53 protein-coding genes and 2 riboswitches (2 of these 55 only partly in view) are annotated in these 56,470 nt (G+C 71.7%); of the genes, 17 read left to right on the top strand and 36 right to left on the bottom strand.

From position 1 onward, the window contains the following. Positions 1-284, bottom strand: partial view of a class II 3-deoxy-7-phosphoheptulonate synthase gene (locus tag ABH925_RS24460; protein ID WP_370151011.1) — the start only. It extends 1,063 nt beyond the left edge of the window; the window shows 284 of its 1,347 coding nt (coding positions 1-284); it begins with the start codon at positions 282-284; its stop codon lies beyond the left edge, outside the window. A gap of 408 nt (positions 285-692) precedes the next feature. Here ABH925_RS24460 and ABH925_RS24455 point away from each other — a divergent pair, with 408 nt between their 5' ends. Then, positions 693-2,723, top strand: coding sequence for an anthranilate synthase family protein (locus ABH925_RS24455; protein WP_370151042.1), 2,031 nt, complete (start codon positions 693-695; stop codon positions 2,721-2,723). Positions 2,724-2,803: 80 nt separating this feature from the next. On the opposite strand, the gene ABH925_RS24450 is transcribed toward ABH925_RS24455, so the two are convergent. From ABH925_RS24450 to ABH925_RS24425, 6 genes are all read right to left on the bottom strand, one after another. After that, positions 2,804-3,250, bottom strand: coding sequence for an FMN-binding protein (locus tag ABH925_RS24450; protein WP_370151010.1), 447 nt, complete (start codon positions 3,248-3,250; stop codon positions 2,804-2,806). A 27-nt stretch (positions 3,251-3,277) separates the two neighbouring features. Next, positions 3,278-4,657: a ferric reductase-like transmembrane domain-containing protein gene (locus ABH925_RS24445; protein ID WP_370151009.1), complete on the bottom strand. Its 1,380-nt coding sequence runs from the start codon at positions 4,655-4,657 to the stop codon at positions 3,278-3,280. Positions 4,658-4,870: 213 nt separating this feature from the next. After that, complete coding sequence (locus tag ABH925_RS24440) at positions 4,871-5,896, bottom strand: 6-phosphofructokinase (protein WP_370151008.1); 1,026 nt, start codon at positions 5,894-5,896, stop codon at positions 4,871-4,873. 134 nt (positions 5,897-6,030) lie between these two features. After that, positions 6,031-6,708: a response regulator gene (locus ABH925_RS24435; RefSeq protein WP_370151007.1), complete on the bottom strand. Its 678-nt coding sequence runs from the start codon at positions 6,706-6,708 to the stop codon at positions 6,031-6,033. A 75-nt stretch (positions 6,709-6,783) separates the two neighbouring features. Then, positions 6,784-7,974, bottom strand: coding sequence for a MacS family sensor histidine kinase (macS, locus tag ABH925_RS24430; protein ID WP_370151005.1), 1,191 nt, complete (start codon positions 7,972-7,974; stop codon positions 6,784-6,786). A 46-nt stretch (positions 7,975-8,020) separates the two neighbouring features. After that, positions 8,021-8,731, bottom strand: coding sequence for a lysophospholipid acyltransferase family protein (locus ABH925_RS24425; protein WP_370151004.1), 711 nt, complete (start codon positions 8,729-8,731; stop codon positions 8,021-8,023). 168 nt (positions 8,732-8,899) lie between these two features. Here ABH925_RS24425 and ABH925_RS24420 point away from each other — a divergent pair, with 168 nt between their 5' ends. Both ABH925_RS24420 and ABH925_RS24415 read left to right on the top strand, forming a co-directional pair. Then, positions 8,900-9,658 carry an alpha/beta hydrolase gene (locus ABH925_RS24420; RefSeq protein ID WP_370151003.1) on the top strand — a complete coding sequence of 253 codons (759 nt, stop codon included), beginning with the start codon at positions 8,900-8,902 and terminating at the stop codon, positions 9,656-9,658. Positions 9,659-9,663: 5 nt separating this feature from the next. Next, the gene (locus tag ABH925_RS24415) at positions 9,664-10,185 is read left to right on the top strand and encodes a hypothetical protein (RefSeq protein ID WP_370151002.1); all 522 of its coding nucleotides are present in this window, start codon (positions 9,664-9,666) and stop codon (positions 10,183-10,185) included. A 69-nt stretch (positions 10,186-10,254) separates the two neighbouring features. Here ABH925_RS24415 and ABH925_RS24410 read toward each other — a convergent pair whose 3' ends face one another. The 8 genes from ABH925_RS24410 to ABH925_RS24375 form a co-directional block, all read right to left on the bottom strand. Continuing rightward, complete coding sequence (locus ABH925_RS24410; protein ID WP_370151001.1) at positions 10,255-10,836, bottom strand: TetR/AcrR family transcriptional regulator; 582 nt, start codon at positions 10,834-10,836, stop codon at positions 10,255-10,257. 11 nt (positions 10,837-10,847) lie between these two features. Continuing rightward, positions 10,848-11,714: an alpha/beta fold hydrolase gene (locus ABH925_RS24405; protein ID WP_370151000.1), complete on the bottom strand. Its 867-nt coding sequence runs from the start codon at positions 11,712-11,714 to the stop codon at positions 10,848-10,850. Positions 11,715-11,772: 58 nt separating this feature from the next. Next, a complete protein-coding gene (locus tag ABH925_RS24400) occupies positions 11,773-12,555 on the bottom strand; it encodes an endonuclease/exonuclease/phosphatase family protein (protein ID WP_370150998.1) in 783 nt (260 codons plus the stop codon). A 119-nt stretch (positions 12,556-12,674) separates the two neighbouring features. Beyond that, a complete protein-coding gene (locus ABH925_RS24395) occupies positions 12,675-13,616 on the bottom strand; it encodes an ROK family glucokinase (RefSeq protein WP_370150997.1) in 942 nt (313 codons plus the stop codon). A 147-nt stretch (positions 13,617-13,763) separates the two neighbouring features. Further along, a complete protein-coding gene (locus ABH925_RS24390; protein ID WP_370150996.1) occupies positions 13,764-14,276 on the bottom strand; it encodes a DUF5304 family protein in 513 nt (170 codons plus the stop codon). A gap of 116 nt (positions 14,277-14,392) precedes the next feature. Beyond that, the gene (locus ABH925_RS24385) at positions 14,393-15,652 is read right to left on the bottom strand and encodes an ArsA family ATPase (protein WP_370150995.1); all 1,260 of its coding nucleotides are present in this window, start codon (positions 15,650-15,652) and stop codon (positions 14,393-14,395) included. Continuing rightward, complete coding sequence (locus ABH925_RS24380) at positions 15,652-16,110, bottom strand: SRPBCC family protein (RefSeq protein WP_370150994.1); 459 nt, start codon at positions 16,108-16,110, stop codon at positions 15,652-15,654. The genes ABH925_RS24385 and ABH925_RS24380 overlap by 1 nt, the downstream gene beginning before the upstream one ends. A 51-nt stretch (positions 16,111-16,161) precedes the next feature. Further along, positions 16,162-16,929, bottom strand: coding sequence for a metallophosphoesterase (locus tag ABH925_RS24375; RefSeq protein ID WP_370150993.1), 768 nt, complete (start codon positions 16,927-16,929; stop codon positions 16,162-16,164). Between the two features lie 197 nt (positions 16,930-17,126). Between ABH925_RS24375 and ABH925_RS24370 the strand changes: the two genes are divergently transcribed. After that, the gene (locus tag ABH925_RS24370; protein WP_370150992.1) at positions 17,127-18,923 is read left to right on the top strand and encodes a long-chain fatty acid--CoA ligase; all 1,797 of its coding nucleotides are present in this window, start codon (positions 17,127-17,129) and stop codon (positions 18,921-18,923) included. A gap of 121 nt (positions 18,924-19,044) precedes the next feature. On the opposite strand, the gene ABH925_RS24365 is transcribed toward ABH925_RS24370, so the two are convergent. Next, positions 19,045-20,175: a glycosyltransferase family 4 protein gene (locus ABH925_RS24365; protein WP_370150991.1), complete on the bottom strand. Its 1,131-nt coding sequence runs from the start codon at positions 20,173-20,175 to the stop codon at positions 19,045-19,047. A 178-nt stretch (positions 20,176-20,353) separates the two neighbouring features. Here ABH925_RS24365 and ABH925_RS24360 point away from each other — a divergent pair, with 178 nt between their 5' ends. Further along, complete coding sequence (locus ABH925_RS24360) at positions 20,354-21,601, top strand: glycosyltransferase 87 family protein (protein WP_370150989.1); 1,248 nt, start codon at positions 20,354-20,356, stop codon at positions 21,599-21,601. Between the two features lie 28 nt (positions 21,602-21,629). On the opposite strand, the gene ABH925_RS24355 is transcribed toward ABH925_RS24360, so the two are convergent. The 7 genes from ABH925_RS24355 to ABH925_RS24325 all read right to left on the bottom strand — a co-directional run bounded on the left by ABH925_RS24355 (position 21,630) and on the right by ABH925_RS24325 (position 29,997). Then, a complete protein-coding gene (locus ABH925_RS24355; RefSeq protein WP_370150988.1) occupies positions 21,630-22,940 on the bottom strand; it encodes a hypothetical protein in 1,311 nt (436 codons plus the stop codon). A gap of 60 nt (positions 22,941-23,000) precedes the next feature. Beyond that, positions 23,001-23,930: an NlpC/P60 family protein gene (locus tag ABH925_RS24350; RefSeq protein WP_370150986.1), complete on the bottom strand. Its 930-nt coding sequence runs from the start codon at positions 23,928-23,930 to the stop codon at positions 23,001-23,003. Positions 23,931-24,374: 444 nt separating this feature from the next. Next, a complete protein-coding gene (locus tag ABH925_RS24345; RefSeq protein ID WP_370150985.1) occupies positions 24,375-25,319 on the bottom strand; it encodes a ribose-phosphate diphosphokinase in 945 nt (314 codons plus the stop codon). A 120-nt stretch (positions 25,320-25,439) separates the two neighbouring features. Next, positions 25,440-26,510, bottom strand: a complete 1,071-nt coding sequence (locus ABH925_RS24340; RefSeq protein WP_370150984.1) for an NlpC/P60 family protein — start codon at positions 26,508-26,510, stop codon at positions 25,440-25,442. A gap of 10 nt (positions 26,511-26,520) precedes the next feature. Further along, positions 26,521-26,671, bottom strand: a riboswitch (cyclic di-AMP (ydaO/yuaA leader). A 298-nt stretch (positions 26,672-26,969) separates the two neighbouring features. Beyond that, the gene (locus tag ABH925_RS24335; protein WP_370150982.1) at positions 26,970-28,025 is read right to left on the bottom strand and encodes an NlpC/P60 family protein; all 1,056 of its coding nucleotides are present in this window, start codon (positions 28,023-28,025) and stop codon (positions 26,970-26,972) included. Between the two features lie 166 nt (positions 28,026-28,191). Then, on the bottom strand, positions 28,192-29,553 hold the full coding sequence (locus ABH925_RS24330; RefSeq protein ID WP_370151041.1) for an NYN domain-containing protein: 1,362 nt from the start codon (positions 29,551-29,553) through the stop codon (positions 28,192-28,194). A gap of 171 nt (positions 29,554-29,724) precedes the next feature. Then, complete coding sequence (locus ABH925_RS24325; RefSeq protein WP_370150981.1) at positions 29,725-29,997, bottom strand: hypothetical protein; 273 nt, start codon at positions 29,995-29,997, stop codon at positions 29,725-29,727. Positions 29,998-30,158: 161 nt separating this feature from the next. On the opposite strand from ABH925_RS24325, the gene ABH925_RS24320 reads away from it, so the two are divergent. Both ABH925_RS24320 and ABH925_RS24315 read left to right on the top strand, forming a co-directional pair. After that, positions 30,159-30,947 (top strand): rhomboid family intramembrane serine protease, encoded by a 789-nt coding sequence (locus ABH925_RS24320; protein ID WP_370150980.1) that lies wholly within the window; start codon positions 30,159-30,161, stop codon positions 30,945-30,947. Then, on the top strand, positions 30,944-31,225 hold the full coding sequence (locus ABH925_RS24315) for an Lrp/AsnC family transcriptional regulator (RefSeq protein ID WP_370150979.1): 282 nt from the start codon (positions 30,944-30,946) through the stop codon (positions 31,223-31,225). The genes ABH925_RS24320 and ABH925_RS24315 overlap by 4 nt, the downstream gene beginning before the upstream one ends. A gap of 37 nt (positions 31,226-31,262) precedes the next feature. Here ABH925_RS24315 and ABH925_RS24310 read toward each other — a convergent pair whose 3' ends face one another. The 3 genes from ABH925_RS24310 to ABH925_RS24300 form a co-directional block, all read right to left on the bottom strand. Further along, a complete protein-coding gene (locus tag ABH925_RS24310; protein WP_370150978.1) occupies positions 31,263-32,630 on the bottom strand; it encodes an aminotransferase class V-fold PLP-dependent enzyme in 1,368 nt (455 codons plus the stop codon). Between the two features lie 77 nt (positions 32,631-32,707). Further along, positions 32,708-32,827, bottom strand: a riboswitch (SAM riboswitch). A gap of 148 nt (positions 32,828-32,975) precedes the next feature. Beyond that, entirely contained in the window at positions 32,976-34,061 is a 1,086-nt protein-coding gene (trpD, locus tag ABH925_RS24305) for an anthranilate phosphoribosyltransferase (RefSeq protein WP_370150977.1), read from the bottom strand. A 78-nt stretch (positions 34,062-34,139) separates the two neighbouring features. Then, the gene (locus ABH925_RS24300; protein ID WP_370150976.1) at positions 34,140-34,553 is read right to left on the bottom strand and encodes a hypothetical protein; all 414 of its coding nucleotides are present in this window, start codon (positions 34,551-34,553) and stop codon (positions 34,140-34,142) included. A gap of 333 nt (positions 34,554-34,886) precedes the next feature. Here ABH925_RS24300 and ABH925_RS24295 point away from each other — a divergent pair, with 333 nt between their 5' ends. From ABH925_RS24295 to ABH925_RS24275, 5 genes are all read left to right on the top strand, one after another. After that, on the top strand, positions 34,887-35,507 hold the full coding sequence (locus tag ABH925_RS24295; protein ID WP_370150975.1) for a heme-copper oxidase subunit III: 621 nt from the start codon (positions 34,887-34,889) through the stop codon (positions 35,505-35,507). 105 nt (positions 35,508-35,612) lie between these two features. Beyond that, positions 35,613-36,419: a c-type cytochrome gene (locus ABH925_RS24290; RefSeq protein WP_370150974.1), complete on the top strand. Its 807-nt coding sequence runs from the start codon at positions 35,613-35,615 to the stop codon at positions 36,417-36,419. Continuing rightward, the gene (locus tag ABH925_RS24285) at positions 36,416-37,474 is read left to right on the top strand and encodes a Rieske 2Fe-2S domain-containing protein (protein WP_370150973.1); all 1,059 of its coding nucleotides are present in this window, start codon (positions 36,416-36,418) and stop codon (positions 37,472-37,474) included. The genes ABH925_RS24290 and ABH925_RS24285 overlap by 4 nt, the downstream gene beginning before the upstream one ends. Then, positions 37,474-39,153 carry a cytochrome bc complex cytochrome b subunit gene (locus tag ABH925_RS24280; RefSeq protein WP_370150972.1) on the top strand — a complete coding sequence of 560 codons (1,680 nt, stop codon included), beginning with the start codon at positions 37,474-37,476 and terminating at the stop codon, positions 39,151-39,153. Before ABH925_RS24285 ends, ABH925_RS24280 begins: the two co-directional genes overlap by 1 nt. A 118-nt stretch (positions 39,154-39,271) precedes the next feature. Next, positions 39,272-40,417: a chitinase gene (locus ABH925_RS24275; protein WP_370150971.1), complete on the top strand. Its 1,146-nt coding sequence runs from the start codon at positions 39,272-39,274 to the stop codon at positions 40,415-40,417. On the opposite strand, the gene ABH925_RS24270 is transcribed toward ABH925_RS24275, so the two are convergent. The 5 genes from ABH925_RS24270 to coxB all read right to left on the bottom strand — a co-directional run bounded on the left by ABH925_RS24270 (position 40,405) and on the right by coxB (position 46,990). Further along, a complete protein-coding gene (locus tag ABH925_RS24270) occupies positions 40,405-42,402 on the bottom strand; it encodes an MFS transporter (protein WP_370150970.1) in 1,998 nt (665 codons plus the stop codon). The two genes, ABH925_RS24275 and ABH925_RS24270, sit on opposite strands and share 13 nt — an antisense overlap. 126 nt (positions 42,403-42,528) lie before the next feature. Beyond that, the gene (locus ABH925_RS24265; protein ID WP_370150969.1) at positions 42,529-43,764 is read right to left on the bottom strand and encodes an Ig-like domain-containing protein; all 1,236 of its coding nucleotides are present in this window, start codon (positions 43,762-43,764) and stop codon (positions 42,529-42,531) included. A gap of 201 nt (positions 43,765-43,965) precedes the next feature. Then, a complete protein-coding gene (locus ABH925_RS24260) occupies positions 43,966-44,364 on the bottom strand; it encodes a cytochrome c oxidase subunit 4 (protein ID WP_370150968.1) in 399 nt (132 codons plus the stop codon). Continuing rightward, positions 44,361-46,121 carry a cytochrome c oxidase subunit I gene (ctaD, locus tag ABH925_RS24255; RefSeq protein WP_370150967.1) on the bottom strand — a complete coding sequence of 587 codons (1,761 nt, stop codon included), beginning with the start codon at positions 46,119-46,121 and terminating at the stop codon, positions 44,361-44,363. The genes ABH925_RS24260 and ctaD overlap by 4 nt, the downstream gene beginning before the upstream one ends. Further along, positions 46,118-46,990 carry a cytochrome c oxidase subunit II gene (gene coxB, locus ABH925_RS24250; RefSeq protein ID WP_370150966.1) on the bottom strand — a complete coding sequence of 291 codons (873 nt, stop codon included), beginning with the start codon at positions 46,988-46,990 and terminating at the stop codon, positions 46,118-46,120. Before coxB ends, ctaD begins: the two co-directional genes overlap by 4 nt. A gap of 340 nt (positions 46,991-47,330) precedes the next feature. Between coxB and ABH925_RS24245 the strand changes: the two genes are divergently transcribed. Further along, positions 47,331-48,704 (top strand): cysteine desulfurase/sulfurtransferase TusA family protein, encoded by a 1,374-nt coding sequence (locus ABH925_RS24245; protein WP_370150965.1) that lies wholly within the window; start codon positions 47,331-47,333, stop codon positions 48,702-48,704. A gap of 90 nt (positions 48,705-48,794) precedes the next feature. Here the strand turns inward: ABH925_RS24245 and ABH925_RS24240 are convergent, their stop codons facing one another. Next, positions 48,795-49,769 carry a carbohydrate kinase family protein gene (locus tag ABH925_RS24240; protein ID WP_370150964.1) on the bottom strand — a complete coding sequence of 325 codons (975 nt, stop codon included), beginning with the start codon at positions 49,767-49,769 and terminating at the stop codon, positions 48,795-48,797. A 181-nt stretch (positions 49,770-49,950) separates the two neighbouring features. Between ABH925_RS24240 and ABH925_RS24235 the strand changes: the two genes are divergently transcribed. Both ABH925_RS24235 and ABH925_RS24230 read left to right on the top strand, forming a co-directional pair. Continuing rightward, positions 49,951-50,178 carry a hypothetical protein gene (locus ABH925_RS24235; RefSeq protein ID WP_370150963.1) on the top strand — a complete coding sequence of 76 codons (228 nt, stop codon included), beginning with the start codon at positions 49,951-49,953 and terminating at the stop codon, positions 50,176-50,178. 135 nt (positions 50,179-50,313) lie between these two features. Continuing rightward, positions 50,314-50,877 carry a hypothetical protein gene (locus tag ABH925_RS24230; RefSeq protein WP_370150962.1) on the top strand — a complete coding sequence of 188 codons (564 nt, stop codon included), beginning with the start codon at positions 50,314-50,316 and terminating at the stop codon, positions 50,875-50,877. A gap of 188 nt (positions 50,878-51,065) precedes the next feature. Here the strand turns inward: ABH925_RS24230 and ABH925_RS24225 are convergent, their stop codons facing one another. Then, on the bottom strand, positions 51,066-51,419 hold the full coding sequence (locus ABH925_RS24225) for a HesB/IscA family protein (RefSeq protein WP_370150961.1): 354 nt from the start codon (positions 51,417-51,419) through the stop codon (positions 51,066-51,068). A 142-nt stretch (positions 51,420-51,561) separates the two neighbouring features. Here ABH925_RS24225 and ABH925_RS24220 point away from each other — a divergent pair, with 142 nt between their 5' ends. Beyond that, positions 51,562-52,440, top strand: coding sequence for a GNAT family N-acetyltransferase (locus ABH925_RS24220; RefSeq protein WP_370150959.1), 879 nt, complete (start codon positions 51,562-51,564; stop codon positions 52,438-52,440). Between the two features lie 19 nt (positions 52,441-52,459). Here the strand turns inward: ABH925_RS24220 and ABH925_RS24215 are convergent, their stop codons facing one another. The 3 genes from ABH925_RS24215 to ABH925_RS24205 form a co-directional block, all read right to left on the bottom strand. Beyond that, positions 52,460-53,827 carry an aspartate aminotransferase family protein gene (locus ABH925_RS24215; RefSeq protein ID WP_370150958.1) on the bottom strand — a complete coding sequence of 456 codons (1,368 nt, stop codon included), beginning with the start codon at positions 53,825-53,827 and terminating at the stop codon, positions 52,460-52,462. Between the two features lie 166 nt (positions 53,828-53,993). Further along, the gene (locus tag ABH925_RS24210) at positions 53,994-54,449 is read right to left on the bottom strand and encodes an Lrp/AsnC family transcriptional regulator (RefSeq protein WP_370150957.1); all 456 of its coding nucleotides are present in this window, start codon (positions 54,447-54,449) and stop codon (positions 53,994-53,996) included. 54 nt (positions 54,450-54,503) lie between these two features. Further along, a complete protein-coding gene (locus ABH925_RS24205; RefSeq protein WP_370150956.1) occupies positions 54,504-55,688 on the bottom strand; it encodes a low temperature requirement protein A in 1,185 nt (394 codons plus the stop codon). Between the two features lie 251 nt (positions 55,689-55,939). Here ABH925_RS24205 and nadA point away from each other — a divergent pair, with 251 nt between their 5' ends. Further along, positions 55,940-56,470, top strand: partial view of a quinolinate synthase NadA gene (gene nadA / locus ABH925_RS24200; RefSeq protein WP_370150955.1) — the beginning only. The gene runs 663 nt beyond the window's last position; only the first 531 of its 1,194 coding nucleotides appear in the window; its start codon is at positions 55,940-55,942; its stop codon lies beyond the right edge, outside the window.

Below are 56,470 nucleotides of genomic sequence, written 5' to 3'. Positions count from 1 at the left end.
ATCTGCAGCAGGGTCTTGAGCTTGTTGCGGATCTGGTCGGCCGACACCGCGTCGAACGCCTCGGCGCAGTCGCCGCCCTGAAGCAGGAACGCCTCACCGCGGGCGACGGACGCCAGCCGGTTGCGCAGCAGGTCGCACTCGCCGGCGAAGACGAGCGGAGGATAGGACGCGAGGTCCGCGACAGCATTGCGCAGAGCCTCGGGGTCGGGCCATTCAGGCTGCTGCGCCGCGGGAAGGGACTGCCAGGAGTAAGCCTGGGCCAAGGAGTCAGCGTTCACGGTCACGAGCTAAGGCTACGGGGTAACGCATCCGAAATGTTCCGGCAGCCCGATGGGTGAGACATCCACCAGACTTCCCGCGCCGTGGGGCCGTGATCGGCTAGGGTCGAGCACATGAACACGCAGCACACCAACTTCTGGTGGTGGACCGTCCCCGAGGCGGCCCACTGATCGCGTGTTCCCACGCAGACTCCACGGCCGCCCCTCGGGGCGGCCGTTCTGCGTATCCGCGCGGCGACCACCCCGAGCCGGCCGGCACCACTCCCGCCGCCCGCCCGCTCCCGGAAGGTCCCAGCTGTGACCGACACCACCGCGTCCGACAGCACCGAGTCCGACAGCACCGCGTCCCGCACCTCCGCCGCCTCGGCCTCCGGCGGCAGCGCGTCCCGCCCTGCCACGGCCGGCACCAGGGCGATCGTCGCCCGGCTCGCCGAAGGCCGTGAGCCGTTCGCCCTGCTGCACCGGCGCGCACCCCGGCTCGCCCCGGACACCGTCGAGGTGCTGTTCGGACCGGTCGGCAGCCATGCGACGCTGGCGGACCTGCCGCTCCCCGACGGCGCCCCGGCCTCCGGCCGCCCCGAGCACGACCTGCTCGCCCTCGTCCCCTACCGCCAGTTGCGCGAGCGCGGCTTCGACGCCCACGACGACGGCACGCCGCTGCAGGCGCTACGGGTGCTCGAGTCGTACACGCTGCCGCTCGCGGAGCTGCGGGCGGCACTCCCGCAGCTGCCGGTGGCTCTGGACGGCGGCGGCTTCGACGTGGACGACGAGCAGTACGCGCAGATCGTGCGCCGGGTGATCGAGGACGAGATCGGGCGCGGCGAGGGGGCCAACTTCGTCATCCGCCGCGACTTCACCGGCACCCTCCGGGACTTCTCCCCCGCGCTGGCGCTGACGCTCTTCCGGCGGTTGCTGGAGCAGGAGCGCGGCGCCTACTGGACCTTCCTGGTGCACACCGGCGAGCACCGTGCCGGAGCCGGGGCGTCGGGACGCTACCTGGTCGGGGCCAGCCCGGAGGTCCATGTCCGGCAGACCGGCGGAACGGTGGTGATGAACCCGATCTCCGGGACCTACCGCTATCCGGAGTCCGGGCCGACCCTGGACTCGCTGCTGGCGTTCCTCAACGACCCCAAGGAGCTGGAGGAGCTCACCATGGTCGTGGACGAGGAACTGAAGATGATGTGCGCGGTGGGCGATCTGGGCGGCCAGGTGCTCGGGCCGAGACTCAAGGAGATGTCGCATCTCGCCCACACCGAGTACGAGCTGCGCGGACGCACCACGCTGGACGTCCGGTCGGTGCTGCGGGAGACCATGTTCGCCGCGACCGTCACCGGCAGTCCGCTGCAGAACGCCACCCGGGTGATCTCCCGTTACGAGCCGACCGGTCGCGGCTACTACGCGGGCGCGCTGGCGCTGATCGGCCGCACGGCCGGCGGCGCGCAGGTCATGGACTCCCCCATCCTGATCCGCACCGCCGACATCGACCCGGCGACCGGACGGCTGGCGGTACGGGTCGGCGCGACGCTGGTGCGCCACTCCGACCCGCACGGCGAGGTCGCCGAGACGCACGCGAAGGCGGCCGGGGTGCTGAGCGCCATCGGCGCGCTCCCGCGCCGGAGCGACCGGTCCGGCGGCACCGGCCCGCACAGCATGCCGGGGACGCAGGGACACGGAGGGTTCGAGGAGCGGCCACGGCTGGCCGAGAACCACCGGGTGCAGGCCGCACTGGACGCCCGGCGTGGCAACCTCGCCCCGTTCTGGCTGCGGCTGCAGACGGAGCTGCCCGTCCCGACGGCGGCATCCGTGGCGGAGCAGTCGGAAGTGCTGGTGGTGGACTGCGAGGACACCTTCACCTCGATGCTGGCGCATCTGCTGCGCTCCCTGGGCCACCGGGTCACCGTGCGCCGCCATGACCTCCCCGGCCTGGCCGAGGCGGTCGCCGCGCACCGGGGCCCGCTGGTCCTGGGCCCCGGCCCGGGCGACCCGGCCGATCCGGTGGACCCGAAGATGCGGCGGATGCGGGAGCTCGTCGCCGGCCTGATGGCGAACGGGCGGCCCGGCGGCCTGCTCGCGGTCTGCCTGAGCCACCAGGTGCTGTGCGCGACGCTGGGGCTGCCGCTGCGACGCAAGGCCGTGCCGTACCAGGGTGCCCAGGAGCGGATCGACCTGTTCGGCACCCCGAGCACGGTCGGCTTCTACAACACCTTCACCGCCGTGTGCGACGACGCCGACGCGGCGAGGCTGGCCGCGAGCCGGGTGGAGGTGAGCCGCGACCCCGCCACCGGCGACGTCCACGCCGTGCGCGGACCCGGCTTCGCCGGCGTCCAGTTCCACCCCGAGTCGGTACTCACCCTGGACGGGCTGCAGATCGTCGCCGACCTGCTTGCCGGCCTGCTCAGCCCCGGGCAGACCTCGCCCGGGGCGCCCGTCGCCCTGCCCCGGTAGCGCCGGCGTGCCTCCCCGAGGCGAGCGGCCCGCCCCGGGGAGGCACCGGCGTTCCCGCGCGGCTCGCGCCGCGGGCGGCTCTACTTGGCGGCGTCGAGGGCGCTCTGGAGTGAGGCGATGTAGCCCTCGCTGGTGTAGCTGGCGCCGGAGACGGCGTCGATGGTGGCGCTCTGCGCGGCCAGGGCCTCCTGGGTGAGGATCGGGATGGCCTGCGCGTTGATCTCCGCGTCGCGGTCGTTGCCGTCCGGCTGCTGCAGCACGTCGACCGCGGTGATCTTCGAGCCGTTGAAGGTGACCTTCACCTGCACCGGACCCCAGCGGGTGTCCACCGCCCCGCCGGTGACCGACCGCACACCCGAGGACGTACCGGACGAGCCGGAGGACGTGCCCGACGAGGACGAGCCGGAGGGCGCCGGCGCGACGGCGGCCGGGGCGGCGAGGGCCGTCGTGTGGTGGGGCTTGGCGGAGAGCAGCAGCAGGACGCCGAGGGCGGTGCCGGCGGCGGTGAGGGCGGTGCGTCGCAGCACGGGTATGCCTCTCAACAGGGGTGCCTCTCAGAACTCGAAGGACTCGTGGTGGATCCGGCGGGCCGGGACCCCGGCCGTGTCCAGCGCCTCGCGGGCGGTGCGGACCATCCCGTCCGGGCCGCAGAGGTAGACGTCGTGCTCGCGCAGGTCCGGCAGCAGCGCCAGCAGTCGCCTGGCCTGCAGTGGCTCGCCCGACTCGGCGCGGGTGCCGACCAGGTGGTGCAGCCGCGCGCCGCGCGCCGCCGCGATCGACTCCAGCTCCTGCCGGAAGATCAGGTCCTCGGCCCGGCTGGCCCGGTAGACCAGGGTCAGGTTGCCGGGTGCGGCCGGGATGGTCTCGAACAGCGCCCGGATCGGGGTGATGCCGACGCCCGCGGCCAGCAGCAGCACCTTGGGCCGGGTGCGCCGCGCGGCGGTGAAGGCGCCGTACGGGCCCTCGGCCAGGATCCGGGTTCCGGGGCGCAGCCGGGCGAGGCTGCGGCTGTGGGTCCCGAGGTCCTTCACCGTGATCCGCAGGTAGCCGGGGCCCGGCGGGGCGGACAGCGAGTAGGGGTTCGCGGCCAGGAACAGGCCGGGGGTGAGGAAGCGCCAGCGGAAGAACTGGCCGGCCCGGGTACGGGCGGCGAGCTCGTCCAGGTAGTCGCCGGTGACGAAGACCGAGACCACCCCGGGGCCCTCCGGCCGCACCTCGGCGACCCGGAGCCGGTGCCGGTAGGCGTCGCGGACCGGGAGGACGAAGCGGAACCAGAGGATCAGCGCCGCGCTGCCCAGGTAGAGGCCGTACCAGAGCAGCCGGGCCTTGGTGTCCAGAACGAACTCGGCACCATTGCTGAGCTGGTGGAAGAAGGTCAGGAAGATCGCCAGATAGGTGGCCAGATGCAGGTAGTACCAGGCCTCGTAACTCAGCCGCCGCCGCGCCGCCCGTGCCGACACCGCACCCACCCCGAACAGCAGCAACGTCCCGAACGTCGCCTTCAGCATGTCCGGATAGTGGAACACCAGCGTCGTGGTCTGCGCCACCAGCCCCTTCCGGTCCGTCAGCGCATACCCCCAGACGATCAGCACCACATGCGCCGACACCAGCCCCACCATGTACCGGCCACCCATCGCATGCCACCGCGCCAGCCGGTCACTGCCCAACGTCCGGTCCAGCACCGGAACCCGCGCCATCAACACCACCAGCACCGGCGCCGCATACCCCGCCAACAACCCGAACAACCGACCCGCATTCGTCACCCACGCACCAGAACTCACCACCGAACCCGTGTCACTCCACCACAGGAACACCACCACCACCGCACCCGCGCCGATCGCCGCGAGCAGCGCGCCGGCGACGGTGTCGGCGTGCGGCGAGGGTGCGCCGCTGACCCCGGCGGTGCGGGGTCGGGTGCTGACAGTGCTGGTCATCTGGCCTCCCGATGGTGCTGGAAAGCGACTCTGCCAGCGGTTTCTGTGTGCCAGGTGAGGACGATTCCGCAACGAACCGGGCAATCCATCATCAACCGGCTGAGATCGCCCGTCCCCGGACCCGACGGGGACGGGCGATCTCAGCCAACTCTTACGGCCGGGCTCCCACGGCCGAGCCGGTCGGCCTCCGCCGCCCTCAGCCGAAGAACGCACTCAGCCGAAGAAGACGTCGAACTCCGCGTACAGAGCGGGGTCGACGGTCTTGATCCGTGCCGTCGCCTGCTCCAGCGGCACCCGGACGATGTCGGTGCCGCGCAGCGCGACCATGGTCCCGTAGTCGCCATCGTGGACCGCGTCCACCGCGTGCAGGCCGAAGCGGGTGGCGAGCCAGCGGTCGAAGGCGCTGGGGGTGCCGCCGCGCTGGATGTGGCCGAGCACGGTCGTGCGTGCCTCCTTCCCGGTCCGCGCCTCGATCTCGTGGGCGAGCCACTCGCCGATCCCGGACAGTCGGACGTGGCCGAAGGCGTCCCGGGTGTCGTCCTTGACCACCATCTGGCCCTCGATCGGCATGGCCCCCTCGGCGACCACCACGATCGGCGCGTAGTTGATCCGGAACCGCTGCTCGACCCAGGCGCAGACCCGCTCCATGTCGAAGCGCTGCTCCGGGATCAGGATCACGTTGGCACCGCCGGCGATCCCCGAGTGCAGCGCTATCCACCCGGCGTGGCGTCCCATGACCTCGATGACCAGGACCCGGCGGTGCGATTCAGCGGTGGTGTGCAGCCGGTCGATGGCCTCGGTGGCGATGTTGACGGCGGTGTCGAAGCCGAAGGTGTAGTCGGTGGCGTTGAGGTCGTTGTCGATGGTCTTGGGCACGCCGACGATCGGGACGCCGTGCCGGTGCAGCGCGGCGGCCACGCCGAGGGTGTCCTCGCCGCCGATCGCGATCAGGGCGTCGACCTGGTACTTCGCCAGGTTGTCGGTGACCCGGCGGAGCCCGTCCCCGACGGTGAGCGGATTGGTCCGCGAGGAGCCGAGGACCGTACCGCCGCGCGGCAGGATGCCGCGGACCTCAGGGATGCCGAGGGCGGTGGTCGCGCCCTCCAGCGGCCCGCGCCAGCCGTCCCTGAAGCCGGTGAAGGAGTAGTCGTAGACCTGGACGCCCTTGCGGACGATCCCCCTGATGACCGCGTTGAGCCCGGGGCAGTCTCCCCCGCCGGTGAGCACGCCGATCCGCATATCCGTCCCCTCCCCTGAGTGTGACGAACTGTCACTTCACGGTAGCGGCGCGGCCGGGGACTGCACCCCGGCGTGCACGGGCACCCCAGGGAGCACAGCGGGAACGCCCGCCGGGGTGCGGGCGCGGCGCGGCGTCAGCGGTCGTCGTCGAGGCCCCGCTCCATCGCGTAGCGGACCAGCTCGACGCGGTTGTGCAGCTGGAGTTTGCCCAGGGTGTTCTGGACGTGGTTCTGCACGGTGCGGTGCGACAGCACCAGGCGGTCGGCTATCTGCTTGTAGGACAGGCCCTTGGCGACCAGCCGCAGCACCTCGGTCTCCCGGTCGGTGAGCCTCGGCGCGGCGGGGCCGCGGGAGTCGTCCGGGGAGGGCGCGACGGCCAGCCGGCGGAACTCGCCGAGGACCAGGCCGGCCAGGCCCGGGGTGAACACCGCGTCGCCGGCGGCGGTGCGGCGCACCGCGTCCAGCAGCTCCTCGCGGCTGGCGGACTTCACCAGGTAGCCCGTGGCGCCGGACTTGACCGCCTCCAGCACGTCCGCCTGCTCGCCGCTGGCGGACAGCACCAGCACCTTGGGTGCGGGCTGCTGGCCCATCAGCTGCCGGCAGACCTCCACGCCCGGCAGGTCCGGCAGGTTGAGGTCGAGCACCACCACCTGCGCGGCGGCGGCCGGGGCGCGGCGCACCGCCTCGCGGCCGTCACCGGCCGTGGCCACCACCTCGCAGCCCGCGTCGGCGAGATCGCGGGCCACCGCCTCCCGCCACATCGGATGGTCGTCCACCACCATCACCCGGATCGCCGGCTGATCGGTCGTCATCTGCTGCTCCTCTCGACGTTCAGGCCCCGACGTTCAGGCCTCGACGTTCAGCCCCGACGTTCGGGCCCCGCCCCTTCACGACCGGCGCTGCCGGGGCACGCGCAGCTCGATCTCGGTGCCCTGCCCCGGCGCGGAGCTGATCTCGGCGCTGCCGCCGAGATCGCGCAGCCGCCCCCGGATCGACTGCGACACCCCCAGCCGGCCCTCCCGTTCGGCCTCGCCCAGGCGCGTCGCGGCAAAGCCGGGGCCGTCGTCGCGAACGCTCACGACCACCTCCCCCGGCTCGTCCTCCACCAGGATCCAGGCCTGCGCCCGTGGCCCCGCGTGCCTGCGCACATTGTCCACCGCGGCACTGACAGCGGCGCTCAGCTCGGTCGCGGTACGGTCCGGCAGCAGCACCGGGGTGCCCGGCGCGGACACGGTCACCCGGGATCCGGCGAGCGGTCCGATCAGCGCCCGCAGGTCCTGCTCCGCACCCGGGTCCGGCTCCGCGCCCGGCTTGCGCAGCGGACGGCGAGGGGCCTGGTACGAGGGGTTGGGCGCCAGGCCCTCACCGATCAGGGTCCGCAGCGCGATCTCCTGCTCCCCGGCCAGCGCGCCCAGTTCGCCGGCCTCGCCGCCCACTTCGGCGCCGCGCCGCTGGACCATCGCCAGCACCTGCAGCACTCCGTCGTGGATGTCCCTGGCCAGCCGTTCGCGTTCGCGGGTCGCCGCCTGGATCTCCAGCGCGGTGGCCAGCGCCCGCTCACCGGCACGGGCCAGTTCCACCACGTAGCCGATGGCCACGCCGGCGACCAGCAGCAGCACGATGTTGTGCGCGTTGGTCCAGTCCAGCCGTCCGCGCTCGGCGACGTTCGCCAGCCCCACCACCACGGCGGCCAGGGTGGCGGGGCGCCAGCCGCCGCGCAGCGCGAAGCCCAGGACGGAGGCGGCGGCCCGGATGGTCGGCAGCGTGACGGCCACCGCGAGGTTGGCCGGCGAGTCGAACGCCCTGGTCAGCAGATTGCCGACGACGATCAGCCCAAGGTCGGCGCTGAGCCAGTTCCAGCCGCAGCGCTCCGGGCTGGCAAAGACCCGCATGGTCGCCACGGTCCACAGCGTCAGCACGCCCATGAACACCCAGGCGGCCAGCCGGTGGTCGTAGTACTTGGAGTCCCCGGCGTAGCGACCCACCGCGTAGAGGGCCGTCAGCAGCCGGAACGCCGAGAAGGCACGCCACAGCGGCTGCTCCACCGAGAACCCGTCGCCGGGTCTGCCGCTCCCCACCCCGGATCCCCCCTCGGTACCCCCGGTGCCGCCCGGCGCAACGTGGTCAGGCCTCGTCGGACGGGGCCTGCTTGGCCGCCTTCCTGGCGTCCTGGATCTGGCGCTTGGCCGCGGTGGCGTAGATGTCCACGTACTCCTGGCCGGAGAGCCGCATGATCTCGTACATCACCTCGTCGGTGACCGAGCGCAGGATGAAGCGGTCGTTCTCCATGCCGTGGTAGCGGGAGAAGTCCATCGGGGCGCCGATGCGGATGCCGGGGCGGACCCCGAAGTTGGGCTTCACCTGGCCGGGCGGCTGCAGCTTCTCGGTGTCGATCATCGCGACCGGGATCACCGGAGCGCCGGTGGCCAGCGCGATCCGGGCCACGCCGCCGACCTTGCCGCGGTAGAGCTTGCCGTCGGGCGAGCGGGTGCCCTCCGGGTAGACGCCGAACAGCTCGCCGCGCTCGATCACCTCGATGCCGCTGCGGATGGCCGCCTCGCCTGCGCCGCGCGCCCCGGAGCGGTCCACCGGGAGCTGGCCGACGCCCTTGAAGAACGCGGCCGTCAACTTGCCCTTGACGCCCGTTCCGGTGAAGTACTCGGACTTCGCGATGAAGGTGACCCGGCGCTTCAGCAGCGCGGGCAGGAAGAACGAGTCCGAGAAGGACAGATGGTTACTGGCGAGGATCGCCGGGCCCTCGGCGGGAATGTTGTCCATTCCCTCGACCCACGGACGGAAGAAGATCTTCAACAGCGGAGCGACGATCAACTTCATCAGTCGGTAGAACAACCCTGGCCTCCAGATTCACGAACCACCCAGAACCTTAGCCGCTCGGCTCCGGGTGAGCTGTACGGGTACCGCGCCCGCGTGGGACTATGCCGGTCAACCCCGTTGTTGACGTAGCTGTTGTCGACGTAACTGCCAGTGCGATGGGAGCCGCAGATGCCGCTCATGCCCGGTGCCGAACCGTACCGCCACCACGGCGGACCGGTCGGAGTCCTGGTGTGCCACGGGTTCACCGGCTCGCCGTTCTCGATGCGGCCCTGGGCCGAGGCCGCCGCCGCGCAGGGCCTCAGCGTCTCGCTGCCGCTGCTGCCCGGCCACGGGACGCACTGGCGTGACCTCAACATGACCCGCTGGCCGGACTGGTACGCAACGCTGGAGCGCGAGTTCGAGCTGCTGTCCAAGGAGTGCGAGCAGGTCTTCCTGTTCGGCCTCTCCATGGGCGGCGCCCTCTCGCTGCACCTGGCCGCGCGGCACGGCGCGGCGGTGTCCGGCCTGGTGCTGGTCAACCCGCTGGTCAAGATGCCCGGACAGGCGCACCGGGCACTGCCGGTGGTCCGGCACCTGGTGCCCAGCCTGCCCGGGATCGCCAACGACGTCGCCAAGCCCGGGGTCGACGAGGGCGGTTACACCCGCAACCCGCTGCACGCGGCACACTCCATGGCGCAGTTCACCAAGGTGGTGCAGGCCGAGCTGCCGCAGATCACCCAGCCGCTGCTGCTGTTCCGCAGCCCGCAGGACCATGTCGTCACACCGGGCAGCGGCGCGCTGCTGCTGTCGCGGATCTCCTCGACCGACGTCGAGGAGCGGCTGCTGGAACGCAGCTTCCATGTCGCGACCCTGGACCACGACGCCGAGACGATCTTCGAGGGCAGCCTGGACTTCGTGCGCCGGCTCGCGCCCGGGGCGAAGGGATGAGCGCGGTGCCCGATCTGCCCGAGGTCCCGGAGGACGGCCAGCCGGCCGAGCCGGCCGAGCGGGCCACCGACGACGAGCTGTTCGCCCAGCTGGTCGCGGACTACGACATCCCGGTGGACGCGGAGGCGAAGTCCTGGCCGGACGCCGAGGACGTCTCCGACCTCGCCCCGCAGCCGCGGCCCCGGCCGGCGGCCGGTGCCGGGTCCGGCATCATCCGGCTTCCGGTGGTCCGGGCCATCCCGCCGGTCGACCCCCGGGCCTGGACCCCGGCCGAGGATCCCGACGAGGAGCGGTACGTCCCCCCGCCGCCGCCTCCGCTGCCGCAGACCGAGACCACGACCCGGCTCGCGGTGGTCGCCGTCGTCGGCGGCATCGCGCTGGCGCTGGCCACGCTGTTCGGACAGCTCCCGGGGATGGCCGCGGTGCTGGGCGTCGGCCTGTTCGTCGGCGGCGTCGCCACCCTGGTCATGCGGATGCGCGAGGACGACGAGGACGACATCGACCCCCACAACGGCGCGGTCGTCTAGTCCGAATACCCGTCCGGCACCGGTCCGGCATCCGTCCGGTCCGGCATCCGTGCCGCCGCCCGCCCGTGGTCAGGGGGTGGCGGCGGCGCGCTGGGCGAGGCCGGCGGTGAGCAGGTCGGTGAGGAAGGCGAAGCTGGCGTCGAGGTCGGTCGGGAGCAGGTACCCGGCGCCGAGTTCCAGGCCGACGAAGCCGGCCACCATCGCGCGGATGGCGCGGACCGCGTGCACCAGGTCGTCGCCGCGCAGGCCGTAGCCCCGGACCGTGGCGAAGGCGATCTCGACCAGCTGTCCGGCCGCGGCGTCCAACTCGGCCTGCCGGTCCCCGCCCTGGGGCGGGGACTCCAGCAGCGAGTGCCGGTGCGGGTACTGCGCGGCGTAGCCGCGGAACGCGGCGAGGAAGGCGCGCAGCGCGTCGTCGCCGGCCAGTCCCATCACCGACGTGCCCAGCCGGTCGGCGGCCTCGGTCAGGATCCGGATGGCCATCAGCACCCGCAGGTCGTCGAGGCTGCGGACGTGCTTGTAGAGGGAGGGGGCGGCGACACCCGCCCGTTCCGCGACCGCCTTGAGGGTGAGGCCGGCCGGGCCGGCCTCGTCGAGCACCTCCAGGGCGTGGCCGGTGACCAGTTGCGGTGTCAGCCCGGCCCTTGGCATCGGGGGTGTCCTCACTTCTCGGTGGTCGGCGACTGCGGGTCGAGGCCCAGGATAAGCGCTGTGACCTGCTGCGGAGCATCCACCTGCGGGTGGTGGCCGGAGCCGTCCAGCAGTTCCACCGGGGCGCCGAGCTGCTCGCCGACCCACCTCGCCTCGACCGTGGCGTCGGGGAAGTCGGCGTCGGCCGTCCCCATCACGACCAGGATCGGCACGCCGGACGCCTTCGCCCGGGGCAGCTTCGCCTCGGCCGGGGAGTGGCTGCCCGCGCACATCTTGGCGTAGGCCTGCATCCGTCCCGGTTCCTTGAGGTTGGCCTTCACCGACGCCAGGTACTCGTCGTAGTCGGCGGGGCGCTTCGGGAACATCTTCGGCCACCAGGCGAACCAGATCGCGCCGGTCAGGAACGGACGGACGATCAGTGCGGTGCCGATCCGCCCGACCAGGGTGGCCGGCGCGTCGCGGACGAACGGGCCCGCCAGGACCACGCCGCGGACCAGCTCCGGGTTGTCGGCGATCACGTGGACCGCGGAGGCCGCCGTGTAGGAGTTGCCGTAGAGCAGCACCGGGCCGGCGTCCAGGTGGCGGATCAGCGCCGCCAGGTCGCTGCCGGTGACCTCGGAGCTGTAGCCGTCGAAGCCGGTGTCGGACTCGCCGAGGCCCCGGTAGTCGGTGGTGACCACCCGGTAGCCGGCCGCGACCAGCATCGGGGCGAGGAACCGGAAGGTGCCGCGGATGTCGCCCATGCCCGGGGCGAGCAGCACGACCGGGCCGGTGCCCTGGTCGTCGTACGCGATCCGGTGCGTACTCCCGTCCGCGGACCGGACGGGCAGGTACCGGGTGGTGGGGCGCTCAGTGCTGTGCGGTGTGGCTGTACTCATGACGACCTCCGTTGGCGCATTCCGATAGCCATAAAGCTATGGCGATTAGCCACATGCGTCAAGCCTTGTGTTCGGCGGCGGCGGGCAGCCGGAGCAGGGCGAGCACGGGGAGATGGTCGGTGGCGGCCAGCAGGTCACGTCCGGGCAGGTCAGGGATGCCGCAGCCGAGGACCTGGAGGCCCGGAGTGGCGTACACCGCGTCGATCCGCTGGAACCGCGGACCCCGCACCGGGATGCCGGAGATGCCCCACGGCGCGACCGCGTGGCCGTCCTGCAGCCGCTCGGCCAGCAGCCGTCGGCCGGGGGCCTCCGGGGCTTCGTTGAAGTCCCCGCCGACGACCGCGTGCGGGGTGCCCGCGGCGGCGCGCACCAGTTCCAGATGCTCCAGCAGCAGTTCGCACTGGAGGTGGCGCTCGCGCCGGTCGAGCGAGAGATGACAGCTGGTCAGCACGACCGGGGCGGCCCGCCCCAGGCGCAGCACGCTGGTGGCGAAGCCCCGTTGGTAGAGGCCCGGCGTCCGGGGCAGGAACACGTCGTGGACGGACTGCGGGACCGCGCGCAGCCGCCCCAGCAGCAGCGGTCCGGCCGCACTCAGGCCGCCGGAGAGGACCATCAGCCCGGTGGCCCGGGCCAGCCAGGCGGCCTGCTGCCGGGGCAACCAGAACCGGGGCGACTCCTGCACGCACACCAGGTCCGGATCGCAGGCGCGGACGACCCGCACCAGCGCGGTCCGGTCGTCGCGCAGCGACCGGATGTTGTAGCTGAGCACCCGGACCAGTTCGGAGCCGTCCGGCTGCGGGCCGGAGGGGGGAAGTGGACCGGACGGAACGTCAGCGACCATACGCCCGATGGTAGTCGGGGCACGCGAAGACGGCCGCGACCGGCGCGGCCGTCTTCGGGCGGGCAGAGCTCACAGGGTCGGAGCAGGCGGGTCGGACCGGGAAGGTCGGACCAGAACGGTCAGACCTGGCGGGCCAGGTCTGCGGCGCCGGCGATCCCCGCCGCCGAGCCGAGCGAGGCCAGCACGACCTCGGCGCGGGGCCGGTGCACCCCGCCGATCAGGTACTTCTCGAAGGCCTTGGCAACCGGCTCCAGCAGCAGCTTGCCGGAGTCGGAGACCCCGCCGCCGAGCACGAACACCGCCGGGTCGAACAGCGAGGCCAGATCGCCCATGCCCCGGCCGAGCCAGTCGGCCAGCTCGTCGTAGGCCTCCAGGGCGAGCAGGTCGCCCTCCTGCGCCGCCTGCGTGATCTGGCTGCCGGTGATGGTGTCGGCGATGCCCTCGTTCAGCTCCAGAAGGCGACGGCCCAGCGCCGGGTCGCCCGCCGCACGCTCGCGGCCGTAGCGGCGCAGCGCCCGGCCCGAGCCGTACTGCTCCCAGCAGCCGTGCGAGCCGCAGCCGCAGAGCAGGCCGTCCGGCACCATGTTGAGGTGGCCGATCTCCCCCGCCACACCGAAACTGCCACGGTGCATCCGGCCGTCGAGGACGATGCCGCCCCCCAGGCCGGTGCCCACCGTGATCATGATCATGTCGTTGTGCTGGGCCGCCGCACCAAAGCGGAACTCGCCCCAGGCCGCCGCGTTGGCGTCGTTCTCGACGACCGTCGGCAGGTGCACCAGGTCCTCGATCCGCGCCTTCAGCGGCTCGTTCTCCCAGTCGATATTGGGAGCCATGATCACGGTGGAGCGGTTCCGGTCGACGTAGCCGGGCGCACCCACGCCGACCGCGGTGATCTCGTGCTGCTGGCGCAACTCCTTGACGGCATCCACGATGGCGCCGACGGCCCACTGCGGATCGGCGGGTGTGGGCACCCGCGTCCGAGCCAGGATCTCGCCGTTCTCGTCGACGACCCCGGCCGCGATTTTGGTACCCCCGACGTCGACGCCGATGGTCAGTCCCATGTGTCCCTCAGTCTCCGCTGGCTTCACCGCTCGCCGGTACCGTACCGGCCCGGACCGGGCCAGGTACACACCTGTGCGTACATTAGCCGAAGACAGAGGGATTGGGACCAGGAGTCCAGCCTTCAGAAGTCGTAGACAGTGGGGGCGTCAGTCGAGGTCAATGTGCTCCGAGGAGGAGCGCTTCTCGGCGGCCCAGCGCTTCTCCGAGGCGGAGACGGCGGAGCGGTACGCGGCGAGCAGCTCGCCACCGGCGGCGATCAGGTGTCCGTACACCTCCGGGTACTTGACCCGCAGCGGCGAGGCCAGGTCCTGCATGGCCCCGAGGGTGTCGCCGTTGCTGACCGAGTTCTGGGCCGCGGTGATCTTCTCGCCCACGGTGGTGGCGAACTTGCGCACCTCGTCCACCAGCGGGGCCAGCTCCGGGCCGAAGAGGTCGGCCGGCGCGGCCGGCTGCCCGGCGGGCCGGTCCTCGACGGTGCCGGCCGTCGGCTTCTCCAGGGACGGTGAACCGTCGGCGGCGGGTGTGGCGGCGGCGGGTGCGGCATCGGCGGCGGGCGAGGCGTCGGGGGCGGGCTGGGCGCCGGTGATCGGTGCGGCGTCGGCGCCCTCGGCCACTGCCTGGGCCCAGACGTCGTCGTGGCGATCGTCGGGAGTCGTCATGGTGCTGCTCCTTCTGCGAGCTCCGAGGGGTCCGTTCCGACGCTACCCCAAGCGGGTTGGGCCGTCGGCGTACTGACCTAACGTCCCGCCCGCCCCCGGCGTGCCCGCGGCCGCGGCTACCCGCGGGGCCAGAGCTGCGGGTCCGGGGTGAAGCGGACCGCCAGGACGCCGTCGCGGAGGGCGGCGCCGGAGACGGTGCAGCGGCGCAGCGCGGACGGCAGGGTCAGCGTGCGGCGGTAGGCGCCGACCCCGAGCACCAGGTCGTCGCCGCGGCGGACCAGGTCGAGGTCAGGGCGCTCGGCGCCGGGCAGCGGGATCCGCCAGACCAGCACCCGGTCGGGGGTGTCCAGCAGGTCCTGCACCGCCCAGGGCGCGGACGCCGACGGCTGGTACTCCCCGGGCTCGGACTCCCCGGGCTCTGCCTTGCCGGCGAGGCCCAGGGCATCCAGGTCCGGCCACCCCTGCGGCTCATGACCCAGGTGCGGCACCGCCCGTACCGGTACGTCCCACTCGGCGCGGAGCACGGCGAGCTGGTCCTGCTGGGCCTGCCGCAGCGGACCTGCGATCGCGTCGGTACTCTGCGGCACCGAGGGAACGACCCCGGGCAGCAGCCGGTTGACCAGCAGCGACTCCACCCGCTGGCCGTGCAGGGCGAGCCCGGCCCGGGCGCTGCGCAGCGCGGCCACGGCGTGCGGTCCGGCCGGGGCGTCGACGACCAGCCGGACCGTGGTCCCGGGAGCGTCGGTGACCGCGCGGACCTGGGCGAGTTCGGCGGCGGCCCAGCTTCGGGCTTCGAAGATCCAGTCGGCGGGCATCGGCACCCCGGCGACGGCGGCCAGCACCGGGCGCAGCGCGCGGGCGGCCTGCCGCTGCTCGGGGACCAGCCGCCCCAGGTAGCGGTCCAGCTGCTCCGGCAGCGCGAGCGCGGCGAGCAACTCGGCCACCGGGGGCGCGTCCACCACGACGGTGTCCCAGCCGCCGGCCGCGCTGTGGGTGCCTGCGGCGCCGTGCGTGCGCAGGGCGTCCAGCAGTGCCAGGTGACCGGCCCCGGGCAGGGCGCTGAGCTCGTCCCGCTCCAGCGGGTCCACGCCGAGCAGGTCGAACAGCGGCTTGGCCCGGCCCAGCAGCCGGGTGGCGGCGTCCCTGAAGGCGGACTGCGGGTCCAGCCGCGCGGCCCACAGGCCCGGGGCCAGCTCGGCCGGGGCGGTCTCCAGCGCGGCTCCGACCAGCCGGTCCACGGTGCGGTGCGGATCGTCGGCGGCGAGCAGCAGGGTGCGCCGCCCCTGCGCGGCGGCGAGTGCGGCGGTGGCCGCGGCCAGGGTGCTGCGGCCGCTGCCGCCGTTGCCGCTGACCAGCACGACCCGGGGTGCGGTCATCAGGCGTCGACGCCCGAGGCGCTCTGCGACTCGACCCGCTTCTTCAGGCCGGCCAGCGCCCGGTCGATGATGACCTTCTCGGCCTTGCGCTTGATCATGCCCAGCATCGGGATCTTCACGTCCACCGCGAGCTGGTAGGTCACCTCGGTGCCGCCGCCCCTGGCCGGGGCCAGGGTGTAGGAGCCGTCCAGGGACCTCAGCATCTGGCTCTTCACCAGGGTCCAGCTGACCTGCCGGTCGCCGTCCCAGGTGTAGGCGAGGACGTGCTCGTCCTTGATGGCGCCGGCGTCGAGCAGCAGTCGCACCTGCTCGGCGCGGCCGTCGGGCCCCTGGCCGAGCACCTCGATCTCCTTGACCTCGCCGGTCCAGGCCGGGTACGCGTCGAAGTCCGCGATCACAGCCATGACCTGGGCCCCGGTCGCCTCGATGGTGGTGCTTGACCTGGTGTGCTCCGCCATCGGATGGCCTCCGCGTCTCGACATGCTGCTGACTGCACGAAGGTTACCGTTTCACCATTCGAGGACCCAGGGCCGCCCGGTGGAACGGAAGTGCCCGACGTTGACACACTCGCTGCGGCCGATCCGCATCCGCCGTGCGAGCGGCTGGTGCACATGGCCGAAGAGCACGTGACCGGGGCGGACGGTGTGGATGGCGTCAAGGATCGCCTCGCTGCCGCGCTCGAAGCGCCGGGCCACGGTGTCGTAGGTGAGCTCGGGCACGGCCGGGGGGATGTGGCTGCACAGCACGTCGACCCGGCCGAGGGCGGCGACCTTGGCGGCGTAGGTCTCCTCGTCCACCTCGTAGGGGGTGCGCATCGGCGTCGGCAGTCCGCCGCCGACGAAGCCGAAGGTGCGTCCGCCGATCTCGACCACCTCGCCGTCGAGCACCCGTACCCCCTCGCGGGCGTACTCCGGCCAGAGCCCCGGCATGTCGACATTGCCGTAGGTGGCGAAGGTGGGCACCGGGAAGGCCGCGAAGAGCTCCGCGTACTGGCGCCGGACCGCCTGCTCGGTGGCCTGGGCCCGGTCCACGTCCAGCCCGGCCCAGAGCAACCGGGAGAACTCCTTGGCCTCCTGGAACCGGCGGGCGTTGCGCAGGCCCACGATGCGGGTGGCGTTCTCCGCACCGAAGAGGTCGGGGAAGATCCCGCGCGAGTGGTCCGCGTAGTCCAGGAACAGGATCAGGTCGCCGAGGCAGAGCAGCGCGTCCGCCCCGTCCCCGGCCCGCGCCAGCGCCTCGCTGTTTCCGTGTACGTCACTGACCACATGCACCCGCATGGTGCGCACTCTATCGAGCGGTCGATTACCGGCGGGTCACCCGTGGCCTGCCGTAGGGTTCGAGGAGCAGCAGCGACAGGAAACCTGCCGCTCACGGGAGTGTGACACAGCGAACACATTCGCCGTCGCCTCTTTCGGAGCGCCGCTACTGAGCAGTAACGTCCCAGCGTCCCAGCGTCGCAGACCGAGGAGCAGTCTTGCGCGAGTTCAGCCTTCCGGCTCTCTACGAGGTGCCGAACGGCGCAGACCTCACCGACCTCATCCACCGGAACGCCGAACGGCATCCGGAGGTCGCCGTCGTCAGCCGCAAGGTCGACGGCCACTGGGAGGACCGCACCGCCGCCGAGTTCCTGGCCGAGGTCAGGGCCGCCGCCAAGGGCCTGATCGGCTCCGGCATCGCCCCGGGCGACCGGGTCGGGCTGATGGCCCGCACCCGTTACGAGTGGACCCTGCTCGACTTCGCCATCTGGTGCGCCGGCGCGATCACCGTCCCGGTGTACGAGACCTCCTCCGCCGAGCAGGTCGAGTGGATCCTGGGCGACTCCGGCGCGGTCGCCTGCATCGCCGAACTGCCGCGGCACGAGGCGGTCATCGGCGAGGTGCGCGAGCGGCTGCCACAGCTGCGCCAGGTGTGGCAGATCGAGGCCGGCGGCGTGCAGGACCTGGTCCGTGCGGGGCAGGAGGTCCCGGACGCCGAGGTCGAGACCCGACGGGCCGGGCTGGGCCCGGACACCATCGCGACCATCGTCTACACCTCGGGCACCACCGGCCGTCCCAAGGGCTGCCAGCTCACCCACGGCAACTTCCTCAGCGAGCTGGGGAACATCGTCGCCCGGATGCCCCCGCTGTTCCGCACCGGCGAGTCCTCGGTGCTGCTGTTCCTGCCGCAGGCCCACGTGCTGGGCCGGATCGCGGAGATCTCGGCGGCACTGGCCCCCATCAAGATCGGCCACCTCGCGGACATCAAGGAGGTCGTGGCCGAGCTCAGCAGCTTCAAGCCGACGCTGATCCTGGGCGTCCCCCGGGTCTTCGAGAAGGTCTACAACTCGGCCCGGGCCAAGGCGCAGGCCGAGGGCAAGGTCAAGATCTTCGACCGGGCGGCGGAGACCGCCATCGCCTACAGCCGGGCGCTGGACAGCGGCGGCGCCTCGCTGGGGCTGAAGCTCCGTCACAAGCTGTTCGACGCGCTGGTCTACAGCAAGCTGCGGGCCGCGCTGGGCGGCAGAGCCACCCACGCCATCTCCGGCGGCGCGCCGCTGGGCGAGCGCCTGGGCCACTTCTACCGGGGCATCGGCTTCACCGTCCTGGAGGGCTACGGCCTGACCGAGACCTGCGCCGCCACCGCCTTCAACCCGCACGACGTGCCGCACATCGGCAGCGTCGGCCAGCCGCTGCCCGGCTCGTCGATCCGCATCGGCGACGACGGCGAGGTGCTGCTCAAGGGCCCGCAGGTGTTCACCGGTTACTGGCAGAACCCGGACGCCACCGCGGAGGCGCTGCGGGACGGCTGGTTCGCCACCGGCGACATCGGCACCCTGGACGGCGACGGCTTCCTCACCATCACCGGCCGGAAGAAGGAGATCATTGTCACCGCCGGCGGCAAGAACGTCGCCCCGGCCGTGATCGAGGACCGGATCCGGGCCCACCCGATCATCGGCGAGTGCATGGTGGTCGGCGACCGCAAGCCCTTCATCGCCTGCCTGGTCACCGTGGACCCGGAGTTCTTCCCGACCTGGAAGAAGCTCAACAACAAGCCCGACGAGGCCACCGTCGCCGATCTGCTGCAGGACGCCGACCTGGTCGCCGCCGTGCAGTCGGCGATCGACGACGGCAACGCGGCGGTGTCCCACGCCGAGGCGGTGAAGAAGTTCCACATCCTCGACACGGTGCTGTCGGAGGACTCGGGCCACCTCACGCCGTCGCTGAAGCTCAAGCGGGGGATGGTCCTGAAGGACTTCTCCGCGGAGGTCGAGGCGATGTACGCCACGCGCTGAGCGGCACGTTGGCAGACGGGCAACCACTTACTACCTAAGGGGCGCGGGGAACTGCGCTGCCAACCATGCACCTCCGTAGAGGGCTGGTCGCGCAGTTCCCCGCGCCCCTTAGGTAGTGCAACTACAGCAAGGCGGCCAAGCGGCCCGCAAGCAAGTCCCAGCGCCAGCTCTGTTCTACCCAGGCGCGGCCGCGGGCGCCCAGGCGGGCGCGGAGGTCGGGGTCCTGCAGGAGTGTGACCAGGCGGTCCGTCAGCGCCTCGACGCTGCGCCCGGGGACGACGTAGCCGGTCTCGCCCTCCAGGACCGCGTCCGGCGCGCCGCCGGAGTCGCCGGCCACCACCGGCAGGCCGGTCGCGGAGGCCTCCAGGTAGACGATGCCGAGCCCCTCCACGTCGAGCCCGCCGCGGCGGGTCCGGCAGGGCATGGCGTAGACGTCGCCCGCGCCGTAGTGCGCCGGCAGCTCGGACCAGGGGACGGCGCCGGTGAACCGGACCGACCCGGCCACTCCGGTGGCGGCGGCGAGCCTCTCCAGGTCGGCGCGGTAGGGCCCGTCGCCGACGATCAGCAGCACCGTCCCCGGGACCGCGGCCAGCACCCTGGGCAGCGCGCGGATCAGGGTGTCCTGGCCCTTGCGCGGTACCAGCCGCGACACGCACACCACGACCGGACGGTCCGTCAGCCCCAGCCGGGCCCGGACCTCCGCGCCGCCCGAGTCCGGGTGGAAGGTCTTCTCGTCCACCCCCGGCGGCACCTGGGCCATCCGTCCCGCCGCGGCCGGACCGACCGCGGCGGCGATCCGGGAACGGGTGTACTCGCCGAGGTAGGTGAGCGTGTCGGTGCCCGCGCCGATCCGGCGCAGCAGCTGCCGGGAGCCCGGGAGCTGCGCCCAGGCGGCCTCGTGGCCGTGCGTCATCCCCAGCAGCCGCTCCGCGCCGGCCGCCCGCAGCGACGGGGCCATCAGCCCCAGCGGGGCCGCCGCACCGAACCAGACCGAGCCGCAGCCCTCCGCCCGGAGGATGTCGGCGGCCCGCCGGGTCACCCTCGGCGTGGGCAGCAGCATCGTGGTCCGGTCGCGGATCACCGGGAACGGCTGCTCCGCGTCGAACCGGGCGGCCTCGGCTCCGTCCCGCCAGGTGGAGGCGTAGACGACGATCTCGCCGGGCGCCATCCGGGTCGCCATATTGTGCACGAATGTCTGGATACCGCCGGGTCGTGGCGGGAAGTCGTTCGTGACGATCAGCGTCTTGTGCATAGTCTGGCGGCTTGCCCTTCCAGGTACTCGGTCCGGCGTTCTCGGCGCAGCGGTTCGTGGTCCGTACGATAGGCCAGTGCGATGCCCTTCCGGCGTCCGCCTCGACCCGCCCGACCATGCTCCGGTTCCGACACCGCACGACTGACCCAGCGAGGATTCCATCACCGTTCACCCGCCCTTGCTGCGCGGCGCCGCGCTGCCGCCCCCGGCGGAGGCATCCGGGCGGGTCCGGCCTGCCTGGCGGCGGGAGCTGCCGCTGGCCTCGTGCTGGCTGCTGACCCGCACCCTGCTGCTGCTCGCCGCGCTGGGCGTGATCGCGGGCGGCGGTCTCGACGTGACCAGCGACGTCAAGGTGATCTACCAGGGCTGGGCGCAGATACTGCAGACCGGAACGTTTCCGCTGGACGACGTGACCTGGCAGTACCCGCCGCTGGCGGCCCTGGTGATACTGGTGCCCAGTTGGCTGCCGTGGTCCTACTTCACGGGGTTCCTGGTCATGGTCGCGGTCTGCGACCTGGCCGTGCTCGGCGTACTGCTGCGGGCCTCCCGGCGGGGCGGCGGGAGCCGGGCCGGGGCCTGGCTGTGGACGGGCGCGGTGCCGCTGCTGGGGCCGACCGCCTACTGCAGGTTCGACCTGGTGGTCACCGCGGTGGCGGTGGTCGGGCTGCTGGCCACCGCGGTCCGGCCCCGGCTCAGCGGGGCACTGGCCGGCGTGGGCGCGCTGCTGAAGGTCTGGCCGGTGCTGCTGCTGATCGGCACACCGCGCGGGCGGCGCACCCGCGACGCCTGGACCGCGGTCGTCGCCACCGGTCTCGCGCTGTGCTTCTTCTGCGCCGTCACCATGTACGGGGCCTTCTCCTTCCTGGCCTTCCAGGGCGACCGGGGCGTGGAGGTCGAGTCGCTGGGGGCGCTGCCGTTCTTCCTGGCGCACCAGCTCGGCTGGTGGGGCGGCCACGCCGACATGCACTACGGCTCCCTGGAACTGCTGGGCCCGGGAGTGGCCCTGGTCGGCCGGCTGATGATGGCACTCACGCTGGCCGCCTTCGTCTGGCTGCTGGTCTGGCGGGTGCGGTCGCGGCGCTGGACAGCGGCGACCCCGTTCGACGCGGCGCTGGCGGCGCTGCTGCTCTTCACCGTGTCCAGCCGGGTGATCAGCCCGCAGTACCTGGTGTGGCTGCTCGGCGTGGCCGCCGTGTGTCTGACCTCACGCGAGACGGTGCAGCGCGGCACCGCCTGGCTGCTGGCCGTCGCCAGCGCGCTCACCTTCGTCGAGTTCCCGCTGTGCTTCGGCGATCTGGCGTCGTTCCACCCCCTCGGGGTGACCGTCCTGTGCGTCCGCAACCTGGTGCTGGCCGCCGCCACCGTGCTGGCCTGCCGCCGCCTCTGGCAGTCCACGGTGAGCGCCCCCGCCACCCCGGCCCCGTAGCACGCCCGGCCCGGACCGTAGCGGTCGGCTAGGACGTGGGTTTCAGGGCCGCGAGGAGGTCGGCGCGCCACTGGGCGGTGAAGGCCGTGAGGCCGACGCCCAGGGTGCCGCGCAACGCGGTGTCCGTGGCGGCGTCCTGGCCGGAGCGGCCGCCCGCGGCGGCGACCGCGCGGTAGAGCGCGACCAGCGCGGGCTGCCCGTGGCGCTGGACCACGCAGCGGCAGGCGAACCAGGCCTGCTGGTACGCCTGCGGCAGCCCCGGGGCCGAGCCGTCGAACGCGGAGTCCGCCGGCAGCTGGGCCGGCACCCGCCCGGCGGCGAGGTCCGCGGCGAGTTCGGGGGCGATCTGGGCGGGCGTCCGCCCGGTGCCCAGGTAGCCGGTCCAGTTGGCGGCGCCCTCGGAGAGCCAGCGGGGCGTCCACTGCTCGGTGATCGCCCGGGTGGCCACATGGGTGGTCTCGTGGGTGGTGACGACCCGTCGGCCGAGGGCGTTCAGGCCGTCCCAGACCTGCGGGTTGACCGTGATCCGCTCGGTGCGCCCGGCCTCGGCCGCGCCCAGCTCGCCGGTGGTGACGGCGGCGATGGCGCTGAAGCCGAGCGGGTCCGCGCCGAGCAGCGCGCCGAACTGGTCCAGGCCCAGCGGCACCTGGAGGACGGTGCGCTGCCCCCAGCCGTCGCCCCAGACCGCGCTGACGGCGGGCACCGCCCGGTCCGCCTCGTCGGCGAGCGGCTGCAGCCCTGCTGCCCCGCGCAGGCCCAGCACCAGGCAGTGCCGACCCTGCACGACGTTGACCGGGCCCAGGTCCCACAGCTCGGCGACACCCGGGCTCTGGCTCTGACCCGGGCTCTCGCCCGGCCCGCCGCTCAGCAGCCAGTCGGAGCCGATCCGGGTGAAGCCGAGGTACTGGTCGGCGGTCACCGGGGTGGCGTCGAAACCGGTGAGCCGGTACGCCAGTTGGACCCGTACCGCGCGGCGGTCCGCACCGTCGACCTGGGTCGGCGGCAGCGCGAAGGCGTCCAGGGCCCGCAGTCGGTAGTCCCAACCGGACAGCGGCACCTGGGCCAGGTTCCGCAGCAGCGTGCCCTGCTGGTCGATCAGGGCCTGCGAACCGGGGACGACGGTGGCGGTGAGCGCGTTCAGGTCGCGGCCGCGCACGCCGGCGGCGCGGCGGTCCAGCGTCCGCTGGATGCCGCGGCGGGCCGAGGCGTCGTCGTCGACCGCGTCCGCGACCTCGTCGGCGCGCCGGTCGTCCCGCCAGGTGACCCCGGCGGCGCCGAGGCCGGCCAGCAGCGCCGCTCCGGCGCCCGCGCCCAGCAGCGCCCGCCTGCCTGTCCTCACCCGTGCCGTCCTCATCGCCGCTGCCCGTCCCGGTCGCCGCGGCCGTTCCGGCCTCCAGTGTCAGGCGGGACGCACCACGGCCGCCACCGGCATGTCGTCGACCCGCTCGTAGCGGACCCTGGCGCCGGGGTAGGGGGCGTGGATCACCATCCCGTTCCCCGCGTACATCCCGACGTGGTGCATGTCGCCGTAGTAGATCACAAGATCCCCTGGGCGGGCCCGGGAGAGCGGGATCCGCTGTCCGGCGTAGGCCTGCCCCTGCGAGGTCCGCGGCAGCGAGACCCCGGCGTGGTGCCAGGACCAGTACATCAGGCCGGAGCAGTCGAACGCCCCCGGCCCGGTCGCCCCGTAGACGTAGGGCTTGCCCAGTTCGCCGCGGGCCGCCGCGAGCGCCGCCGCCGCGCGGTCCGAGGCGGGGCCCTGGTCCGGCGGCAGGGCCTCCCCCGCCGCCTGCGCGGCCGCCCCGGCCGCGTCGCTCTCGGCCTGCTGGATCGTGGCGCGCTGCTGGTCGTTGAGGCTGCCGAGCAGCGCCTGCGCCGCGCCCAGGCGGCGCTGGGCCTCGGCCTTGCTGCCGGCGATGGTCTGCTGCAGCAGCTCCAGGGCCGACAGCTGGGTCAGCGCCTCCGCCCGGTCCTGGGTCAGCCGGCGCTGGATGCCGCGCAGGTCCTGCAGGCTCAGCGCGGCCGAGGCGTCCGCCTGGTCGGCGTGGGTGGCCCGCTCCAGGTAGTCCTGCGGGTCGGCGTTGAACATCAGCTGCATCAGCGGGTCCATGCCGCCGCCCTGCCGGTACTCGGCGCTGGCGAGCGAGCCCACGGTCGCGGCCAGGGTGTTCACCTGCTGCTGCTCCTCGGCGATGTGCTGCTGCAGCAGCACCGCCCGGCGCAGCAGCGCCCGCTCCTGCTCCCGGGCCCCGTCGTACCGCTGACCGGCGACCTCCGCCTGCGCGTAGAGCGCGTCGACCTGCTGCTGCACGTCACCGGTGGTCTGCATGCCTGGAGACGCCGTACCTGGAGATACCGGCCCCTGGGCGGCCGGGCCCCGGGCTGCCAGGGCGCTCCCTCCGGTGCTCAGGACCGCGGCGGTGGCTGCGGCGACGGTCGCGGCGGTCCGGGAGAACAGCACCACGGCGGAGTGCTGGCCCAGAGGTCGGGCACGTCGGTGGGACGCCACGTGGGCGGGCTCCGTTCGTCCGGTGCGGGGCCGTGCCGCGACGCCGGATGCGTCACCGAGCCCAGCGGTCCCCCGGTGCCGCCCGGAAGGACGGTCGACGATGCGGAGGACCGAGCGCAGACGTTAGCGAGTCGGACACAACGACACCAAACACCTCGACTGGCGAATATTCATGCCAATCCCCAACGAACTGACGAAACGCCACGTCATCCTGGGTGATGCCGGGGCGGGCCCCGGCATCGATTCCCTCGATCGGGGTCACCGTCACACGGCGTCGAAGAGCGCGCTGACCGATTCCCCGTTGTGGATCCTGCGGACCGCCTCGGCCATCGCCGGGGCGATCGACAGGACGCTGAGCTTGTCGGTGCGCTCCCCGGCCGGGATCGGCACGGTGTTGGTGCAGACGATCTCCAGTACGTCCTCCTGGTCCGAGAGCCGCTTGAGCGCACCGGCCGTGAACAGTCCGTGGGTGCACGCGACGCGGATCGAACGGGCGCCCAACTCCCGCAGCCGGTCCAGGAGTTCGAGAACCGTGCTGCCCTTGGCGATCTCGTCGTCCAGCACGATGACGTCGCGCCCGGCCACCTCGCCGATCACCGAGCTGATGGTGACCCGGTCGTCCGCGAAGCGCTGCTTGGCCCCGGCCGCCACCTGGACGCCGAGCAGCCGGGCGAAGGCCGCCGCCTCCTTGGCGTTGCCCAGGTCGGGCGAGACCACGGTGGTCCGGGACAGGTCGTAGCGGCGGAAGTGCTCGGCCAGCTCGCGCAGGGCGTGCAGATGGTCCACCGGCACCGAGAAGAAGCCGTGCACCTGCGGCGAATGCAGGGTCATCGCCAGCACCCGGCCGGCCCCCGAGGCCACCAGCAGGTCGGCGACCAGGCGGCCGCCGATGGAGATCCGCGGCGCGTCCTTCTTGTCCGAGCGGGCGTAGGCGTAGTGCGGCATCACCACGGTGATCCGGCCGGCCGAGGCACCGCGCGCGGCGTCGCACATCAGCAGCAGCTCGACCAGGTTCTCCTGCACCGGGGTGACCAGCGGCTGGATCAGGAAGACGTCGCGCTCGCGGCAGTTCGCCTGCAGCTGGACCTCAAGGCAGTCATTGGCGAACCGGTTGACCCGTACCGGGTTCAGCGGTACGTCCAGATGGGCGCAGACCTCCGCGGCCAGTTCGGGGTGGGCACTGCCGCTGAACACCGCTATGTCACGCATCGACGCTCTCCTCGCTCAGGGGCCCGGCGCACGCGCGACCCGGCGCACGCGCCATCGAGGCCTGCCGCCCGGACCGACCGGACGACAGGCCTCAGGAACTGCGAGAACTCTAGCGAGGGCCTACAGGTGCCGCATCGCGTAGATGGAGCCGATGTAGCTGATGGGCTCGTACTTCACCACGGTGCCGGTGTGCGGGGCGTGCAGCACCATGCCGTGGCCCGCGTACATCCCGACGTGCTCGCCACCGTTGAAGAAGACCAGGTCGCCGATCTGGAGGTCGGCGGTGGAGTTCACCGCCGTGCCCTGGGTGACCTGGTCGTAGGTGGTGCGGCCGAGGGTGATGCCGGCCTTGGCGTAGGACCACATCATCAGGCCCGAGCAGTCGAAGGTGGTCGGGCCGGTGTCGCCGTAGACGTAGACGTCGCCGAGCCTGCTCTGCGCGGCGGCGAAGGCGGTCGCCTCCGCAGAGTCGCCGGCCGACCCGCTCGGGCTGTAGCCGTTCGCGCTGGAGCCGGAGCTGCCGCTGCCCGAGCTGTGCGAGCTCGTGGGCGTGGCCTGCTGCTGCGCGGCAGCCAGCGCGGCCTGCTGCTGGGCGGTCAGCGAGGCCATCCTGGCCTGCGCGGCGGCCAGCTTCTGCTGCACCGAGGCCTTGGAGGCGGCGAGCTGCTTGCTGGTCTGGTCCAGGGCCGCGAGCTTGGTCTGGGCCTCGGCCTTCTCCCGGTCCAGCGTGGCCTGCTGCGTCTTCAGGTCACTGAGCTGCGTGGTCTGGCTGCTGGCGATCTGGTCGGCCGCCGAGGCCTGGTTCAGGTAGTTCGTCGGGTTCGACGACAGCATCAGCGCGACCGTGGGGTCCATCGCACCGTCGCGGTACTGCGCGCTGGCGATGGCGCCGAGGCCGGCCTCCTGCGCGTTGACCGCGGCCTGCTGCCGGGCCACCTGGTCCTGCAGGGTGCTGACCTGGGCCTGCTCCTTCTGCTGGGCTTCCTGGTTGGCGTCGTACTGCTGGATCGCCGCGTCGGAGGCCTGGTTGTCCTGGTTGATCTCCGCCTGGAGCTGCGCGGTGGTCTGTGTGGGCGCCGCCGAGGCCGACTGGGCCGCGGTCGCGGAGAGTGCGACGGTGGTGGCGGCGGCAGCGGTGAGTACGGTTATCCGCGCGCGACTGGGGGACTTGGGACGACGATGGGACGCCACGAAGGCGAGCTCCTTCTTCCTACGGCCGCCTACCGGGTGAGCTGACGGGTTCGGGCTGGAAGACGTGCCCTACGGCGCTTCACCGGCGAGAAGCCGGCCTGGCGTCGATTCACCCCGAGGAACATGGTTCCCCGGCTCCGAACTGACGGCGTTTCCCCTGTAGGCGTCCGGTGGATCCGGACGTCGTGCCGTGCGGTCGGACTCGGCGGAAACCTCCGCTGCCACTCAGGCTGAGTGATCGACTTCGCGGTGGTTCGATCAGTGACACTAGTGACCCAACCGTGATCCGTTCAAATCCCTGTAAGTAAAAACTCTCTTAGGTAACGATAGTGTTCCGAAACCCCAACCGAACGTAGTTGCCACATGACCGAACTGCGACGACATGACCGTCAAAACGGTCAGAACGACCCGGGAGTTGGGGTTGCGGTGACGTGAGTCACATTCTGGGGTGTCGACACGTCAGAACCGGCGGATGGCGACCACGCCGCCGAAGTAGCTCATCGGCTGGATCGAGACCGTGTAGCCGTACTCGGGGGCGTTCAGCAGCATCCCGTTGCCCGCGTAGAGGCCCACGTGGTTGCCGCCCTCCATCACGATGATGTCGCCCACCTTGGCGTCCGCCATCGAGGCCACCGGCGAGCCCACGGTCTCGTCGGAGAAGGAGTAGTGCGGCAGGGTGATCCCGGCGTGGGCGTAGGACCACATCACCAGGCCGGAGCAGTCGAAGACGTTCGGGCCCGAGCCGCCCATCGAGTACGGGGCGATGCCGACCTTGCTCATCGCCGCCAGCATCGCGGTGCGGGCCGCCGAGGAGATCCCGGACAGGTCGATCTGGCCGACCGTCATGTGGCTGTCGTTGTGCGCCGCCGAGCCGTACCCGCCACCGCCGCCACCGGCCGCGTTCACCTGCTGCTGCTGGGCCGGGGTGAGGCCGTCGAGGATGCTCTGGGCGTGCTGCAGCTTCGCCTCGGCGGCGGCCTTCGACTGCTGCATCTGCTTCAGCAGCGCCTGCTGGGCACCGAGCGCCTGCGCCGCCTCGGCCTTCTCCTTGGCCAGCGTCTGCTGCTGCGCCTGCAGCGAGGACAGCATGGCGACCTGGTCGTCGTTGAGCTGGTTCTCGGCGGTCGCCTTGTCGAGGAAGCCGGTGGGGTCCGAGGAGAGCATCAGCGCCACCGTCGGGTCCACCGTGCCGTCCCGGTACTCGGCGCTGGCGACCGTGCCGAGCTGCGCGGTCTCGGCGTTCACCTGGGCCTGCTGCCGGGCTATCTCGTCCTGAAGGACGTTCACCTTCTGCTGCAGCGCCTGCTCCTGGACCTGCGCCCCGTCGTACTGCTCCGTCGCCGCGCTCGCCGCCTGGCGGTCGGCCTCCACCTGGGACTTGGCCTGGTCCAGGGTCAGCTTGGGATCGGCGTGCGCGGAGGCCTGCGCGGTGAGCGCGACCGCCGTGGCGGCGGCTGCCGTCAGGATGGACACCCGCGCCCTGCTGGGCTGCTTGAGGCGACGATGCGAAGCCACTACAGGCTCTCCCCTTCGGACCGGGTAAACCCCCGCTTCACCCGGACGGGTGGTGAGGCAGGACAGAGGTTCGAGAGCAGAGACTAGTGAGAGACAAGTGGCCGTGTCGCCCTTCCCGTGACATGAGGAGGGGATTGACCGAAATGTCCAAGGTAATAATGTGCCGTCAGGTACGGACGAGACGCCTGAGCAGCATCGCGGACGGCACCGGACGCGCCCCCGCCTTGCGTACCCCGTCGGCGACCTCGCGGTCCGTGGAGACCACGACCACCGGCCGCCCCTCCGGCTCGGCCCGGACCAGCCGGCGGATCAGCTCGTCCGCGGTCTCCCCGGAACGGCTGAACAGCACCCGCACCCCGCGCGGCGGCGCCATCGGCACCGGCGCGTCCAGGTCCTTGCCGTCGAACACGCAGGTGACCTCGGCCCTGCTGTGCGCGGCCAGCATGGAGAGGCCGTTCAGCAGCCGGGCCCGCTGCTTCTCCAGCGGCAGGGTGGGATAGCCGCTCTTGGTGACGTTGTAGCCGTCCACCACCAGATGGGTCTGCGGCAGCGCCAGCAACTGGTCCAGCAGCGCCGGGTCGTCGGCGTCCAGCGCCCGGCGGGCGACGTCGTGCGGCGACGCCGTGGCCGGGGCCACCGCCTCCACCGAATCGGCCGGACGGCCGGACAGCGGCGGCAGGCCCAGCTCGCGCTGCAGCCCCTGGGCACCCTGCAGCACCACGTCCAGCAGCAGCCGCAGCCGGATGTCCTCGGCGCTGCGCCCCTCGCGGGAGGCCCGCTTCGCCGCCTCCAGCGCGGACTCCGCCTCGGCCACCCGGTGCTTGAGCCGGCGCACCTCGCTGTCCACGGCGCCGCGTTCGGTCGCCCCGGACGCGCGCAGCGCCTCCAGCTCGGCCGCGACCTTGCGGGTCGCCGCCTCGGCACGCTTGGTGTCCGCCTCCAGGCTGCGCAGTTTGCGGCGCAGCGAGTCGCGGTCCCTGCGGACCTCGTCCAGCTCGACCCGGGAACGGTCCGACTCGGCCCGGCTGGCGTCGCGCAGCGCGGAGAGCTCCGCCTGCAGCTTCTCCACCAGCCGTGCGGCCTCGGCGGCGGCGCCCTCGGACTCGGCCCGCTCCACCTCCTCGCCGGCGTCGCCGACGAGCTTGCTCCACCCGGCCGGACGCAGCAGGTACGCCACGGCGGCGATGTCCTGCGGGTCGGCGGCGGCCGGGACCACCCCCGACTCCAGCGCGCTGACCAGGTCGGGCTGGCCCTGACGTACCCGCTCGGCTATCCGCGAGCGGAAGGCCGGCTCGGTCTCCAGTGCCGCGGCGATCGCGGTCGCCCCACGCTTGGCCCGCTGCACCGGCGTGAACTTCGCGTACGGCCGTAGCCGCGAGGGCAGTTCCGCCAACGGCACGGCGCTGAGCGCGTCCGCGGCGATGCCGACCACCCGCCGCCGCACGCCCTCCGGCAACGGCCGGTCCAGCTGCTCCACGGCAGCCTCCGACTCGGCGGGTGCGGGCGCGTCGGGCGTGGACGTGGGCAGCTGAGGACCGGCCGCGTCGAGGGGACCCGTCGGCCCCTCGGCGGTATCCGCCCTGTTCTGGTCCACCACGTCCACTGCTCCGATCCGGTCCTGCGGGACTCCGCCCACAGCACCATTCTCGCCCGCCTCACCCCCCCGCTCGTCACCGCGCCACTCCTGGAGCCCGTGCCGTCAACCCTCGGTGCGTGCCGCCTGGGCCGCCGCCTCCGCCTCCGCGCCGGGCCGGTCCACCAGCTCGACCTGGTCCACCGCGTTGCACCAGCGGCAGCGGACCGACTCGACCGCCTCGCTGAGGACCTCACGTTCCTCCACCCGTGGCTCCCCCGCCAGATCCAGGTGGACGAACTCCACCACACGGGAGGAACGGGTCACGTCGAATCGCGTCAGGTTGCCGCACAGCGTGCAGCGCCACCGGGTCCCCTCGGTGGGCAGGGGGACGGTCATGGGTGGTCCTCTCGGTTCGGCGCGACTCCTCCGGAGCAGCGCGTTCTCGTCGAAACGCCTACGCGGGAAACCCTAGGGCCTCGGCCGGGTCCGCTCACACCGTCCCCCGGCTGTCCCAGCCCAGCAGTGTCAGATATGTCCATCCAAGGAATGCTGGGTACATGGAGATCCCGGTACGCGAAGAACGCCCCAGTCCGTACCTCCCTCTGATGACCTGGACGCTGATCGCGGTGTGCGTCCTGGTGTTCCTGGTCGGCCCGGTCTCCGGACTCGACCCCCTCTACGGCAGCGGCAACGCCCGGGCCTGTGCGGAACTGACGTACTACCAGCACTGGGCCGTCATCCCCAGTGAGCTGCTGGACAACCACCCGCTGCGGCAGGCCGCCGCCCACGGCTGCCCGGTCCCCCGCCCGTTCCCGAAGGTCCCGGCGCTGTCGGTGCTCACCGCGATGTTCGTGCACGGCGGTTGGCTGCACCTGCTGGGCAACATGCTGTTCCTGTACGTCTTCGGCGCCATGGTCGAGGAGCGGACGGGCCGGCTGCCGTTCCTGCTCAGCTACATCGCCCTGGGCTACCTCGCCACCTACGGCTACGCGCTGGTGCAGTCGCACGGCGACGGTGCCACGCAGACCCTGGTGGGCGCGTCCGGGGCCATCGCCGGGCTGCTCGGCGCGTATCTGCGGCTGTACCCGAAGGCCAGGGTGACCAGCCTGATCCCGCTGCTGCTGTTCCTGCCGCTGCGGTTCCCGGCCTGGCTGGCGCTGGGGATGTGGTTCGCGATCCAGTGGATGTCGGTGGACGCGGTCTCGGCGGCGGTGCCGGGGGTGGCCTACGTGGCCCATCTCATCGGGTTCGTCGGCGGCTTCCTCTTCGCCTGGCTGCTCTACTGCCGACGGCGCGGATACGCTGACCGCAGTATCCCCGCCGCGCTCCCAGGAGACCCCCCGTGATCACCGCGATCGTGCTCATCAAGACCAGTGTCGACCAGATCCCCGAGATCGCCGAGACGATCGCGGCCATCGACGGCGTCACCGAGGTCTACTCCGTGACCGGCACCTACGACCTGGTCGCCCTGGTCCGGGTGCGTGCCCACGACGACCTGGCCGACGTGATCCCCGGCCAGGTCAACAAGGTTCCCGGAGTCCAGCAGACGGAGACCCACGTGGCCTTCCGCAGCTACTCCAAGCACGACCTCGACGCCGCCTTCGCCCTCGGCCTCGACGAGTAGCCCCACGAGGAGGCCGCGCCGCAGCAGGCCGGAGCGGTCAGCGCCGGGTGTCCGGGACGCAGCGGCCGCCCTCGGTTCGGTACGCCCACCGCGCGCCGTCGCTGACCAGCTCCCGGACCGCCGCGACAAAGCGGTCCACGTGCTCGTCCGGCGTGCCGGCGCCGAAGCTGACCCGGATCGCGTTCAGGCTCTGCTCCCCCGGCAGCGACGCCTCCGGCGCCCCGCACTCGGACGGCGCGGCCTCCTCCCCGCCCAGCAGCGTGCGCACCAGCGGGTGCGCGCAGAACAGTCCGTCGCGCACGCCGATGCCGTACTCGGCCGACAGCGCCGCGGAGAAGTGCGAGCTGTTCCAGCCCTGCACCACGAAGGAGATCACGCCCACCCGGGGGTGCTCCTCGCCGAACAGCGTCAGCACCCGCACCTCGGGGACCTCGGCGAGCCCGGCCCGGAGCCGGGCGATCAGCTGCTGCTCGCGCGCCACCAGCCGGTCGAAGCCCGCCTCGGTCAGCGCGCGACAGGCCGAGGCGACGGCGTAGGCGCCGATCACGTTCGGCGATCCGGCCTCGTGCCGGGACGGGCCCCGGTGCCACTCCACGGCGACCGAACCGTCCGCCTCCCTGGCGACGGTACGGCTGGCGCCGCCGCCGGCCAGGTAGGGCTCGGCCGCGTCCAGCCAGTCGGCGCGCCCGGCCAGCACGCCCGCACCGAACGGGGCGTAGAGCTTGTGCCCGGAGAAGGCGACCCAGTCGACGTCGAGTTCGCGCACCGAGACCGGGTGGTGCGGGGCCAGCTGCGCGGCGTCCAGGACGATCCGCGCGCCGTGCCGGTGGGCCACCTCGGCCAGCTCGCGGACCGGCCAGATCTCCCCGGTGACGTTGGACGCTCCGGTCACGCACACCAGCTTGGTCCGCGCCGCACTCCCCGCCAGCGCCTCGTCCAGCGCGGCCACGGCCTGCCCGGGCGAGCGCGGGGCGCGCAGGTAGCCGACGGTCAGGCCCGGCTTGCGCCAGGGCAGCAGCGAGGCGTGGTGCTCGGTCTCGAAGGCGAAGACCTCGGTGCCGGCCGGCAGCGCGCCGGCCAGCAGGTTCAGCGAGTCGGTGGTGGCCCGGGTGAAGACCAGCTGGTCGTCCTCGCGCAGGTCGAGGAAGTCGGCGACGGTCGCCCGGCTCTGCTCGAACAGGTCGGTGGACAGCTGCGACAGGTAGCCGGCGCCGCGGTGCACGCTGCCGTAGTACGGCGCGTAGGCGGCGACGTCGTCCCAGACCCGCTGCAGCGCCGGGGCGCTGGCGGCGTAGTCCAGCGCGGCGTAGCCGACCTTCTCGCCGCCGACCAGGGGAACCTCGACGTCACGGCCGAGCACGGCGAGCGGCTCACAGACAGACAGAGCGTTCGGGTAGGCAGACACAACCCCTCCAGGACATCCAGTGGATCCCTGGGAGTGCACCGGTGGCGCTGCCACTGCGGTGCTGCTCTCTACGGGGGGATCCGCGCTTGCCGTGCGACGGGTTCGCCGCAGGGCCTGGTCGTCACCCGGAAGCACCCCGCCACGGAAGGAGGGTTGCCGGACAGCAAGCCGGGGCCTGAACGCTGTCACTCGTGACCTGGTGAGAACTATGCCAGAGGTCCAGCCCGTGGGCGAGCACAGGTCCGCCATGCGAGACGCCGGAGCACGGGACAGCAGAGCACAGGACGCCGGAGCACGGGACGTCGCGGTACCGCGACGTCCCGTGGACCTGACGGCGTGATCCGCCTACCGGTGTGTGGCCTCGGCCCAGCGGGCCAGCGTCGCCTCGGCCGCGCCGGAGTCGATGGACTCCGCGGTGCGCTTCATCGCCGCAGCGATCTGCTCCACCAGCGGCTCGTCCGTCTGGTCCAGGGCGACCAGCGCCGACGCCGAGTTGAGCAGCACCGCGTCCCGGACCGGGCCGGTCTCGCCGGCGAACACCCGTCGGGCCACCGCCGCGTTGTAGCTGGAGTCCGCCCCGCGCAGGGCCTCGATGCCGACGCAGGTGATGCCGACCTCGCGCGGGTCGAAGCTGCTCTGGCGCACCTGGCCGTCCCGGACCTGCCAGACCGTGGAGGTGCCGGTGATGGTGAGCTCGTCCAGCCCGTCGTCGCCCCGGAAGACCAGGGCGGACGCGCCGCGCCGGGCCAGCACGCCGGCGATCAGCCCGGCCATCCGGCGGTCGAAGCAGCCCACCGCGTTGGCGCCGACCCGGGCCGGGTTGGTCAGCGGGCCGAGCAGGTTGAAGAAGGTCGGGATGCCCAGATCGCTCCGCGCCGGGCCGGCGTGCCGCATCGCCGGGTGGAACACCGGGGCCGGGCAGTAGGAGATGCCCGCCTCGACGGCCACCTCGGCGACCCGCTGCGGGGTCAGCTTCAGGTTGACGCCGAGCTTCTCCAGCACGTCGGTGGCCCCGCTCGCGGAGGAGGCGGCCCGGTTGCCGTGCTTGACCACCAGCGCCCCGGCGCCGGCCGCGACCACGGCCGACATGGTGGAGATGTTGACGGTCTTGGCCCGGTCGCCGCCGGTGCCGACGATGTCCACGGCCCGTTCCGGCACCTCGATCACCGTGGCGTGCGCGTACATCGACTGGACCAGGCCGGTGATCTCCTCGACCGTCTCGCCCTTGGCCCGCATCGCCACCATGAAGGCGGCCACCTGGGCGGTGCTCGCCTCCCCGGTCATGATCCGGTCCATCGCCCAGGCGGTGTCCGCCGCCGTCAGGTCGGTACCCGAGATCAGCGCCGTGAGGACGTCCGGCCAGGACCGCGCCTGCACGGGGTCGCCGCCACCGTTCGCAGGGTTCACGTCTTTGATCGACGCTGCAGCCATGGCCGTAGCCTCTCCGTGGAGTATTCACTGAAGGAGAGGCCAGCCTAGCGACCGGGGGCGCCGCCCATGGGCAAGATCTCAGCCCACGAGATGCTGCTTTCCGGTGCGCAGCAGCGCCGTGGCGGTCTCGGCCAGCGCGGCGGGGTCGACCGGGGCGGCGATGGCGGCGTCGGCGCGGCTCCAGGCGGCGAGCCAGGAGTCCTGCGGGCGGCCGATCAGCACCAGCACCGGGGGGCAGCCGTAGATCTCGTCCTTGAGCTGGCGGCACAGGCCCATCCCGCCGACCGGGGTCGCCTCGCCGTCGAGGACCAGCAGGTCCAGCCGCTTGGCGCCCTTGGCATGAGCGTCGAGGGCCTTGATCACGGCCGGGGCGGTCGCGCACTCCAGGTACTGGAGCTCGGCCAGGTCCTCGGCGGGCCGGCGCCCGAGCGCCAGCCGGACCTGCTCGCGCGTGTTCCGGTCGTCGCTGTAGACAAGTACGTTGAGTGCCATCGTCCGCTATCCCCCTGGGGTGTGATCGGGACCACTTTCGGCGTCTGCGCGGATGCTACTCCGGCCGGAGATCCCAGGACAGCACGCAGTACGGGCCGTCTCGGGGTCCCGGGGCGGCGTGCGACGCCCCCCGGCAGCCGTCCGGCGGTTCCAGATTCACCATTTCGGGCGACCCCACGGCCCGTCGCGCACCGTCCCCCGGGGCACCGGACCCCGCCGTTCGGACTACCTGCCTGGTCGTCAGGCCACCGGCGGGCGGCCGGAGGGTACGTCACAAGCCGGACACACCGAGGAACACCCCCCGGAGTGAAGACGGAATAAGCGACCGACATAATGTCGGTCGTGGCGACAGCAACTGCAGTAGAAACCGGGCACGCACACGGATCGGTCAGCCGGCCGAACCTCACCAGCGTCGGAACCATCGTCTGGCTGGCTTCCGAGCTGATGTTCTTCGCGGCCCTCTTCGCGATGTACTTCACACTCCGTTCGGTTACCGGAACGGCGTACTGGCACGCGCACAACGATGCGCTCAACGTCCCTTTCTCGTCCGTGAACACCACGATCCTGGTGCTCTCTTCCTTCACCTGCCAGATGGGTGTCTTCGCCGCAGAGCGCGGCGACGTGAAGAAGCTCCGGACCTGGTTCATGATCACCTTTGTCATGGGTGCGATGTTCATCGGCGGTCAGATCTACGAGTACACCTCGCTGGTCAAGGACGCAGGCCTCTCCCTCTCCTCGTCCCCGTACGGGTCGGTCTTCTACCTGACCACCGGCTTCCACGGGATGCATGTGACGGGTGGTCTGATCGCCTTCCTCCTGGTCCTCGGCCGTACGTACGCCGCCAAGCGGTTCACGCACGAGCAGGCCACCGCGGCGATCGTGGTGTCGTACTACTGGCACTTCGTCGACGTGGTCTGGATCGGCCTCTTCGCGACCATCTATCTGATCAAGTAGGCAGGGTCGGACCGTCCTCTCGGCGCACCGCCGGGCGGTCCCGCAGGCCGACCTGACGGTCAACCAGACTCCCGACGCTCCAGATCCTCACACCGGGGTTAATCCGTGAAAAAGCTCTCCGCACGACGGCGCCACCCGCTGGCAGCGCTCGTCGTCCTACTCTTTGCGCTGGCGATCACCGGAGGGCTGTACGCGGCGTTCGCGCCGACGGGCAGTGCACAGGCCGATGCCGGCCAGTCGTCCCTCGCGATCGAGCAGGGCAAGAAGCTGTACGCCGTCGGCTGCTCCAGCTGCCACGGTCTGTCCGGTGAAGGCACCAAGGACGGCCCGTCCCTGGTCGGCGTCGGCAGTGCCGCCGTGGACTTCCAGGTCGGTACCGGCCGGATGCCGGCGCAGCAGCCCGGCGCCCAGGTCCCGTCCAAGAAGGTCATCTACACCCAGGACCAGATCGACCAGCTCGCGGCGTACGTGGCGACCCTCGGTGCCGGCCCGGCCATCCCGACGGCCGACCAGTACGCGGCCGGGGACGTGGCCCGAGGCGGAGAGCTGTTCCGTACCAACTGCGCGCAGTGCCACAACTTCGCGGGTTCCGGTGGCGCCCTGTCCGAGGGCAAGTTCGCGCCCTCGCTGGACGGCGCCAGCGCCAAGCACATCTACGAGGCCATGCTCACCGGCCCGCAGAACATGCCGTCCTTCCCGGACTCCATCATGTCCCAGCAGAACAAGCAGGACATCATCGCCTACGTCACGCACACGAATGACGGAGCGAAGAACCCGAACTACGGCGGTCTCACCCTGGGTGCTCTCGGTCCGGTGACCGAGGGTCTCTTCGGCTGGATCTTCGCGCTGGGCGCCCTGATCGGTATCGCGATCTGGATCGCCGCCCGCACCCCCAAGGCCAAGAAGTCATGACGAGCCAGGACAACATGTCTGAAGAACACCTGCCGGAGGCCCACGGGGCCCACGGCGGAGCGGTCGCCCACGCGGGCGACGCCTTCGCCGATCCGGGGCTGCCGCCCCACGAGCACCGTCGTACCGACATCGACGAGCGGGCTGCCGCCCGGGCCGAGCGCCAGGTGGCGCTCTGGTTCGTGCTGTCGATGCTGGCGACGGTCGGCTTCATCGCGTCCTACGTGATCTTCAAGACGACCGACGTCGTCTACATCTTCCCGATCGGCCACGTCAGCAAGCTCAACTTCGCGTTGGGGCTGACCCTGGGCATCTCGCTGTTCGCCATCGGCGCCGGCGCGGTCCACTGGGCCCGCACGCTGATGTCGGACGAGGAGCACATCGCCGAGCGGCACCCGATCGAGTCCACCCCGGAGGTGCGCGAGCAGGTCTTCGCCGACTTCCGCACCGGGGCCAAGGAGAGCGGCTTCGGCCGCCGCAAGCTGATCCGCAACACGATGATCGGCGCCATGGCCATGGTCCCGCTCTCCGCGGTCGTGCTCTTCCGCGACCTCGGCCCGCTGCCGGAGCAGAAGCTCGACCACACCGACTGGGCCGCGGGCAAGCGCCTGGTCAACATGAACACCAACGAGCCGCTGAAGCCGGCCGACATCACGGTGGGCTCGCTGACCTTCGTCAAGCCGGAAGGCCTGGAGGAGAGCGACCCCGACTTCCAGGAAGTCATCGCCAAGGCGGCCGTGATGGTGGTCCGGATGCAGCCGGACGACATCAAGGACAAGAGTTCCGCAGCCTGGGGGTACGAGGGCGTCCTCGCCTTCTCCAAGATCTGCACCCACGTCGGCTGCCCGATCAGCCTCTACGAGCAGCAGACGCACCACGTCCTCTGCCCGTGCCACCAGTCGACCTTCGACCTGTCCGACGGCGGCCGGGTCATCTTCGGCCCGGCCGGGCACCCCCTGCCGCAGCTGCAGATCGCGGTCGACAGCAATGGCTACTTCGAGGCTGTCTCCGACTTCAGCAAGCCCGTCGGCCCCGGCTTCTGGGAGCGCAGCGAATAATGACCACCCACGCGGCAACACCGCACGCAGCAGACGACGCGCACGACGAGCAGGTCGGCCACAGCGAGGCCGGGGTCGACCAGGCCCACCTCGGTGAGAAGGCCGCCGACTGGGTCGACGGACGCCTCGGCATCTACGGGCTGGCCAAGGCCAACCTGCGGAAGATCTTCCCGGACCACTGGTCCTTCATGCTCGGCGAGATCTGCCTCTACAGCTTCATCATCATCATCCTGACCGGCGTCTACCTGACGCTGTTCTTCCAGCCCAGCATGGGTGAGGTCGTCTACCACGGCACCTACCTCCCGCTGAACGGCATCCGCATGTCGGAGGCCTACAAGTCGACGCTGGACATCAGCTTCGACGTCCGCGGCGGCCTGCTGATCCGTCAGATCCACCACTGGGCGGCCATCGTCTTCGTGGCGGCCATGCTGGTCCACATGATGCGCGTCTTCTTCACCGGCGCCTTCCGCAAGCCCCGTGAGATCAACTGGCTGTTCGGCTTCCTGCTGCTGTTCCTGGGCATGTTCGACGGCTTCATGGGCTACTCGCTCCCGGACGACCTGCTCTCCGGTACCGGTATCCGGTTCATGGAGGGCGCGATCCTCTCCATGCCGATCGTCGGCACCTACATCGCGATGTTCCTGTACGGGGGCGAGTTCCCGGGCAACGACATCATTCCGCGCTTCTTCACGATCCACGTGCTGCTGATCCCGGGCATCATGCTGGGCCTGCTGGTGGCCCACCTGATCCTGGTCTTCTACCACAAGCACACCCAGTTCGCGGGCCCCGGCCGCACCGAGAAGAACGTCGTCGGCATGCCGCTGATGCCGGTCTACATGGCCAAGGCGGGAGGCTTCTTCTTCCTGGTCTTCGGTGTCATCGCGATGGTCTCGGCGATCGCCTCGGTCAACCCGATCTGGGACTACGGCCCCTACCGCCCCGACCAGGTGTCCACCGACGCCCAGCCGGACTGGTACATGGGCTTCTCCGAGGGCCTGATCCGGATCATGCCGGGCTGGGAGATCCGCGCCTGGGGCCACACCCTGGAACTCGGCGTCTTCATCCCGCTGATGATCTTCGGTCTGGTGATGATCGTCATCGCGGTCTACCCCTTCATCGAGGGCTGGGTCACCGGTGACAAGCGCGAGCACCACATCCTGGACCGCCCGCGCAACGCCCCGATCCGCACCGCCTTCGGCGTGGCCTGGATCGCGGAGTACATCATCCTGCTGGTGGCGGGTGGCAACGACCTGTTCGCCACGCACTTCCACCTCTCGATCAACACCATCACCTGGGTCTGCCGGATCCTCTTCTTCGTCGGCCCGGTGATCGCCTTCACGGTCACCAAGCGCTGGTGCATCGGTCTGCAGCGCGCAGACCGGGACAAGGTGCTGCACGGCCGCGAGACCGGCACCATCAAGCGCCTGCCGCACGGTGAGTTCATCGAGGTGCACGAGCAGCTCTCGCCCGAGGCGCTGCACACCATCACCGCGCACGAGCAGTACCAGCCGGTCGAGCTGCCCGCCGCGGTGGACGAGAACGGCGTCAAGCGCAAGGTGGGAGTCGCCACGAAGCTGCGCGCCAAGCTCTCCCAGGGCTACTTCGGGGACGCCGCGCAGATTCCGAAGCCCACCCCCGAGGAGCACGCCGAGATCACCAGCGGCCACGGCCACCACTGATCTCCCCCGCTTCTCCCGCAGCATCCGAGGGGCCCCTCCCACAGTCGTGGGAGGGGCCCCTCGGCCTTGGGACGGCCCTGGTTTGACCGCGGTCGCGTACGGCTGGTTGGGTCTGCGGGTGAGTACTTCCGGGCAGGGCCGTTCCCGTCGTCGCGCCAAGTCCCGCCGACGTGCCGGGCCCGCCCTCGCGGTGGCGGCGGTCGCGGTGCTCGCGGCCGGCGGCGTGGCGATAGCCACCGCGGGCGGCGGACACCCGAGCGCCGGCCCGAGCGCCGGGACGTCGGGGACCGGGACGTCCGCTGCCGGGGCGTCCTCCGGCGCCGTGCCGTCGACCGCCGGCCCCGGACCGACGCAGCCGGCCGCGGGGGCGGTGCCGCTGGGGCTCAACGCCCCCTACGAGTACCTGGGCTGGGGAGCGCCGCAGTCACCGGTGGACGTGATGGCGGCCACCGGGGCCACCCAGCTGACGCTGGGCTTCGTCACCAGCGACGGCGGCTGCAACCCGGTCTGGGACGGCACCCGTCCCCTGGACCCGGGCGGCAGCGACGCGACCGCCATCGCCGCGATCCGGGCGCACGGCGGCGACGTGATGGTCTCCTTCGGCGGCGCCAGCGGCGACAAACTCGGCGTCACATGCGCTTCGGCGGACGCCCTGGCGGCGGCGTACCGGAAGGTGGTCGACACCTACCGGCTCGGGGCCGTGGACTTCGACCTGGAGAACGACGAGGTCGCCGACGGCACGGTACGCCAGCGCGTGGTGGACGCCATCGGCAGGCTGCACAGCGCCGAGCCGGGGCTGCGGATGTTCGCGACCTTCGGGGTGGGCACCGAAGGACCCGACGCCAACGAACAGGATCTGATCAGGCGGGGCGCCGCCGCGAAGCTCGCCCTCACCGGCTGGGTCGGCATGCCCTTCGACTTCGGCGGCCATCAGGGCGGTATGGCCCAGGTGTCCACCGCCGCCATCGACGGCCTGGCCCGCACCCTGGCCGCCGACTACGGCTGGCCCCTGGACCAGGCCTACCGGCACGCCGGGCTGTCCTCGATGAACGGGGTCACCGACGAGGCCGACGAAACCGTCAGCCCCGCCGACTTCACCGCGATGCTCGGCTACGCCCGGACCCACCACCTGGCCCGGTTCACCTTCTGGGCCGTCAACCGCGACCGCCCGTGCGGCGCGGGCCTCAGCAAGGGCGACTCCTGCGGCGGGATCGCACAGCAGCCCTACGCCTTCACCCGGACCGCCGTCGGCTACCGCGACTGACCGGCCCGCTCCGCCGCCCGCTCCGCGGCCGGGTCCATTTCCAGCCGGCTGCCGAGGCGCTGCAGGAACTCCTCCCAGCGGGCCACGAACTCGGGGTCGTGCGGGCTCAGTCCGGTGGCCATCCGGGTCACCTGGGGCAGCAGGGTGGGGTAGCTGGAGAGCGAGAAGCAGAGCAGCCGGAACAGCGCCGGGTCGAACTCGGGGTCGATCCGGCCCTGCTCCTGCCGCCGCGCGATCTCCGCGACCTGGGCCTGGATCACCGGTGTCCGCTCGTCCTCGCGGGGGATGGCCCGGTCCCCGTACGCCAGCGCCTCGCGCTGCAGGTAGCCCAGCCAGGAGCCGTCGCCGGACTCCTGCTCGTGGTAGTGGAAGCTGAGGAAGTCGCCCAGCGGTTCCGGCGCCTGGGAGGCGCGGTCCAGCCGGGTGCCGCGGATCCGGGACAGCAGGTCGGTGAACAGGGTGTCGCCGACCCGGCCGCCGGTGGACAGGAACATCGACCAGGCGAAGCCGCCGGCCCAGCCGGGCAGCCGCTCGATCAGCGCGTTGGACGGCTGCCCCGGCGCGTGCGGAAGCCGGAACACCAGCACCGCCGCCACCACCAGCAGGGCCGCCGAGATCGGCATCACCTCGGAGAACGCGGTGGCGTAGGCCACGCCGGGGGCGGCCTGCCCGACCAGGTCGAACAGGACCATGCCGAACAGGGCCACGCCGAGCACGTTCGCGGTCTGCATGGTCGTGGTGACGATCCCGGCGCCGGAACCGGCGTCCTTCACCGGCACCCCGGAGATGATGGTGCCGACCATCGGGCTCATGCCCAGGCCCTGGCCGAGACCGGCCACCAGCAGGGTGGGCGCCAGCGTCCACACCGTCAGCGAGGTACCGGCGGCGTACGCGGTGGCGGCGGTACCCAGCAGGCCCAGGGCGGCCACCACGTAGCCGAGCGTCAGCACATGGCGGCCGAGCAGCGGGACGAACCGGGGCGCGGCCAGCGAGGTGACGAAGAAGCCGAGCGCCGAGGGCGTGTAGACCAGCGCGGAGCTGATCGGCGAGAAGCCCAGCCCGGTCTGCAGGTAGACGGCCAGGGTGAACAGGAAGCCCGAGTAGGAGGTGATGAACAGCAACACGATCGGCACGCCGTTGGCGAAGCTGCGGTTGCGGAACAGCTCCAGCCGGACCAGCGGCTGCCCGCCGGCCGCACCGAGCCGCTTCTCGTACCGGACGAAGAGGTAGCCCACGGGCAGCGCGGCGATCAGGCAGACCACCAGCCAGGTGGGCCAGCCCTGGTCCCTGCCGAGCAGCAGCGGGACGCACAGCAGCAGCAGGAACGGCGTGACCAGGCCCACCCCGCCCAGGTCCAGGCGGGTGCTGCGGCCGGGCCGGTCGGCCGGCAGCCACACCATCGACGCCACCACGGCCAGCAGCCCGATCGGGACGTTGACCAGGAAGACCGGCCGCCAGGTCCAGCCGAACAGGTTCACGGCCAGCAGCACGCCGCCGATGAGCTGTCCGGCGATGGCGGCGATCCCGATCACCGCGCCGAAGACGCCCAGCGCCCGGCCCCGGGCTGCCCCGGAGTAGGTGGTCTGGATGATGGCCAGCACCTGCGGGTAGAGCGCGGCCCCGCCGACACCCTGCAGCACCCTGGCCGCGATCAGCACGTCGATGTTCGGCGCGGCCCCGCAGAGCGCGGAGGCGGCCGAGAACACGAGCAGGCCGATGATGAACATCCGCTTGCGGCCGATGATGTCGCCCAGCCGTCCGCCGGTGACCAGCAGGCAGGCATAGGAGATGGTGTAGCCGGAGACCACCAGTTCCACCGGGCCGAAGCTGGCGTGCAGCCCGCTGCGGATCGATGGGATGGCCACGTTGACGATGGCCACGTCGAGGATCGCCATGAAGGTGCCGACCAGCACGACGGGCAGGACGAACCGCGACGGCGGCGCCTCCGCGCCACCCGTACCGGCCGTGATTGGGCTCTCAGACACTGGACTTCCTCTCCCCGCACCCATCCAACTGACCCACCCGATTGTCCTGGCGATCAGTCATCTGTACAGGGAGTCATCGGAGTTGACGTGCACTATCCCAGGTTGCGCACGATCGGCCGCCGGCGCTCAGGCCTCGGGGCGCAGCAGGCCCGCCGGGGCGGCCGGCGGGGCGACGGCGGCCGGGGCGGTGTCGACCACCTGGCCGAGCGCGCTGCCCTGCTGCCAGTCGCTCCAGGACAGGTTCCAGTCGCCGAACCCGTTGCCGAACGGCTCCATCCGGTGGCCCTCGCTGTTGATCACCTGGACCAGGTCGCCGCGGCGGAAGGTGGTGTAGAACCAGTGCGCGTCCCCGGGGCTCATCCCGGTGCAGCCGTGGCTGACGTTGGCCACCCCCTGCGATCCGACCGACCAGGGCGCGGCGTGCACGTACTCGCCGCTCCAGGTGACCCTGGTGTCCCAGTAGACGTCCAGGTGGTAGGCGTTGGCGCTGTCCGCGGCGATGCCGACGGTGTCGGAGTTCATGAACACCTCGGGCTGCTGCTCCAGCACCACCTTGATGCCGTTGCGGGTGGCGAAGCCGGGCTTGCCGGTGGTGACCGGGATGCTGGTGACCCGCTGGTCGTTGCGGTAGACGGTCAGGTAGTCGCTGCCGGCGTCGGTGACCGCGAGCAGCTTGTCCCCGGTGCTGAAGGAGATCCGGCTCGGTGCTCCCCCGTAGACGCCCCCGCCGACCGGACGGTCCTGGAGGTCGAAGGAGGCGCTGATCCTGGCGTGCGCGGGCCAGTAGTCCTGCGGGCGGAAGTGCAGCGTGGTGTCGTTCACCCAGTACCAGCCGCCGCGGACCGAGGGGGTGGAGCCGACCGTCAGCGCCCGCTCGACGACCTGCCGGGCGGCGTGGTCGTGGACCGGCAGGCTCAGGGTCACGGTGATCGGCTCGCCGACGCCGTAGACGGCCTTGTCGCCGGGGGTGAGGACGGCGGTGAGGGTCTGCGGGGCGGAGCGGGTGGAGAAACTCTCGACGGTGGTCCCACGCCCGCCTGAGCCGTCGTCCGCGCTGATCCTGACGGTGTACTGCTCGCCGGCGCCGAGCGGCGCGGTGGACCGCCAGCTGCGCTCGTCGGCGGCGACGGCGCCGGCCAGGTGCCGGCCGTCGGCGCTGGTGACGGTCACGTCGGTGAGCGTGCCCCGGACCGCGTGCACCACCAGCGGCGCCGCCGGGTCGGCCGGCGCCCGGCCGTTGGCGCTGACGCTGACCAGCGGCGCGGCGTCGACGGACGTCTCGTGGCCGGGCGTGGTGCCGCCGCTGCAGGCGCACAGCGCCAGCGGGCCGAGGACCAGCACAGCCGCCTTCACAAACCTCATCCGTTCCTGTCCCTCCGAGCGCGACGCCGACAACCGACGTACCGTCACATCCTAGAAAGATGTGGCAAAGTGCACATTCCACCGCACTCGGATGAGTGAACGCCGATCAGCGAACGCCGCGCCGACGGCTCCGCACCGACGGGAGAAACGCCGAAGGGGCGGTGACCGTGGATCACGGTCACCGCCCCTTCGGGAGACGGGTCACTGCGTCTGGTTCTCGCCCCGGTAGTACTCGAACACCCAGCCGAAGAGGCCGATGCCGATGATCGGGAGGGAGAAGTACAGCAGCCACCAGCCGAAGATGACGCCCATGAAGGCCATCGCCCCGCCGATGCCCAGGGACAGCGGCTGCCAGCTGTGCGGGCTGAAGAAGCCCATGGTGCCGGCGTCGTCGGACACCTCGGCCTTGGGGTTGTCGCCTGCCCCGGTGTCCACCCGCTTGGCGGTGAACAGCAGGTAGAAGGCGATGAAGATCCCCAGACCGAAGGCCATGAACAGGGCCGTGGTGCCGGTCGGGTCCTTGGACCAGAGGCCGTACCAGATGGCGATGCCGAGGACGAAGATCGCAAAGCCGAGGAAGATCTTGCCTTGTTCCCTCATCGGTCACCCTCCCCCTTCGTGGTGTCGGACTTGGCGTCGAGCACGGCGACCAGGTGCGGCGGCACCTCGCCGTGGTTCTCCAGGTAGTCCTGCGCGGCGATCTCCGGGTGGTGCAGGTCGAAGGCCGGGGACTCCGAGCGCACCCGAGGCAGGGTCAGGAAGTTGTGCCGCGGCGGCGGGCAGGAGGTCGCCCACTCCAGCGAACGGCCGTAGCCCCACGGGTCGTCGACGTCGACCTTCTCGCCGTACCTGGCGGTCTTCCACACGTTGTAGAAGAACGGCAGCATCGAGGCGCCCAGGATGAACGAGCCGATGGTGGAGATCAGGTTCAGCGTGGTGAAGCCGTCCGTCGGCAGGTACGTCGCGTAGCGACGCGGCATGCCCTCGGCGCCCAGCCAGTGCTGCACCAGGAAGGTGGTGTGGAAGCCGATGAACAGCATCCAGAAGGTGATCTTGCCCAGGCGCTCGTCCAGCATCTTGCCGGTCATCTTGGGCCACCAGAAGTGGAAGCCCGCGAACATCGCGAAGACGACCGTGCCGAACACCACGTAGTGGAAGTGCGCCACCACGAAGTAGGAGTCCGAGACGTGGAAGTCGATCGGCGGGGAGGCGAGCAGAACACCCGTCAGACCACCGAAGAGGAAGGTCACCAGGAAGCCGACGGTCCACAGCATCGGGGTCTCGAAGCTCAGCGAGCCCCGCCACATGGTGCCGATCCAGTTGAAGAACTTCACGCCGGTCGGGACCGCGATCAGGAACGTCATGAAGGAGAAGAACGGCAGCAGCACCGCGCCGGTGACGTACATGTGGTGCGCCCACACGGTCACCGAGAGGCCAGCGATGGCGATGGTCGCCGCGATCAGGCTCTGGTAGCCGAACATCGGCTTGCGCGAGAAGACCGGGATGATCTCCGAGATGATGCCGAAGAACGGCAGCGCGATGATGTAGACCTCTGGGTGTCCGAAGAACCAGAAGAGGTGCTGCCAGAGGATCGGCCCGCCGTTGGCCGGGTCGAAGACGTGTGCCCCGAATTTCCGGTCCGCTTCCAGTGCCAGCAGCGCGGCCGCCAGCACCGGGAAGGCGAGCAGCACGAGCACGGCGGTCAGCAGCACGTTCCAGCAGAAGATCGGCATGCGGAACATGGTCATACCGGGCGCGCGCATGCAGAGGATCGTGGTGATGAAGTTGACCGAGCCGAGGATCGTACCGAAGCCGGACAGCGCCAGACCCATGATCCACATGTCACCGCCGACACTCGGCGTGTGGATCGCGTCGGAGAGCGGCGAGTAGGCGAACCAGCCGAAGTCGGCAGCACCCTGCGGGGTGAGGAAGCCGCCCACGGCGATCATCGAGCCGAACAGGTACAGCCAGTACGCGAACATGTTCAGCCGCGGGAACGCCACGTCGGGCGCGCCGATCTGCAGCGGCATGATCCAGTTCGTGAAGCCGGCGAAGAGCGGGGTGGCGAACATCAGCAGCATGATCGTGCCATGCATCGTGAACGCCTGGTTGAACTGCTCGTTCGTCAGCACGCCGCCGTCGGGCTGCGCGAGCTGGGCACGCATCGTCAGCGCCAGGATGCCACCGATGATGAAGAACGCGAACGACGTCACCAGGTACAGGGTGCCGATCGTCTTGTGGTCGGTGGTCGTCATCCACTTGATGACGTTGGTGCCGGACTTGCGCTCCAGCAGGGGCTTACCGCCCACGGCGGGCGCGCCGCCGCTGAGTCCCTGGGGTTCGTTGAGGATCGTCATTTCGCGTTGTCCGCTCCCGTGGTCACGATGCCTGCCGGCACGTGTCCCGACTGGCCCTTCGCACGCAGGTCAAGCAGGTGGGCTTGGTACTCGGCCGGGGTGACCACCTTGACATTGAAGAGCATCTGCGAGTGGTTCACACCACAGAGCTCCGTGCACTTGCCACGGAAGGTGCCCAGCGCGGTGGGCGTCACCTCGAACCGGTTCACGACCCCGGGGATGACGTCCATCTTCATGAGGAAGTCGACCGGCCAGAAGCCGTGGATCACGTCGCGCGAGGTCAGCTCGAACTCGACCGTCTCACCCTGCGGCAACCACAGCGTGGGCGGCTGGCCGGGCGTGCCGACGTCGTAGGCGCCGCTCTGGTCGTCGTTGGTGACGGCCTCGTTGGCCTGGTCGACCGGGTGCTCGTAGTTGAACGCCCAGCTCCACTGGAAGCCCACCACGTTGATCACGTGCTGCGGCTTGTTGTCGACCTTCAGCAGGTAGTTCTCGTCACGCGCGGTGTAGAAGAAGAACACCGACACCATGATCAGCGGAACCACCGTGAACAGGGCCTCGACAGGCATGTTGTAGCGGAACTGCGGCGGCACCTCGACCTTGGAGCGGCTGCGCCGGTGGAAGAACACGCTCCACAGGATCAGCCCCCAGACGAGGACACCGACCGCCAGTGCCGCGATCCACGAGCTCTGCCAGATGAAGAGGACCGTCTTGCCCTGCTCGTCGCGCGGAGTGGGCAGGCCGAGCCGAGGCAGTTGCGAGGACGAGCAGCCGGTGGCGGTGGCAAGGACGAGGCCCAGCGTCAGCGCTGAGAGCAGCTTCCGCCGCATCGAGCGCCGCGGCGAGCGGTCGGAGCCGTTGGGACTCACGTAGCGCCTTCCCGAAGTCTCGCCCGCTCACGCGCCACGCGGGTAACCGTCGGTCCCGGTGGCCCGGTCAGCGGGCAGGGTTTGGATGTTTATGCGGGCCAAACCCTACTCCAGGCGTATCGGAGCTTCGCGGGCAGGTCCGGCTAACGCGCCGATCTGGCCCCCGGATGGCCCCCGAATGGATGGAATCCCAGGTCAGATGGGCACTTCGCATACCCGTCGACTTGTCCGGCGACACGCCGGAGCCATCCGGCTGACACACCATAAGGCACCCAAACGATCTCCCCGGAGACGCCCCCCTGACGCGTCGACAGACGCCCCGGCTGGATACCGTGGACCGGTGCCGTACTTCGACGCCGCCTCCACCGCCCCGCTGCACCCGCTCGCCCGCCAGGCCCTGCTGTCCGCACTGGACGACGGCTGGGCCGATCCGGCCCGGCTGTACCGGGACGGCCGCAAGGCGCGGATGCTGCTGGACGCCGCCAGGGAGACGATCGCGGCCGAGCTGGGCGCGCGTCCGGACGAGGTGGCGTTCACCACTTCGGGTACCCAGGCCAACCATCTGGCGGTACTCGGTGCGCTGGCCGGGAATCACCGGAAAGGGCGTCATCTCGTACACTCCGCCGTCGAACACTCGTCCGTGCTCCATGCGGCCGAGCGGCACGAGGCGGACGGCGGCGCCGTCGGCGCCGTACCGGTCGACCGTCAGGGGCGGGTGTCGGCGGACCAGTTCGGCGCCGCGCTGCGACCGGACACCGCGCTGGCGGTGCTGCAGTCGGCCAACCACGAGGTGGGCACCGTGCAGCCGGTCGCCGAGGTGGCCGAGCTGTGCGCGGCGGCCGGGGTGCCGCTGCTGGTGGACGCGGCCCAGTCGGCCGGGCCGCTGCCGGTCCCGGCGGGCTGGTCGCTGCTGACCGCCTCGGCCCACAAGTGGGGCGGCCCCGGCGGCGTCGGCGTGCTCGCGGTACGCAAGGGCGTCCGCTACCGCTCGCCGCTGCCCGCCGACGACCGCGAGTCCGGACGGGTGCCCGGGTACGTCAACGTCCCTGCGGTGATCGCGGCGGCGGTGGCGCTGCGGGCGGTCCGTCAGCAGGCGGCGGAGCTGAACCGGACCCAGCACGCCCGGATCGAACGGCTCCGCGCGGAACTCCCGGCCCTGGTCCCGGACCTGGCCGTGCTCGGCGACCCGGAGCACCGGCTGCCGCACCTGCTGACCTTCTCCTGCCTCTACGTGGACGGCGAGGCGCTGCTCTCCGAGCTGGACCGGGCCGGCTTCGCGGTCTCCTCCGGCTCCTCCTGCACCTCCAGCACGCTGACGCCCAGCCATGTGCTGGCCGCCATGGGGGTGCTCACCGAGGGCAACATCCGGGTGTCGCTGCCGCCGGACTGCACGGACGCCGACGTCGACCTGTTCCTGCGGGTGCTGCCGCAGGCCGTCGCCACGGTCCGGGCGCAGCTGGACGCACCGTCGGCGGGGACGGCCACGGCCGGCCGGCTGGTGCTGGACACGCTCGGCCGCCGCTGCCCGATCCCGGTGATCGAGCTGGCCCGGCACCTGACCGAGGTCCCCGTCGGCGGGGTGATCGCGGTCCTCTCGGACGACGAGGCGGCCCGCCTCGACATCCCCGCCTGGTGCGAGATGCGGGGCCAGGAGTATTTGGGCGAGGAGGCGGGGCCGACGGGGGTTGCCTATCTGATCCGCCGTTTGACTTGATCGCGCAGTTCCTCGCGCCCCTTAGGTGGTGCAAGTGAGCCAGCTGCACTACCTAGGGGCGCGAGGAACTGCGCGAACAACCATCTACGGTCAGCCCAGGTGGTGGCGGACCTCGGCGGCCGCGTCCTCGCCGTAGGCGGTGGCGAAGCGCTCCAGGAAGTGGCCCCGGCGCAGCTCGTACTCCTGGGTGCCGACGGTCTCGATCACCAGCGTGGCCAGCATCGAGCCGATCTGCGCACAGCGCTCCAGCTCCAGGCCCCAGGTCAGACCGGCCAGGAAGCCCGCGCGGAAGGCGTCGCCGACGCCGGTGGGGTCGGCCTTGACGTTCTCGGCCGGGCAGCCGATGACGATCGGCAGCTCACCCTTGCGGTCGATCCGCGCGCCCTTGGCGCCGAGGGTGGTGATCCGAACGCCGACCCGGTCCAGGATCTCCTCCTCGGACCAGCCGGTCTTGGTCTCGATCAGCGCCTTCTCGTACTCGTTGGAGAAGAGGTACGCCGCGCCGTCCACCAGCGTGCGGATGTCCTCCGCGTCCAGGCGGGCCAGCTGCTGGGAGGGGTCGGCCGCGAAGGCGTAGCCGCGGCTGCGGCACTCCTGGGTGTGCCGGACCATCGCGTCCGGGTCGTCCGCGCCGATCAGCACCAGGTCCAGGCCGCCGGCCCGCTCGGCGATGGGCTGCAGCTCGATGTTCCGGGCCTCGCTCATCGCGCCGGTGTAGAAGGAGGCGATCTGGTTGTGGTCGGTGTCCGTGGTGCAGACGAAGCGGGCGGTGTGCCGGGTCTCGGAGATCCGCACCGCGCTGGTGTCCACGTGGTGGCGGTCCAGCCAGGAGCGGTACTCGGCGAAGTCGGCCCCGGCCGCGCCCACCAGGATCGGCCGCAGGCCGAGCAGGCCCATTCCGAAGCAGATGTTCGGAGCGACCCCGCCGCGGCGCACATCGAGCGTGTCCACCAGGAACGAGAGCGAGACGGTGTGCAGCTGGTCGGCCATGAACTGCTCGGCGAAACGGCCGGGGAAGGTCATGAGGTGGTCGGTCGCGATCGAACCGGTGACAGCGATACGCACGGGGATGCTCCTAGGGAGGAACGGTCGAGTGTCGGCCCTACCGTACCGGCCGCTCATCACCCGTTACCGCATCGAACCTGTGCGGTTACCCTGCGGTAGGACTGGATCACGCCCCGACCTGGACCTAGGGTCGAGAGAGGGCGGCCGGCCCGGCCGCGCCCGTCGATACCTGGAGGCCCGGATGATGCCCAGGAGCAACCCGGTCCATGTCCCCCCGTTCCTGCGGGGTGACGCGGACGCCGAAACGCTCGCAGGGCTGGTGCACACCTCACGCCGGATGCGGAAGTTCTGGCCCCTGCTGGCCGTGGACGAGCCGCACCCGCCGACCGCGGCCCGGGTCGCCCCCGGCTTCCGGGTCACCCCGCACGAGGCCTCGCTGCTGCACGACCTCTCCGAGTTCGGCGACTGAACCACTCGTCTCCATCACCTCCCGGCCGAGACCCGGCCGTCCGGCGAACCCGGCGGCGGGGGTCCGGGAGGGAACCGATGACAGGGCTCCCCCGTCACATCTGTGTTCGGACGGAAGCGGCATCGGGAGGGTGAAGTGACGCGTAGGACTTCGGCGGCTCTGGGGGTCGCCGCGATCATGGCACTGGGGACGCTCACGGCGTGCGCCAGCGGCACCGGCCACACCCTCGCCGCCGGCAGCAGTGCCTCACCCTCCGCCACGACGGCGCCGGTCTCCCCCACGGCACCGGCAACGGTCACGCCCTCCCCCGGCGGCAGCACCCCGCATGCGGGCCTGACGCCGCCGGCCGCCGAGCCCAGCTCGGGGACCCCGCGCCCGGGCACGGTCAAGCCGGTCGGCTACAGCGCCGCCGGCACCGTGCTGACGGTGGACTTCTACGCCGGGGTCTGCCAGAAGTTCGGCCTGGTCGCCGACCAGGCGACCGCGGGCGAGGTCCGGGTGACCATCGTGGTGACCGGGGGCCCCAGGCCGGGCCAGCTCTGCCCCGCCCTGATCCGGCAGCAGGCGGTGTCCGCCGACCTCGGCTCCCCGCTGGACGGCCGCACCGTGGTCGACGCCACCACCGGCCGGATCATCCCGCAGCAGAACGTCATTCCCGGCGGCGGCATGATGACCCACGGCCCGACCAGGCCCAACTGACGCCACCACGACCGGGCGCAGAGTACGACCAGGCGCAGAGCACGACCGGGCGCCGAACGACCGGGCACGGGACGACGACGGCGGAGGCGCCCCCACCGGTTCGGGGTGGGGGCGCCTCCGCCGTCGCGCGTCCCCGAGGGGACGCGCCGTCTCACCGTGTCGCTGCCGGGAGCCTCGCGGCGTCCGGGTCAGCTGAAGGAGTCGCCGCAGGCGCAGGAGCCGGTGGCGTTGGGGTTGTCGATCGTGAAGCCCTGCTTCTCGATGGTGTCGACGAAGTCGATGGTGGCGCCGCCGAGGTAGGGAGCGCTCATCCGGTCGGTGACGACGCTGACGCCGCCGAAGTCCTTCACGACATCGCCGTCGAGCGAACGCTCGTCGAAGAACAGCTGGTAGCGCAGGCCCGAGCAGCCACCGGGCTGCACGGCGACGCGCAGCGCGAGGTCCTCGCGGCCCTCCTGCTCCAGCAGGCTCTTGACCTTGGCCGCGGCGGCATCGCTGAGGAGGATCCCGCTCTCGACGTTGGTCTCGTCCTGGACGGTCATCTGCATACTCCCGGGTTGTGACGACGTGGTGCTAACAGCGGCAAACCGGCCGCGCCCCGGATCTATTCCGGGCCCCGGACATTCCGGGGAAGTAGCCGCCCACCCATGCTCGCACACCGGCTCCATGCGTGAGACTGGGCGAATGATCCTTCGCCAGGTTCGTGACTCGGCCGCTGACGCGGCCGCGGTTCGGGAAGTGTCGCAGTCCGCGTTCACCGCGATGGAGCAGCAGCTGGGCCAACCGGTCACCCCGTGGACCCGGGAACGCGTGGCCAGAGCCCACATCCGGGCCCGGCATCTGGCCGTGACCGACCCGGGCGGCTGCTGGCTCGCCGAGGAGGACGGGCTGCCGGTCGGCGTGGCGCTGGCGCTGCGCCGCGAGGGACTGTGGGGACTGTCACTGTTCGCCGTGGCCCCGGCCGCCCAGGACAAGGGCCTGGGACGGCTGCTCCTGGACCACGCCGTCGCCTACGGACGCGGCTGTCTGCGCGGCATCGTGGTCGCCTCGGCCGACCCGCGCGCGGCCCGCCGCTACCACGCGGCGGGGTTCCGGCTTCACCCGACGATGTCCCTCACCGGGACGATCGACCCGGCCGCCCTGCCCGACCCGACCGGGATCCCGGTGCATCTGGGCGACCCCGGCCACCTCCAGCTGCTGGACTCGGTGGACCGGCGCACCCGTGGCGGCGCGCACGGCCCCGACCATCCGGTGCTGCTGCGCACCTGCGACGAGCTGCTGGTCGTCGACGTCCTCACCGGCAGCGGCTACTGCTACCGGACCGGCGGACGGATCGTGCTGCTGGCGGCGACGTCCAAGCGGCTCGCCGCGCGGCTGCTGATCGAGGCGCTGGCGCGGATGCCGGTCGGCCAGGAGGCGGCGATCCACGGGGTCACCGCCGAGCAGGACTGGGCCGTGGACGTCGGCCTGGCGGCCGGGCTGGCCGTCCGCACCCGCGGCTACCTCGCGCTGCGCGGGATGCGGCCTCCGGCCCCCTACCTGCCCTCCGGCCCCTACCTGTAGCCGGACGGGTGGCGCGGGCTCAGGCCATGGTGTCGAGGATCTCGCGGACCATGTCCATGGTGGTGCCCGGGTGCAGGAACGCGAAGCGGGAGACCACCTCGCCCTCCCAGCCGGTCGGGGTGACGAACCCGGTCTGCTCGGCGAGCAGCTGCTCGGACCAGGCGTAGTAGTCCGCCGCGGTCCACCCGCGGCGCCGGTAGACCAGGCTGGACAGCTCCGGCTCGCGGACGACCTCCAGGTGCGGGTACTCGGCGCGGATCAGCGCGGCGGTGTCGCGGGCCAGCGCGATCCCGGTCTCGATGGCCGCGCTGTAGGCGTCCGTGCCGTGCACCGCCAGCGAGAACCAGAGCGGCAGCCCGCGGGCCCGCCGGGTGAGGTGGTACGCGTAGTCGGTGGGGTTCCACTCCTGGTCGTGCTCACCGGTGTGCAGCACGTCGAGGTAGGAGGCGTCCTGGGTGTGCACGGCCTTGGCCGGGCGGGGGTCGCGGTAGATCAGCGCGGCGCAGTCGAACGGCGCGAACAGCCACTTGTGCGGGTCCACCACGAAGGAGTCGGCGTGCTCGATGCCGTTGTACTTCTCCCGGACCGAGGGGGCGAACAGGCCCGCGCCGCCGTAGGCGCCGTCCACGTGGAACCAGAGGCCGAAGTCGCGGGCCACGTCGGCGATGCCGGCCAGGTCGTCGACGATCCCGGCGTTGGTGGTCCCGGCGGTGCCGACCACGGCGATCACCGAGCCCGGGTCGTCGTCCGCCTCCAGCGCGGCGCGCAGCGCATCGCCGGTGAGGCGGTGGTCGGTGGTCGGGACCAGGAACTTCTCGACGCCGATGATGTTCAGGGTGTTGGTGACCGAGGAGTGGGTCTGGTCGCTCACCGCGATCCGCAGCCGGGCGCCTATGCCCACACCGAGCCGGTGCCGGGCGGTGTCCCGGGCGACCACCAGGGCGGACAGGTTGCCGGCCGACCCCCCGGAGACGAAGCAGCCGCCGGCCGACGCGGGCAGCCCGGCCCGGTCGGCGATCAGCCGCAGCACCTGGTTCTCTGCGGCGATCGCCCCGGCCGCCTCCAGCCAGGAGATGCCCTGGAGCGAGGCGCAGGAGACCACCATGTCGAACAGCAGCGCGGCCTTGGTGGGCGCGCAGGGAATGAATGACAGATAACGGGGACTGTCAGCTGAGATCACGGCACGCGAGAGCTCGTGGTCGTAGAGCTTCAGCACATCCGCAGGATCGTTTCCTCCGGCGGTCAGCAGGCCGTCCAGGACGCCGGCCAGCCGGTCCCCGTCCCCGGGGTGGTCCAGCGGGACCGGGTCGTACTGCAGCCGCTCCCGCATGTAGTCGAAGACCAGGTCGACCATACGGGCGTCGTACTGGTGCATGCGCTGGGTCACGGGGGGCGTCCTCTCACGGCGGTACTGGCCTGATCAACCCTAGGCAGCACCCGGCGACTCCGGCATGTCGGAACCCTGCACCCCGCGCAGCAATCCTGCGTCCTTCGCCCCCGCACGCACGATTCCGGCTCACCCCCGCCCCGCAGTGGCGTCCGGGGCCGGCCGGTCAGCCGATCAGCCGGCTCAGCACGACCTGGCTGCGGCTGCGCTGCACCCCGGGCTCCCGGCGGATCCGTTCGATCACGGCCTCCAGGTGGCCGGTGTCCGCCGCGCGCAGATGCACCAGCGCGTCCGCGTCGCCGGTCACCGTCCAGGCGGCGACCACCTCGGGGAACTGGCGCAGCGAGGACAGGATCTCCTCCGGGGAGGTCCGCTCGCGGCAGTACACCTCCACGAACGCCTCGGTGCGCCACTCCAGCGTGCCCGGGTCCAGCAGCACGGTGAAGCCCCGGACCACGCCGCGCTCCTGCAGCCGGTCCACCCGGCGCTTCACCGCCGTCGCCGACAGGTTCACCAGCAGGCCGATCTCCGCATAGGAGGCTCGACCGTCGCGTCCGAGCAGCTCAAGGACCCTGCGGTCGGTCTCGTCCAGTCGGGCGGGAGGATTCAGTGGGGCAGGCACGAGTACAGAATTAGCACACCTCAGCGGATCGGTTCCCGGCCGCGGGCCGCGCGCCTAGATGCCGGACCGGTCGCGCAGATGAAGGACCAGTCCGACGGCCAGAGCCGCCGCGCAGACCGCCCCGGCGGCCAGCACCGCCCCCGGGCCGCCGACCGGGGTCACCGCGAGCACCGCCAGCGCCGCCACCGGCAGCACCAGTTGCTGGACGCCGGTCTTGCTGTGCCGGGCGTGCAGCACCCAGACCACGAAGAGGTAGAGCGCGGTCGGCACGGTCACCGCCGCCGCGGCGGCCGTCGCCGAGATCTCCGGCGGCTGCACCACCCGGTCCACCGCGACCTCCAGGCCGGCCCCGATGGCCGCCGCCGACCCCAGCACCAGGTAGTGCCCGTAGCCCCAGAGGAAGGCCTGCCGGTTGGAGCGCAGGTAGTCGTGCACCGGGCGGGCGAAGTAGATCCACCAGGCCGAGAAGCAGATCAGCAGGCCGCCTCCGGCGATCGGCAGCAGCTTGCCCAGCGCGTCATGCCCGTCCACCGCGGACTGGACCGCGACCGTCGCGGCCGACACCGTCTCGCCGAGCACGATCAGGGTGAACAGGCCGTAGCGCTCGGCGATGTGCTCCGGGTGCCAGCTGGTCTGGAACCGGCGCTCGGCGAGGGCCGGCACCGCCAGTTCGAACACCACGAACAGCAGCATCAGCGGCACCACCGCGCCGTGCGGCGCGAACAGCAGCAGCACCCAGCAGATCTGCACCGCGGTGATCCCGCCCGCGTAGCGCAGCGCCATGGCCCGTTCGGCGCCCTCGGCGTTGCGGCCGACCCGGAGCCACTGGGCCACCATCACGCAGCGCATCACCACGTACCCGGCCACGCCGACCGAGAAGTCCTCGTTGAACAGCCGGGGCACGCCTGCGGCCAGGATCAGCGCCCCGGTGATCTGCACCAGCGTGGCCACCCGGTAGAGCACGTCGTCGGTGTCGTAGGCGGAGGCGAACCAGGTGAAGTTCACCCAGGCCCACCAGATCGCGAAGAACACGAAGCAGTAGCCGGCCAGCCCGTGCCGCAGGTGCCCGGCGGCGAGGGCGTGCGCCAGCTGGCTGCCGCCCTGGGCGACCGCGACCACGAAGCAGAGGTCGAAGAAGAGCTCCAGCGGCGTGGAGGCACGGTGCTCCTCCTCGCGGCTGCGGGCGATCATCGGCCGTACCGCACCGGCCAGTGTCCCGGCGTTCGACTCCTCGGTCATCCTGCACGTACCCTTCCGGTCGCGGTCGCTCCGCCGGGAGCCTGCTCCACCGGAAGCCGCCCCGTCATGAGCCTGACCTCCGGCACGTTCCGGCGCCAGCCGACTACCGCCGAAGCGGCGATAGCGGCGTGCGTCACATTGCCACGGCGTCCGTGGTCAGCGCGACGGCAGCGGGGTTATCATAGATAACGTCAGAAAGACGAAAAGGGCGAGGCGCCGCTGCCTCTCCCCCACAGGAGGGCAGTCCGCCCGTGACCACCACAAGCCCGTACGAAGCGCCGTTGTCCTACCAGGAGCCTGCGCCCTCGCCGCTGGCCCTGCTGCTGCTCGGCCGCGAGGCCGACCCGGCCAGCGAGCGCGGCGTCGACTGCCCCGGTGACCTGCCCGCCGCCTCCGACCCCGACCTGGTCGCCCGCGCCCGCGCCGCCAAGGCCGCCCTGGGCGACCGGGTGTTCATCCTCGGGCACCACTACCAGCGCGACGAGGTCATCGAGTTCGCCGACGTCACCGGCGACTCCTTCAAGCTGGCCCGGGACGCGGCCGACCGTCCCGAGGCCGAGTACATCGTCTTCTGCGGCGTGCACTTCATGGCGGAGAGCGCGGACATCCTCACCGGCCCCGGCCAGCGGGTCATCCTGCCGGACCTGGCGGCCGGCTGCTCGATGGCCGACATGGCCACCGCCGAGCAGGTCGCCGAGTGCTGGGACGTGCTGGCCGACGCCGGCGTCGCCGACACCGTGGTCCCGGTCGCCTACATGAACTCCTCCGCCGACATCAAGGCC

The organism is Streptacidiphilus sp. EB129, assembly GCF_041262645.1.
Taxonomy (GTDB): Bacteria; Actinomycetota; Actinomycetes; order Streptomycetales; family Streptomycetaceae; genus Streptacidiphilus.
The sequence above is the reverse complement of the archived record's forward strand: the minus strand, read 5'-3'. Positions and strand labels throughout refer to the sequence as shown.

Excerpts from the sequence above, each read along its gene's own strand:
- ABH925_RS24445 (WP_370151009.1), bottom strand. The coding sequence starts at position 4,657 with ATGACCAGCACTGTCAGCACCCGACCCCGCACCGCCGGGGTCAGCGGC.
- ABH925_RS24440 (WP_370151008.1), bottom strand. The coding sequence starts at position 5,896 with ATGCGGATCGGCGTGCTCACCGGCGGGGGAGACTGCCCCGGGCTCAAC.
- ABH925_RS24435 (WP_370151007.1), bottom strand. The coding sequence starts at position 6,708 with ATGACGACCGATCAGCCGGCGATCCGGGTGATGGTGGTGGACGACCAT.
- ABH925_RS24425 (WP_370151004.1), bottom strand. The coding sequence starts at position 8,731 with ATGAAGTTGATCGTCGCTCCGCTGTTGAAGATCTTCTTCCGTCCGTGG.
- ABH925_RS24420 (WP_370151003.1), top strand. The coding sequence starts at position 8,900 with ATGCCGCTCATGCCCGGTGCCGAACCGTACCGCCACCACGGCGGACCG.
- ABH925_RS24410 (WP_370151001.1), bottom strand. The coding sequence starts at position 10,836 with ATGCCAAGGGCCGGGCTGACACCGCAACTGGTCACCGGCCACGCCCTG.
- ABH925_RS24405 (WP_370151000.1), bottom strand. The coding sequence starts at position 11,714 with ATGAGTACAGCCACACCGCACAGCACTGAGCGCCCCACCACCCGGTAC.
- ABH925_RS24400 (WP_370150998.1), bottom strand. The coding sequence starts at position 12,555 with ATGGTCGCTGACGTTCCGTCCGGTCCACTTCCCCCCTCCGGCCCGCAG.
- ABH925_RS24395 (WP_370150997.1), bottom strand. The coding sequence starts at position 13,616 with ATGGGACTGACCATCGGCGTCGACGTCGGGGGTACCAAAATCGCGGCC.
- ABH925_RS24390 (WP_370150996.1), bottom strand. The coding sequence starts at position 14,276 with ATGACGACTCCCGACGATCGCCACGACGACGTCTGGGCCCAGGCAGTG.
- ABH925_RS24385 (WP_370150995.1), bottom strand. The coding sequence starts at position 15,652 with ATGACCGCACCCCGGGTCGTGCTGGTCAGCGGCAACGGCGGCAGCGGC.
- ABH925_RS24380 (WP_370150994.1), bottom strand. The coding sequence starts at position 16,110 with ATGGCGGAGCACACCAGGTCAAGCACCACCATCGAGGCGACCGGGGCC.
- ABH925_RS24375 (WP_370150993.1), bottom strand. The coding sequence starts at position 16,929 with ATGCGGGTGCATGTGGTCAGTGACGTACACGGAAACAGCGAGGCGCTG.
- ABH925_RS24365 (WP_370150991.1), bottom strand. The coding sequence starts at position 20,175 with ATGCACAAGACGCTGATCGTCACGAACGACTTCCCGCCACGACCCGGC.
- ABH925_RS24350 (WP_370150986.1), bottom strand. The coding sequence starts at position 23,930 with ATGCAGACCACCGGTGACGTGCAGCAGCAGGTCGACGCGCTCTACGCG.
- ABH925_RS24345 (WP_370150985.1), bottom strand. The coding sequence starts at position 25,319 with ATGCGTGACATAGCGGTGTTCAGCGGCAGTGCCCACCCCGAACTGGCC.
- ABH925_RS24325 (WP_370150981.1), bottom strand. The coding sequence starts at position 29,997 with ATGACCGTCCCCCTGCCCACCGAGGGGACCCGGTGGCGCTGCACGCTG.
- ABH925_RS24320 (WP_370150980.1), top strand. The coding sequence starts at position 30,159 with ATGGAGATCCCGGTACGCGAAGAACGCCCCAGTCCGTACCTCCCTCTG.
- trpD (WP_370150977.1), bottom strand. The coding sequence starts at position 34,061 with ATGGCTGCAGCGTCGATCAAAGACGTGAACCCTGCGAACGGTGGCGGC.
- ABH925_RS24300 (WP_370150976.1), bottom strand. The coding sequence starts at position 34,553 with ATGGCACTCAACGTACTTGTCTACAGCGACGACCGGAACACGCGCGAG.
- ABH925_RS24295 (WP_370150975.1), top strand. The coding sequence starts at position 34,887 with ATGTCGGTCGTGGCGACAGCAACTGCAGTAGAAACCGGGCACGCACAC.
- ABH925_RS24285 (WP_370150973.1), top strand. The coding sequence starts at position 36,416 with ATGACGAGCCAGGACAACATGTCTGAAGAACACCTGCCGGAGGCCCAC.
- ABH925_RS24280 (WP_370150972.1), top strand. The coding sequence starts at position 37,474 with ATGACCACCCACGCGGCAACACCGCACGCAGCAGACGACGCGCACGAC.
- ABH925_RS24265 (WP_370150969.1), bottom strand. The coding sequence starts at position 43,764 with ATGAGGTTTGTGAAGGCGGCTGTGCTGGTCCTCGGCCCGCTGGCGCTG.
- ABH925_RS24260 (WP_370150968.1), bottom strand. The coding sequence starts at position 44,364 with ATGAGGGAACAAGGCAAGATCTTCCTCGGCTTTGCGATCTTCGTCCTC.
- ctaD (WP_370150967.1), bottom strand. The coding sequence starts at position 46,121 with ATGACGATCCTCAACGAACCCCAGGGACTCAGCGGCGGCGCGCCCGCC.
- ABH925_RS24235 (WP_370150963.1), top strand. The coding sequence starts at position 49,951 with ATGATGCCCAGGAGCAACCCGGTCCATGTCCCCCCGTTCCTGCGGGGT.
- ABH925_RS24225 (WP_370150961.1), bottom strand. The coding sequence starts at position 51,419 with ATGACCGTCCAGGACGAGACCAACGTCGAGAGCGGGATCCTCCTCAGC.
- ABH925_RS24220 (WP_370150959.1), top strand. The coding sequence starts at position 51,562 with ATGATCCTTCGCCAGGTTCGTGACTCGGCCGCTGACGCGGCCGCGGTT.
- ABH925_RS24205 (WP_370150956.1), bottom strand. The coding sequence starts at position 55,688 with ATGACCGAGGAGTCGAACGCCGGGACACTGGCCGGTGCGGTACGGCCG.